48 protein-coding genes and 1 tRNA gene (1 of these 49 running past the window's edge) are annotated in these 57671 nt (G+C 70.8%); 30 read left to right on the top strand and 19 right to left on the bottom strand.

Features of this window, described 5'->3' with window-relative positions; all coding sequences use genetic code 11:
* The 5 genes from gltB to AC07A4_RS34090 form a co-directional block, all read left to right on the top strand.
* A protein-coding gene (gene gltB, locus AC07A4_RS34110; RefSeq protein WP_478606752.1) for a glutamate synthase large subunit crosses the window boundary here: on the top strand, positions 1 to 2536 show its 3' portion. Its footprint begins 1982 nt before the window's first position; 2536 of the gene's 4518 nt are visible here — the last part of the coding sequence; its start codon lies off the left edge, out of view; its stop codon occupies positions 2534 to 2536.
* A complete protein-coding gene (locus tag AC07A4_RS34105; protein WP_478606384.1) occupies positions 2529 to 3989 on the top strand; it encodes a glutamate synthase subunit beta in 1461 nt (486 codons plus the stop codon). The genes gltB and AC07A4_RS34105 overlap by 8 nt, the downstream gene beginning before the upstream one ends.
* A gap of 394 nt (positions 3990 to 4383) precedes the next feature.
* The gene (locus AC07A4_RS34100; RefSeq protein WP_478606382.1) at positions 4384 to 5691 is read left to right on the top strand and encodes a sugar ABC transporter substrate-binding protein; all 1308 of its coding nucleotides are present in this window, start codon (positions 4384 to 4386) and stop codon (positions 5689 to 5691) included.
* A gap of 19 nt (positions 5692 to 5710) precedes the next feature.
* A complete protein-coding gene (locus AC07A4_RS34095; protein ID WP_478606380.1) occupies positions 5711 to 6709 on the top strand; it encodes a carbohydrate ABC transporter permease in 999 nt (332 codons plus the stop codon).
* A complete protein-coding gene (locus AC07A4_RS34090) occupies positions 6706 to 7539 on the top strand; it encodes a carbohydrate ABC transporter permease (protein WP_478606377.1) in 834 nt (277 codons plus the stop codon). Before AC07A4_RS34095 ends, AC07A4_RS34090 begins: the two co-directional genes overlap by 4 nt.
* A 73-nt stretch (positions 7540 to 7612) precedes the next feature.
* Here AC07A4_RS34090 and AC07A4_RS34085 read toward each other — a convergent pair whose 3' ends face one another.
* The gene (locus AC07A4_RS34085) at positions 7613 to 8509 is read right to left on the bottom strand and encodes a chitosanase (RefSeq protein WP_478606374.1); all 897 of its coding nucleotides are present in this window, start codon (positions 8507 to 8509) and stop codon (positions 7613 to 7615) included.
* A gap of 132 nt (positions 8510 to 8641) precedes the next feature.
* On the opposite strand from AC07A4_RS34085, the gene AC07A4_RS34080 reads away from it, so the two are divergent.
* The 4 genes from AC07A4_RS34080 to AC07A4_RS34065 all read left to right on the top strand — a co-directional run bounded on the left by AC07A4_RS34080 (position 8642) and on the right by AC07A4_RS34065 (position 11740).
* Positions 8642 to 8860: a hypothetical protein gene (locus AC07A4_RS34080; RefSeq protein ID WP_478606372.1), complete on the top strand. Its 219-nt coding sequence runs from the start codon at positions 8642 to 8644 to the stop codon at positions 8858 to 8860.
* Positions 8861 to 8874: 14 nt separating this feature from the next.
* Positions 8875 to 9972 (top strand): hypothetical protein, encoded by a 1098-nt coding sequence (locus AC07A4_RS34075; protein WP_478606750.1) that lies wholly within the window; start codon positions 8875 to 8877, stop codon positions 9970 to 9972.
* A 128-nt stretch (positions 9973 to 10100) separates the two neighbouring features.
* On the top strand, positions 10101 to 10988 hold the full coding sequence (locus AC07A4_RS34070) for an alpha/beta fold hydrolase (protein WP_478606369.1): 888 nt from the start codon (positions 10101 to 10103) through the stop codon (positions 10986 to 10988).
* Positions 10985 to 11740, top strand: a complete 756-nt coding sequence (locus tag AC07A4_RS34065) for a VWA domain-containing protein (RefSeq protein ID WP_478606367.1) — start codon at positions 10985 to 10987, stop codon at positions 11738 to 11740. The genes AC07A4_RS34070 and AC07A4_RS34065 overlap by 4 nt, the downstream gene beginning before the upstream one ends.
* Before the next feature lie 21 nt (positions 11741 to 11761).
* Here the strand turns inward: AC07A4_RS34065 and AC07A4_RS34060 are convergent, their stop codons facing one another.
* Together AC07A4_RS34060 and AC07A4_RS34055 are read right to left on the bottom strand one after the other, a co-directional pair.
* Positions 11762 to 12688 carry a tyrosine-protein phosphatase gene (locus AC07A4_RS34060; protein WP_478606364.1) on the bottom strand — a complete coding sequence of 309 codons (927 nt, stop codon included), beginning with the start codon at positions 12686 to 12688 and terminating at the stop codon, positions 11762 to 11764.
* A 100-nt stretch (positions 12689 to 12788) separates the two neighbouring features.
* A complete protein-coding gene (locus AC07A4_RS34055; RefSeq protein WP_478606361.1) occupies positions 12789 to 13397 on the bottom strand; it encodes a MarR family winged helix-turn-helix transcriptional regulator in 609 nt (202 codons plus the stop codon).
* A 120-nt stretch (positions 13398 to 13517) separates the two neighbouring features.
* Between AC07A4_RS34055 and AC07A4_RS34050 the strand changes: the two genes are divergently transcribed.
* Entirely contained in the window at positions 13518 to 14969 is a 1452-nt protein-coding gene (locus AC07A4_RS34050) for an MFS transporter (RefSeq protein WP_478606358.1), read from the top strand.
* A 23-nt stretch (positions 14970 to 14992) separates the two neighbouring features.
* Here AC07A4_RS34050 and AC07A4_RS34045 read toward each other — a convergent pair whose 3' ends face one another.
* On the bottom strand, positions 14993 to 15889 hold the full coding sequence (locus AC07A4_RS34045) for a hypothetical protein (protein WP_478606355.1): 897 nt from the start codon (positions 15887 to 15889) through the stop codon (positions 14993 to 14995).
* 270 nt (positions 15890 to 16159) lie between these two features.
* On the opposite strand from AC07A4_RS34045, the gene AC07A4_RS34040 reads away from it, so the two are divergent.
* The 4 genes from AC07A4_RS34040 (at position 16160) to AC07A4_RS34025 (ending at position 22229) form a co-directional block, all read left to right on the top strand.
* A complete protein-coding gene (locus tag AC07A4_RS34040) occupies positions 16160 to 16960 on the top strand; it encodes a S1 family peptidase (RefSeq protein WP_478606353.1) in 801 nt (266 codons plus the stop codon).
* A gap of 167 nt (positions 16961 to 17127) precedes the next feature.
* The gene (locus AC07A4_RS34035; protein WP_478606351.1) at positions 17128 to 17793 is read left to right on the top strand and encodes a response regulator; all 666 of its coding nucleotides are present in this window, start codon (positions 17128 to 17130) and stop codon (positions 17791 to 17793) included.
* A 7-nt stretch (positions 17794 to 17800) separates the two neighbouring features.
* Positions 17801 to 19021: a sensor histidine kinase gene (locus AC07A4_RS34030; RefSeq protein ID WP_478606348.1), complete on the top strand. Its 1221-nt coding sequence runs from the start codon at positions 17801 to 17803 to the stop codon at positions 19019 to 19021.
* A 124-nt stretch (positions 19022 to 19145) separates the two neighbouring features.
* A complete protein-coding gene (locus AC07A4_RS34025; RefSeq protein ID WP_478606346.1) occupies positions 19146 to 22229 on the top strand; it encodes an endo-alpha-N-acetylgalactosaminidase family protein in 3084 nt (1027 codons plus the stop codon).
* A 118-nt stretch (positions 22230 to 22347) separates the two neighbouring features.
* Here AC07A4_RS34025 and AC07A4_RS34020 read toward each other — a convergent pair whose 3' ends face one another.
* Positions 22348 to 24105, bottom strand: coding sequence for a glycoside hydrolase family 35 protein (locus tag AC07A4_RS34020; RefSeq protein WP_478606343.1), 1758 nt, complete (start codon positions 24103 to 24105; stop codon positions 22348 to 22350).
* A 125-nt stretch (positions 24106 to 24230) separates the two neighbouring features.
* Between AC07A4_RS34020 and AC07A4_RS34015 the strand changes: the two genes are divergently transcribed.
* Together AC07A4_RS34015 and AC07A4_RS34010 are read left to right on the top strand one after the other, a co-directional pair.
* Entirely contained in the window at positions 24231 to 25130 is a 900-nt protein-coding gene (locus AC07A4_RS34015; RefSeq protein ID WP_478606341.1) for a helix-turn-helix domain-containing protein, read from the top strand.
* A gap of 11 nt (positions 25131 to 25141) precedes the next feature.
* Positions 25142 to 25525, top strand: a complete 384-nt coding sequence (locus AC07A4_RS34010; protein ID WP_478606339.1) for a chorismate mutase — start codon at positions 25142 to 25144, stop codon at positions 25523 to 25525.
* 47 nt (positions 25526 to 25572) lie between these two features.
* On the opposite strand, the gene AC07A4_RS34005 is transcribed toward AC07A4_RS34010, so the two are convergent.
* The 4 genes from AC07A4_RS34005 to AC07A4_RS33990 form a co-directional block, all read right to left on the bottom strand.
* Positions 25573 to 26118 (bottom strand): flavoprotein, encoded by a 546-nt coding sequence (locus AC07A4_RS34005; RefSeq protein WP_478606336.1) that lies wholly within the window; start codon positions 26116 to 26118, stop codon positions 25573 to 25575.
* A gap of 102 nt (positions 26119 to 26220) precedes the next feature.
* Positions 26221 to 26763: an N-acetyltransferase family protein gene (locus AC07A4_RS34000; RefSeq protein ID WP_478606333.1), complete on the bottom strand. Its 543-nt coding sequence runs from the start codon at positions 26761 to 26763 to the stop codon at positions 26221 to 26223.
* A gap of 281 nt (positions 26764 to 27044) precedes the next feature.
* The gene (locus tag AC07A4_RS33995; protein WP_478606331.1) at positions 27045 to 27491 is read right to left on the bottom strand and encodes an N-acetyltransferase family protein; all 447 of its coding nucleotides are present in this window, start codon (positions 27489 to 27491) and stop codon (positions 27045 to 27047) included.
* Entirely contained in the window at positions 27457 to 28671 is a 1215-nt protein-coding gene (locus AC07A4_RS33990) for a helix-turn-helix domain-containing protein (protein WP_478606329.1), read from the bottom strand. Before AC07A4_RS33990 ends, AC07A4_RS33995 begins: the two co-directional genes overlap by 35 nt.
* Before the next feature lie 230 nt (positions 28672 to 28901).
* Here AC07A4_RS33990 and AC07A4_RS33985 point away from each other — a divergent pair, with 230 nt between their 5' ends.
* The 7 genes from AC07A4_RS33985 to AC07A4_RS33955 all read left to right on the top strand — a co-directional run bounded on the left by AC07A4_RS33985 (position 28902) and on the right by AC07A4_RS33955 (position 36916).
* Positions 28902 to 29378 (top strand): hypothetical protein, encoded by a 477-nt coding sequence (locus AC07A4_RS33985; protein WP_478606327.1) that lies wholly within the window; start codon positions 28902 to 28904, stop codon positions 29376 to 29378.
* Entirely contained in the window at positions 29375 to 29581 is a 207-nt protein-coding gene (locus AC07A4_RS33980) for a hypothetical protein (RefSeq protein WP_478606325.1), read from the top strand. Before AC07A4_RS33985 ends, AC07A4_RS33980 begins: the two co-directional genes overlap by 4 nt.
* Complete coding sequence (locus AC07A4_RS33975; RefSeq protein WP_478606322.1) at positions 29578 to 30030, top strand: hypothetical protein; 453 nt, start codon at positions 29578 to 29580, stop codon at positions 30028 to 30030. Before AC07A4_RS33980 ends, AC07A4_RS33975 begins: the two co-directional genes overlap by 4 nt.
* A 152-nt stretch (positions 30031 to 30182) precedes the next feature.
* Positions 30183 to 32684: an aminopeptidase N gene (gene pepN, locus AC07A4_RS33970; RefSeq protein ID WP_478606319.1), complete on the top strand. Its 2502-nt coding sequence runs from the start codon at positions 30183 to 30185 to the stop codon at positions 32682 to 32684.
* A gap of 209 nt (positions 32685 to 32893) precedes the next feature.
* Positions 32894 to 33736, top strand: coding sequence for an SDR family oxidoreductase (locus tag AC07A4_RS33965; protein WP_478606317.1), 843 nt, complete (start codon positions 32894 to 32896; stop codon positions 33734 to 33736).
* A 358-nt stretch (positions 33737 to 34094) separates the two neighbouring features.
* On the top strand, positions 34095 to 35483 hold the full coding sequence (locus AC07A4_RS33960; RefSeq protein ID WP_478606315.1) for a pyridoxal phosphate-dependent decarboxylase family protein: 1389 nt from the start codon (positions 34095 to 34097) through the stop codon (positions 35481 to 35483).
* Positions 35480 to 36916 carry a lysine N(6)-hydroxylase/L-ornithine N(5)-oxygenase family protein gene (locus AC07A4_RS33955; RefSeq protein ID WP_478606314.1) on the top strand — a complete coding sequence of 479 codons (1437 nt, stop codon included), beginning with the start codon at positions 35480 to 35482 and terminating at the stop codon, positions 36914 to 36916. Before AC07A4_RS33960 ends, AC07A4_RS33955 begins: the two co-directional genes overlap by 4 nt.
* Positions 36917 to 36930: 14 nt before the next feature.
* On the opposite strand, the gene AC07A4_RS33950 is transcribed toward AC07A4_RS33955, so the two are convergent.
* Entirely contained in the window at positions 36931 to 37320 is a 390-nt protein-coding gene (locus AC07A4_RS33950) for a hypothetical protein (RefSeq protein ID WP_478606312.1), read from the bottom strand.
* A 143-nt stretch (positions 37321 to 37463) separates the two neighbouring features.
* On the opposite strand from AC07A4_RS33950, the gene AC07A4_RS33945 reads away from it, so the two are divergent.
* Positions 37464 to 38171, top strand: a complete 708-nt coding sequence (locus AC07A4_RS33945; RefSeq protein ID WP_478606310.1) for an SIMPL domain-containing protein — start codon at positions 37464 to 37466, stop codon at positions 38169 to 38171.
* Between the two features lie 161 nt (positions 38172 to 38332).
* Positions 38333 to 39763: a pyruvate kinase gene (gene pyk / locus AC07A4_RS33940; RefSeq protein ID WP_478606307.1), complete on the top strand. Its 1431-nt coding sequence runs from the start codon at positions 38333 to 38335 to the stop codon at positions 39761 to 39763.
* 11 nt (positions 39764 to 39774) lie between these two features.
* On the opposite strand, the gene AC07A4_RS33935 is transcribed toward pyk, so the two are convergent.
* Positions 39775 to 40548, bottom strand: coding sequence for a transcriptional regulator (locus AC07A4_RS33935; protein WP_478606305.1), 774 nt, complete (start codon positions 40546 to 40548; stop codon positions 39775 to 39777).
* 107 nt (positions 40549 to 40655) lie between these two features.
* Positions 40656 to 40732, bottom strand: a tRNA-Leu gene (locus tag AC07A4_RS33930).
* 103 nt (positions 40733 to 40835) lie between these two features.
* Here AC07A4_RS33930 and AC07A4_RS33925 point away from each other — a divergent pair.
* Positions 40836 to 41492 carry an ANTAR domain-containing response regulator gene (locus tag AC07A4_RS33925; protein WP_478606302.1) on the top strand — a complete coding sequence of 219 codons (657 nt, stop codon included), beginning with the start codon at positions 40836 to 40838 and terminating at the stop codon, positions 41490 to 41492.
* Between the two features lie 135 nt (positions 41493 to 41627).
* Here AC07A4_RS33925 and AC07A4_RS33920 read toward each other — a convergent pair whose 3' ends face one another.
* The 7 genes from AC07A4_RS33920 to AC07A4_RS33890 form a co-directional block, all read right to left on the bottom strand.
* Positions 41628 to 42344 (bottom strand): ABC transporter ATP-binding protein, encoded by a 717-nt coding sequence (locus AC07A4_RS33920; RefSeq protein WP_478606300.1) that lies wholly within the window; start codon positions 42342 to 42344, stop codon positions 41628 to 41630.
* Entirely contained in the window at positions 42341 to 43273 is a 933-nt protein-coding gene (locus tag AC07A4_RS33915) for an ABC transporter ATP-binding protein (RefSeq protein WP_478606298.1), read from the bottom strand. Before AC07A4_RS33915 ends, AC07A4_RS33920 begins: the two co-directional genes overlap by 4 nt.
* Positions 43274 to 43278: 5 nt before the next feature.
* Entirely contained in the window at positions 43279 to 45099 is a 1821-nt protein-coding gene (locus AC07A4_RS33910) for a branched-chain amino acid ABC transporter permease (protein ID WP_478606296.1), read from the bottom strand.
* A gap of 5 nt (positions 45100 to 45104) precedes the next feature.
* Positions 45105 to 46034: a branched-chain amino acid ABC transporter permease gene (locus tag AC07A4_RS33905; RefSeq protein WP_478606294.1), complete on the bottom strand. Its 930-nt coding sequence runs from the start codon at positions 46032 to 46034 to the stop codon at positions 45105 to 45107.
* A gap of 210 nt (positions 46035 to 46244) precedes the next feature.
* Positions 46245 to 47477 (bottom strand): branched-chain amino acid ABC transporter substrate-binding protein, encoded by a 1233-nt coding sequence (locus AC07A4_RS33900; RefSeq protein WP_478606293.1) that lies wholly within the window; start codon positions 47475 to 47477, stop codon positions 46245 to 46247.
* A gap of 821 nt (positions 47478 to 48298) precedes the next feature.
* Complete coding sequence (locus AC07A4_RS33895; RefSeq protein ID WP_478606292.1) at positions 48299 to 48772, bottom strand: PaaI family thioesterase; 474 nt, start codon at positions 48770 to 48772, stop codon at positions 48299 to 48301.
* A gap of 75 nt (positions 48773 to 48847) precedes the next feature.
* The gene (locus AC07A4_RS33890) at positions 48848 to 51127 is read right to left on the bottom strand and encodes an FdhF/YdeP family oxidoreductase (RefSeq protein WP_478606290.1); all 2280 of its coding nucleotides are present in this window, start codon (positions 51125 to 51127) and stop codon (positions 48848 to 48850) included.
* 146 nt (positions 51128 to 51273) lie between these two features.
* Here AC07A4_RS33890 and polA point away from each other — a divergent pair, with 146 nt between their 5' ends.
* The 4 genes from polA to pgfA all read left to right on the top strand — a co-directional run bounded on the left by polA (position 51274) and on the right by pgfA (position 57531).
* On the top strand, positions 51274 to 54003 hold the full coding sequence (gene polA / locus AC07A4_RS33885; protein WP_478606288.1) for a DNA polymerase I: 2730 nt from the start codon (positions 51274 to 51276) through the stop codon (positions 54001 to 54003).
* Positions 54004 to 54398: 395 nt separating this feature from the next.
* Positions 54399 to 56162 carry a lytic transglycosylase domain-containing protein gene (locus tag AC07A4_RS33880; RefSeq protein ID WP_478606286.1) on the top strand — a complete coding sequence of 588 codons (1764 nt, stop codon included), beginning with the start codon at positions 54399 to 54401 and terminating at the stop codon, positions 56160 to 56162.
* A 179-nt stretch (positions 56163 to 56341) separates the two neighbouring features.
* Positions 56342 to 56476 (top strand): SPW_0924 family protein, encoded by a 135-nt coding sequence (locus AC07A4_RS33875; protein WP_478606284.1) that lies wholly within the window; start codon positions 56342 to 56344, stop codon positions 56474 to 56476.
* Positions 56477 to 56523: 47 nt separating this feature from the next.
* The gene (gene pgfA, locus AC07A4_RS33870; protein ID WP_478606282.1) at positions 56524 to 57531 is read left to right on the top strand and encodes a cell envelope lipid trafficking protein PgfA; all 1008 of its coding nucleotides are present in this window, start codon (positions 56524 to 56526) and stop codon (positions 57529 to 57531) included.
* The last annotated feature ends 140 nt before the right edge of the window (positions 57532 to 57671 follow it).

Below are 57671 nucleotides of genomic sequence, written 5' to 3'. Positions count from 1 at the left end.
CGGCTTCGGCGCGGCGGCCGTCAACCCGTACCTGGCGATGGAGTCCGTCGAGGACCTGGTCCGCGCCGGCACCTTCCTCAAGGCCGTCGACGGCGGGGCCGAGCAGGCCATCCGCAACCTCATCAAGGCCCTCGGCAAGGGCGTCCTCAAGGTGATGTCCAAGATGGGCATCTCCACCGTCGCCTCCTACCGCGGCGCGCAGGTCTTCGAGGCCGTCGGCCTGGAGGCGTCCTTCGTCGAGAAGTACTTCAACGGCACCGCCTCCAAGATCGGCGGCGTCGGCATCGACGTCATCGCCCGCGAGGTCGCCGCCCGCCACGCCAAGGCCTACCCGGCCTCCGGCGTGCCCTCCGCGCACCGCGCCCTGGAGATCGGCGGCGAGTACCAGTGGCGCCGCGAGGGCGAGCCGCACCTGTTCGACCCCGAGACGGTCTTCCGCCTCCAGCACTCCACCCGCAACCGCCGCTACGACGTCTTCAAGCAGTACACGGACCGCGTGAACGAGCAGTCCGAGCGCCTGATGACGCTGCGCGGCCTGTTCGCCATCACGAGCGACCGGCAGCCGGTGCCCCTCGACGAGGTCGAGCCCGTCTCCGAGATCGTCAAGCGCTTCTCCACCGGCGCCATGTCGTACGGCTCCATCTCCCGCGAGGCGCACGAGACCCTCGCCATCGCCATGAACCAGCTCGGGGCCAAGTCCAACACCGGCGAGGGCGGCGAGGACCCGGACCGCCTGTACGACCCGGCGCGGCGCTCCGCCATCAAGCAGGTCGCCTCCGGCCGCTTCGGCGTCACCTCCGAGTATCTGGTCAACGCCGACGACATCCAGATCAAGATGGCCCAGGGCGCCAAGCCCGGCGAGGGCGGCCAGCTGCCCGGACACAAGGTCTACCCGTGGGTGGCCAAGACCCGGCACTCCACGCCGGGCGTGGGGCTCATCTCCCCGCCGCCGCACCACGACATCTACTCCATCGAGGACCTCGCCCAGCTCATCCACGACCTGAAGAACGCCAACCCGAAGGCCCGCATCCACGTGAAGCTGGTCTCCGAGGTCGGCGTCGGCACGGTCGCCGCGGGCGTCTCCAAGGCCCACGCGGACGTCGTCCTGATCTCCGGCCACGACGGCGGCACCGGCGCGTCCCCGCTGACCTCGCTCAAGCACGCGGGCGGCCCCTGGGAGCTCGGCCTCGCCGAGACCCAGCAGACGCTGCTGCTCAACGGCCTGCGCGACCGCATCGTCGTGCAGACCGACGGCCAGCTGAAGACCGGCCGCGACGTCGTCATCGCGGCCCTGCTCGGCGCCGAGGAGTTCGGCTTCGCGACCGCGCCCCTGGTGGTCTCCGGCTGCGTCATGATGCGCGTCTGCCACCTGGACACCTGCCCGGTCGGCATCGCCACCCAGAACCCGACGCTGCGCGACCGCTTCAGCGGCAAGGCCGAGTTCGTCGTGAACTTCTTCGAGTTCATCGCCGAGGAGGTCCGCGAGTTGCTCGCCGAGCTCGGCTTCCGCTCCATCGAGGAGGCCGTAGGCCACGCCGAGCTCCTCGACACCACGCGCGCGGTGAACCACTGGAAGGCCCAGGGCCTCGACCTTGAGCCGCTGTTCCACGTCCCCGACCTGCCCGAGGGCGCGGTGCGCCACCGCCTGGTCGCCCAGGACCACGGCCTGGAGAAGGCGCTCGACAACGAGCTGATCAAGCTCGCCGCCGACGCGCTCGCCGCGCACGCGCAGGAGGACGCCCAGCCCGTCCGCGCCCAGGTCGCCATCCGCAACATCAACCGCACGGTCGGCACCATGCTCGGCCACGAGGTGACGAAGAAGTTCGGCGGCGCGGGTCTGCCCGACGACACCATCGACATCACCTTCACCGGCTCGGCGGGCCAGTCCTTCGGCGCCTTCGTGCCGCGCGGCGTCACGCTGCGCCTGGAGGGCGACGCCAACGACTACGTGGGCAAGGGCCTCTCCGGCGGCCGCGTGATCGTCCGCCCGGACCGGGGCGCCGACCACCTCGCCGAGTACTCCACCATCGCGGGCAACACCATCGCCTACGGCGCCACCGGCGGCGAGCTGTTCCTGCGCGGCCGCACCGGCGAACGCTTCTGCGTGCGCAACTCCGGGGCCCTGGTGGTCTCCGAGGGCGTGGGCGACCACGGCTGCGAGTACATGACCGGCGGGCACGCCGTCGTCCTCGGCGAGACCGGCCGCAACTTCGCGGCGGGCATGTCCGGCGGCGTCGCGTACGTCATCGACCTGGACCGCGACAACGTCAACGCCGGGAACCTGACGGCCGTCGAGGAGCTGACCGAGTCCGACGCGCGGTGGCTGCACGACGTCGTGCGCCGCCACCAGGAGGAGACGGGCTCCACCGTCGCCGAGAAGCTGCTCGGCGACTGGGAGGCGGCCGTGACCCGCTTCAGCAAGATCATCCCCAGCACGTACAAGGCAGTGCTCGCCGCCAAGGACGCCGCCGAGCGAGCCGGACTCTCCGAGTCCGAGATCACCGAGAAGATGATGGAGGCGGCGACCCATGGCTGACCCGAAGGGCTTCCTGCACCACGGCCGCGAGGTCGCCCGGACCCGCCCGGTGGGCGAGCGCGTCCAGGACTGGAACGAGGTCTACGTCCCCGGCTCGCTCCTGCCGATCATCTCCAAGCAGGCCTCGCGCTGCATGGACTGCGGCATCCCGTTCTGCCACAACGGCTGCCCCCTCGGAAACCTCATCCCCGAGTGGAACGACTACGCCTACCGCGAGGACTGGTCGGCCGCCCAGGAGCGGCTGCACGCGACGAACAACTTCCCGGAGTTCACCGGGCGCCTGTGCCCGGCCCCCTGTGAGTCGGCGTGCGTGCTCGGCATCAACCAGCCCGCCGTGACGATCAAGAACGTCGAGGTCTCCATCATCGACAAGGCCTGGGAGACGGGCGACGTCGCGCCCCAGGCCCCCGAGCGCCTCTCCGGCAAGACCGTCGCGGTGATCGGCTCGGGCCCCGCGGGGCTCGCCGCCGCCCAGCAGCTCACCCGCGCCGGGCACACCGTCGCCGTCTACGAGCGCGCCGACCGCATCGGCGGCCTGCTCCGCTACGGCATCCCCGAGTTCAAGATGGAGAAGCGGCACATCAACCGGCGCATCGAGCAGATGCGCGCGGAGGGCACCAAGTTCCGCACCGGCGTCGAGGTCGGCCGGGACATCGACGCGGCGAAGCTGCGCAAGCGCTACGACGCCGTGGTGATCGCCGCCGGTGCCACCACCGCCCGCGACCTGCCGGTGCCCGGACGTGAGCTCAAGGGCGTCTACCAGGCGATGGAGTACCTGCCGCTCGCCAACAAGGTCCAGGAGGGCGACTACGTCACCACGCCCGTCTCCGCCGAGGGCAAGCACGTCGTCGTGATCGGCGGCGGCGACACCGGCGCGGACTGCGTGGGCACCGCCCACCGCCAGGGCGCGGCCTCGGTCACCCAGCTGGAGATCATGCCGCGTCCGGGCGAGGACCGGGCCCCGCACCAGCCGTGGCCGACGTTCCCCATGCTCTACAAGGTCACCTCCGCCCACGAGGAGGGCGGCGAGCGCGTCTACTCCGTGTCGACCACCCACTTCGAGGGCGACGAGGACGGCAACGTGCAGTGGCTGCACCTCATCGAGGTCGCCTTCGTGGACGGCAAGCTCACCCAGAAGCCGGGCACCGAGCGGCGCATCCCCGCGCAGCTGGTCACCCTCGCGATGGGCTTCACCGGGACGGACCGGGAGAATGGTCTGGTGGACCAGTTCGCACTGGACCTGGATGAGCGTGGCAATATTGCTCGTGACGGGGACTTCCACACCAACGTGCCGGGCGTCTTCGTCGCGGGCGACGCGGGCCGTGGCCAGTCCCTGATCGTCTGGGCGATCGCCGAGGGACGCTCCGCCGCGCGCGGAGTGGACCGCTTCCTCACCGGCGCGAGCGATCTGCCGGCCCCGATCCGCCCCACGGACCGTGCCCTGACGGTCTGACCCTGACTGTCCCGTACAACGGCGTACGGAACTGAGCGTGGCGCCTGCCGAGTCCCCGACCGGACTCTTCGGCAGGCGCCACGTGTTTTTCCGGCCGCTGTGCCCACGACGCACCCGCAGCGCCACGCGTCGAGGACGCCCTTCGACGCCACGGAGTGCACGGGTGGGCGGGTGGGAGAAAAAACCACCCACCGGACGCCAGGCCATACAACAAACGGGTGAGAACACCGAGCCGCCCCGCCGCGCAGCGGCGGCCCAGGGAACCGCTACATCACAGCGATAGCGCACCGCGCAACGGTCATTACGGTTCGGCCGCTTCCCCGAAAGGGTCTAGACCGCCAACACCCTGCGTGAGCAGAATCGCTCCCACCACAGGAACCTGAAGGGGGCCGGCATGAAGCGACGTGTCATCACGGCGGGTTGTATCGCCCTGACGCTCGGTCTGACCGCAACGGCGTGCGGTGATGACGGCGACGACAACGGCGGCAAGGGCGGCAAGCTCGACGGCAAGGGCAAGACCCTCACCGTATGGATCATGGAGGGGACCAACCCCGACCCCCGGCCCTTCTTCAAGGAGGTCGGCGCGGCCTTCGAGAAGAAGACCGGCGCCAAGATCAAGGTCGAGTACCAGCAGTGGACGACCGCCCAGAAGAAGTTCACCACGGCCATCGCGGGCGGCAAGGACCAGGTCCCCGACGTCGCCGAGGTCGGCACGACCTGGGTGCCGCAGTTCGCCGAGACCGACGCGCTCGTCGACGTGACCGACGACGTGAAGGAGGCCGGCCTCTCGGACGACCTCGTGGAGGGCCTGAAGGACGCGGGCACCCTGGACGGCAAGCAGTACGGCATGCCGTGGTACGCGGGCGTGCGGTCCATCGTCTACCGCAAGGACCTCTTCGAGAAGCACGACCTGAAGCCGCCGACGACCTGGAAGGAGCTCCGGGACACGGCGAAGACGCTGAAGGACAAGGAGCCGGACAAGGTCGCCTTCCCGGTGGCGGGCGGCGCGGAGATGTTCGCGATGCCGTTCATCTGGGGCGCGGGCGGCGACCTCGCCACCCAGGACGGCGACGAGTGGAAGTCCGCCATCAACTCGCCCAAGGCCGTGAAGGGCATCAAGTACTACACGGACCTCGCGACCAAGGACAAGGTCTCCCCGTCCAAGGTGACCACCTGGACGGAGAAGGAGGTCGGTGACGCCTGGGGCAAGGGCCAGGTCTCCATGGCGGTCGGCGGCAACTGGACCCCGAAGGCCATCGTCGAGGCGAACCCGAAGCTGAAGGGCAAGCTCGGCGTGGTGCCGATCCCGGGCGAGACGGGCGGCATGAGCAAGTCGTTCCTCGGCGGTTCCTACCTGTCGACGTTCAACACGGACAACAAGGAACTCTCCTGGGAACTGGTCAAGTTGATGACCACCGGTGAGTTCGCCGCGAAGTGGGCCGAGCAGACCAACTACTTCCCCGGCCAGAACTCCGAGCTCAAGAAGATCGAGCAGCAGAAGGACCCGCTGGTCGAGCCGTTCGCCAAGCAGATGATCGAGGCCGGCGCGACCGTGCCGAAGACCCAGGCGTACGGCGAGATCCAGGCGTCGAAGGTCGTGACCCGCATGGTGCAGGCGATCCTCACCGGCAAGTCGTCCGTCCAGGACGCCGCGGACACGGCAGCCAAGGACATGGACGAGATCTTCGCCAAGGACAAGTAGCCAGGGACGCGTACCCGTCGTGAAAGAAACGCTCGTCAGCGGCGAGCCGAAGGCCACCATCCCTTCGGCCCGCGGGCCCCGCCCCGTGGACGACGGCGGCGAGGCCGCCCGCCGCCGCAAGAAACTGATCACCGTCACCCGGCCGTGGCTGCTGCTCACGCCCGCGCTCATCGTGCTCGTGGGCCTGCTCCTGTGGCCGATGATCCAGGTCGGCAAGATCTCGCTGCAGGACTACGAGGTGAAGTTCGGCGGCAGCGAGGCCAGCTTCACCGGATTCGACCACTACAAGGACCTGCTCACCAGCGAACTGCTGTGGAAGACGGTCCTTCCCAACACCGTCTTCTTCGCGATCGCCTGCGTCGGTCTGACCGTCGTGCTCGGCACCCTCGTGGCGCTGCTGCTCAACCGCCTCGGCCCCACCTGGAAGCTGATCTGCTCCGTGTCGATCCTGGCTGCCTGGGCGATGCCCGCGGTGACCGGGACGTACGTCTGGATCTGGCTGTTCTCCCCGGAGGACGGCATGTTCAGCCAGTTCGCCGACTCGATCGGTCTGATCGACGCGGAGACCACCAACTGGTTCACCGAACGCCTGCCGTTCTACGGCATCGCCACGATCAACGTCGTCCACCACGGCTTCCCGTTCGTCGCGATCACCGTCCTCGCCGGGCTCCTCACCATCCCGAAGGAGCTCTACGAAGCGGGCGAGATCGACGGCGCCAACGCCTGGCAGCGGTTCTGGAAGATCACCGTGCCGACCATCAAGCCTGTCTTCCTCGTGGTGACGATCCTGTCCACCATCTGGGACTTCAAGGTCTTCACGCAGGTCTTCCTGATGCCAGGAGGCAGCGGCGACAACCCGGACGTCTACAACCTCGGCGTCTACTCGTACATCGAGGCGTTCGCCAAGGACAACTACGGCGCGGGAGCCGCGGCCGCCGTCCTGCTCACGGTGCTCCTTCTCGTCATCACCGTCGTCTACATCCGCACGCTGTTCCGGCAGGGCGAGGAGGATCTGTGACCACCCGCCGCACCAGCCTCGCCGCCCGCATCGGCCTTCCGCTCTCGATCGCGGCGTTGCTGGTCTTCACGCTCTTCCCCGTCTACTGGATGGTCTCCACCGCCCTTGACCCGAAGGCGCTCACGCGCGGCTCGGACCTGCTGCCCAGCGGCGTCAGCCTCGAGCACTTCGACTTCGTCTTCGACCGGGGCAACTTCGGCACCTACCTGCTGAACTCGGCGATCGTCGGGCTCGTCACGATCGCCGCGGCCGCGCTCCTCTCGCTGTTCGCGGCCATCGCCGTGGCCCGCTTCCGCTTCAAGTTCCGCACCTCGGTACTGATCATGGTCCTGATCGTGCAGATGGTGCCGCTGGAGGCGCTCGTCATCCCGCTGTTCATCCAGATGCGGGACTACGAGATGCTCAACTCGCTGCTCGGCCTGTCGATCGTGTACATCGCCCTGTCGCTGCCGTTCGCGATCTGGACCCTGCGCGGGTTCGTCGCCGCGGTGCCCAAGGAGGTCGAGGAGGCGGCGTACATCGACGGCGCGTCCTGGTTCCGGATGTTCTGGTCGGTGCTGCTTCCGCTGGTCGGGCCCGGACTCGTGGCCACCTCGATCTTCGCCTTCATCACGGCGTGGAACGAGTTCGTGTTCGCGTACACCTTCATGAAGGGCAACGACAAGTACACGGCCGCCGTGGGCATCTTCCAGTTCTTCGGTGAGAACACCACCTCCTGGGGTCCCGTGATGGCCAGCTCCACGCTCGTCACCGTGCCGGTGATGATCTTCTTCGTGCTCGTGCACCGCAGGCTGGGCTCCGGCCTGGCGGCGGGAGCGGTCAAGGGCTGAGCCCCACCGCCGCACCCCGGGCCCGGACCTCCCCGCGGAGGCCCGGGCCCGTGCCGTGTCCGCCCCGCGTCGCCTACCGCGCGACCCGGAACGTGTCCCCGTACACCCGCCACGTCAGCGGCGTCCTGAGGCTCAGGTTGCCGTCGTCGAGGAAGCGGCGCTGCGCGGTGTCGATGCGGGCGGTGTCGCGGTGCGCCTTCTCGCTCCGCATCACCGCGCGGCGGACGTCCAGGAAGCGGTCCAGGTACGCCTTCTCCCCGCCCCCCTGAGCGGGTGTGTCGGCCTTGGCGAGCGCCGTGTCGCGCAGGCCGTAGAAGCCCTTCGGGCCGGTGCCCGGGCCGTGCACGACCATCGCGTCGTAGTAGACGAACTGCCCGAGCGTGCCGAGCCCGTCGAGCTTGGCGAGGCGCACCGCCGGGTCGAAGTAGAGCCGGTCGCGCACCTCGTCCTGGGCCCTTTGGAACGCGGCCTCGCGGGCCTCGCGCGCCCACGCCCGGGTGAAGGGACGCCCCAGGCCCGCGTGCGAGTCGCTGCCGTCGACCGCGCGCAGGGCGGGCAGGAAGCGGGCCAGGCCGTTGCCCGGGTGGTCGTTGGTGTAGCCCTCCACGAGCTTCAGCAGGTCGTGGGTGCCGGTGCAGAAGCCGATGGTGCCCGCCGTGTAGCCGCGGCCGTCGCCGATGTCCTCGATGTAGCCGTACTGGCCGCGCCAGTCGAGCGTGGAGTTCTCCGCGCTCGCGACGAGCTTGTGGGCGAGCTCCTTCTTCGCGGGCGCGTCCAGGCCGGGCGGCAGGCTCGCCAGGTACGCGTCGTGCTGGCGCCGGTCGGCCGCGGAGCCGCGCTCGTCGTAGGGGCGGGCGGCCGCCGCCCTGTCCTTCCCGGGGGAGGGGGCGTCGTCGGCGACGTACGCGAGCGCCGCGGCGACAGTGATGACCGCGATGACCGCGAGAAGAAGCAGACCAGGGCGTTTCATTCGGGCAAGCGTACGGGCGGGGGTCCGTGCCGCGCGCTCCTCCCGCCTCCTCCGCTATTGACTATTATTCAATTCCGCTCCACTCTCGGGACGCGAACCCAGCCGGAGCCGCGCGTCGTGGGAGGTCCCCCCGTGAGCACCCAAGCACTGGAACAGCTGAGGACGGAACTCGGAGCCCAACCCCCCGACAGCGTCGGGGCGTTGGCGCCCGAGCGGATCGAACGCCTCGCCACCGCGCTCGGCCGCGAACGCGAACGCCGCGCCCAAGGGCTCAACCAGGCCGCCGAGGACGCCCTGCGGCTGGTGCCCGCGCTGGCCCGCGGGCCCGTCCGCCGCATCCTCTTCCGCTGAGGGGCGTGACCACCATGGACAAGCTGCGCGCCAGGGCCGAGACCCTCAAGACGGCCCGCCTCCTCGACGTCGAACCCGCCGAACTCGCCTTCCTCGGAGAGCTGCCCGCCGACGACGTACGCCGCTTCCGCGCCGCTTGCGTCACCGCGCTCTTCGACCGGGCCCCCGACATGCTCGACCGCATCGCCTCCGCGACGAAGCTCGTGCCCGCCGGGGTCGCCGCCGCCATCTCCCAGAAGGCGCTCGGGCCGCGGCTCGCCGCCGCCGTCGCGGGCCGCCTCGAACCCGCCCGCGCCGCCGACATCATCGAGAAGCTCCCCGTGTCCTTCACGGCCGAGTCCTGCGCCCACCTCGACCCGCGGCGGATCAGCGCCATCGTCGACCGCCTCGACGAGAACCTCGTCGTCCGCATCGCCCTCGCGCTCGCCGAGAGCGAGGACCACCTCACCATGGGGCGGTTCGTCGGCCACCTCCGCGACTCCGCGCTGCGGCGCATCCTGCCGCAGGTCAGCGACGCGGCGGTGCTGCGCACCGGCTTCCTCGCCGACACCCCCGAACAACTCGGCCGCATCGTCGAGCTGATGGGCGAGGACCGCCTCGCCGCCGTCATCGCCACCGCCGCGGACGGCCTGTGGCCCGAGGCGCTCGCCGTCGCGGGCATGGTCACCGGCGCACAGCGCGGGCGCATCGCCTCGCTCGCCGCCGCCCAGCCCGCCGAGCGGCTCGACACGCTCGTCACCACCGCCGCCGACCAGGAACTCTGGGAGTCGCTCCTGCCGCTGGTCGCCGTGCTGTCCGACGCCGAACGGCGCGCCGTCGCCGGGCTGCCGTCGCTGCGGGACGAGCGCGTCCTGGCGGGCGTGGTGCCCGCCGTCGTCGCCACCGGACTGTGGGCGGAGTTCCTGCCCCTGGTGGACGCGCTGCCCGCGCCGTCCCGCCAGGTCGTCGCCGAACGGGCCGGGGACCTCGACGACGAGGCGCTGGACGCGCTGGCCCGCGAGGTGGGCGAGCGGGACCTCTGGGATCTCGTCCTGCCGCTGGTGGAGCTGATGCCGGACGCGGCGAAGACGAGGATCTTCGCGCTGCCCGCGTTCCAGGACCACACCGGGTAGCCCCGCCCGCGCGCGGCCGTCCGCCCGCCGTACCCACGACACGGGCCGCCGTACCCACGACACGGGCGGTGTCGTGGGTACGGGAGGATGGGGGAGTGACGGATGGGACACAAGGGGCGGGGTGCGGCATGTCGGACGGAGCCGGTGGCGGGGGCGCGTTGACCGAGGAGGGCACGGCGCGCACGGCGCGGGCCGGGGACCTGACGCTGCGTTACCACGAGGCCGGGCCCCAGGACCCCGGCGCCCCCGTGCTCGTCCTGCTGCACGGCGGCGGACCCGGCGCCGCCGCCTGGCCCGCCTTCGGCTCCGTACTGCCCGGCTTCGCCGCCCGCTTCCGCACCCTGCTCGTCGACCTGCCCGGCTTCGGCGGCTCCGACAAGCCCGAGCCGGACCGCGACTACTTCTCCTACGGCGCGGCCGCCGTGGCCGCGCTCCTGGACGAACTCGGCGTCGCCCGCGCCCACTTCGCGGGCACCTCCCTCGGTGGCGGCGTCTGCGTCCGCGCGGCGCTCGACCACCCGGAGAAGGTCGACCGGCTGCTCCTGATGGCGCCCGCGGGCCTCTCCTTGAACGTGTTCTCGGCGGACCCCTCCGAAGGCGTACGGCGGCTGATCGACGTCGTGGCGCGGCCCGAGCCGACCCGCGAGGGCATCCGCGCGTTCCTGACCACGCTCGTCCACGACCCGCAGTCGGTGACCGACGCGCTCGTCGAGGAGCGCTACGCGCGCGCCCTCGACCCCCAGGCCCGGCTCGGCTCCCAGCGCGTGGGCGCCGCCCTCGCCCGGTGGCCCGAGGCGGGCCTGCTGTGGCGCGAGGCGCACCGCGTGACGCTGCCGACGCTCCTGACGTGGGGGCGCGAGGACCGGGTCAACCCGCTCGACGGCGCGTTCGTCGCCCTGAAGGCCCTGCCCGACGCCCGGCTGCACGTCTTCCCGCGCTGCGGCCACCTGGCGCACGCCGAGCGGCCCGAGGCGTTCCTGCGCCTCGCCGCCGACTTCCTCCTGGAGGACGCGTGAGCGCCGCGATCAGCCTGCGCAAGGTCGAGGAGACGGCCCCCGCCCTGGTCAGCCTCTACAAGACGGCGGGCGCCCGGCTGCGCGCGCACGGCCTTGAGGGGGAGCGCGCCGCCGTCTACCTGGTGGTCGACTACTCCGGCTCCATGCGCCCGTACTACGACGACGGCAGCGTCCAGGCGCTCGCCGACCGCGTCCTTGGCCTGTCCGCGCACCTGGACGACGACGGCGTCGTCCCGACGGTGTTCTTCTCCACGGACGTGGACGCCGTCGCCGACGTCGAACTCGCCCGCCACCACGGCCGGATCAAGGAGATCGCCGACGGCCTCGGCCACATGGGCCGCACCAACTACCACCTGGCCATGGACGCCGTCATCGAGCACTACCTAGACAGCGCCGACAGCGCCGAGGGTGGTCCGATGGCGCCCGCGCTCGTGGTGTTCCAGACCGACGGCGGCCCCCTGAACAAGGCCGCCGCCGAGCGCTATCTGTGCAAGGCCGCGAAGCTGCCGATGTTCTGGCAGTTCATCGGCTTCGGCGACCCCGGGAGCAAGCAGTTCGACTATCTGCGGCGCCTGGACGAACTGGCCGTTCCCGGGCGGCGCGTGCTCGACAACGCCGGGTTCTTCCACGTCGGCGAGGAGCCGCGCGCGGTGCCCGACGAGGTCCTGTACGACCGCCTCACGGGGGAGTTCCCGCGGTGGCTCGCGGCGGCGCGGGCCCACGGGATCGTGCCGCCGCGCGCCGTCGCCTGACCCCGCCCGGCCGGGCGCGCCTCAAGTCACCAGGCGGGCGCGCAGGTCGAGCAGGGTGCGCGGGTCGAGCCCCAGGCCCTTGGTGAGATAGCCGCCGAAGCCGCCGTAGCGCCGGGAGGCCTCGGTGAGGGCGGTGTCCAGATAGTCCGTGCGGACCTCCTGGAGCGGGATCAGCAGATCGGGGTTCCGCATGATCCCGGCCTGCTTGAGCGTCTCGCGCAGCCGCGCGTCGTGGGCGCCGCGGAAGGCGTTCGACGCCAGGTAGTCGTCCACGGCGGTGCGCTCGGGCACGCCGACCGCCCGCAGCAGGACATACGTCAGCCAGCCGGTGCGGTCCTTGCCCGCGGTGCAGTGGTAGAGCAGCGGCCCGGCGGTGCCGTCGGCGATGTCGCGCAGCGTCGCCGCGAAGTGCGCGCGGTTCGCGGCGTCCGTGACGAACGTGCGGTACGTCTCCCGCATGAACGCCTCGGCCCTGCCGCCGCCGAGGAGCTCTTCCTGCTTGACGGGGTCGCGCGAGCCGATCACCGTCAGGAGCTGCCGGAACAGGCCGTTGTCGGTCACCGGCCTGGAGAGCCCGGCCGCCCCGGCGGGGAGCCGGTCAGGACCGTCGTACGCGACCTCCTCCGCGACCCGGAAGTCCACCACCCGGCGCAGCCCGAGCCCGGACAGCGTGGTCACGTCCGCGTCGGTGAGCTCGCTGAGCGCGTCGGCCCGGAAGACCCGGCCGTGCCGGACCCGCTCGCCGTCGTAGGTGCGGTAGCCGCCGACGTCACGCACGTTGACGGCGCCTTGCAGCGGGATGTGCCGGATGGCGTACGGAGTGTGCGAGGCGTACGCGGCGGGCGCGGCGTACGTGTTCTGGGCCGCCCCGGCGGCGGGCGCGCCGCCGAGGACGAGTGCCACGAGGACGGCCGTGGCCGCCGTACGAGTGCGAGTGCTGCCGCGCATCGGTCCGCCTTCCGCCGCTCGTGCTCCGGTCGGCTGGGACGGTAGCGAGGGGGTCTTGAAGGGGGAAGGCGGACGCCCACTCTTTTTGACGGACAGTCAGTTACGGGTTGGCGGGGGAGGGGGGAGCGGGCGGGGGCGGCTCGCCGGTGAGCCGGGCCGCGGCCCGGCGCTGGCGCTCCGTGGCGCCGCTCAGGAAGCGCAGGACGGTCTCCAGCTCCGCCGTGGTGAACTCCTCGTACAGCTCGCCCACTTCGCGCCCCCAGTCCTCGAAGGTCCGCGCCAGGTCGGCGATCCGCTCGCGGCGCAGCTCGACGAGGACCCGCCGCTTGTCGCTGGGGTGCTTGATCCGGCGGACGAAGCCCTTGGCCTCCAGGCGGTCGACAAGGCCCGTCACGGAGGCGGGGGCGAGGCCGGTCCGCTGGGCGAGGTCCTTCGCGGTGAGCGGTCCGTCGCGCTCGAGCAGGTCCAGGGTCTTGGCCTCGGTGGCGTTCAGGCCCTGCTGGGCGGCGATGGCCGAGTGGAACATCACGGTGACCGAGCTGCTCTCGCGGCCCGCCGTGGTCAGGCGGCGCACCAGGTCGGCCCGGTGCGCGGCGGCCGTGTCGGCCTTGGTGCCCCCGGTGCCCTTGGTGTCCCCGGCACCCCTGGTGTCCCCGGCGTCCCCGGTGTCTTCGGCGCCCCCGGGCTTCCGGCTCGTCTTCCGGCTCATGGGGGGAGGCTACCAAGAAGTTCGTTCGGTCAAACGAAAGACTTGCGATCACGGAAGGAGCGGTGGAAGTATTTCGTTCGTCCGAACGAAATACTTCCGGAGCGACAGGAGAGAGCCGCCATGACCACCCTCCGCACCGCCGCGCCCACCGGCGCCGGCACCCCGTATCCGCGGCGCTGGGCGGCCGCCGTGGTGATGATGGTCGCCGCCCTGATGGACCTCCTCGACGTGACCATCGTGAACGTCGCGATCCCGTCCATCGGCCGCGAGCTCGGCGCCTCCGAGAGCGCGCTGCAGTGGATCGTCTCCGCCTACCTCCTCGGCTTCGCCGCCACCCTGATCGTCGCCGGACACCTCGGCGACCGGTACGGCCGCAAGGCCCTCTTCCTCGCCGGTACGGCGGGCTTCGGCCTGGCGAGCCTCGCCTGCGGGTCGGCGCAGTCGCCGGGGCAGCTGGTGGCGGCCCGCGCCGTGCAGGGCGTCATGGCCGCGCTCCTGATGCCGCAGGTCCTCGGCTCCTTCCGCACCCTGTTCCAGGGCAAGGAGCGCGGCGCCGCCTTCGGGATGTACGGCGCGGTGGCCGGGTTCGCCTCCGCCGTCGGGCTGCTGCTCGGCGGGGTGCTCACCGACGCCGACCTGTTCGGCTTGGGCTGGCGCGCGGTGTTCCTGGTGAACGTCCCCGTCGCCGCCGTGACCCTCGTCGCCGGACTCGTCCTGGTCCCCGCCACCCGCGAGCGCTCCGCCGGGCGGCCCGACGTGCTCGGCAGCCTGGTGCTCGCGGGCTCGCTCGTCGCCATCGTCCTTCCACTGGTGCAGGGCCACGCGGGCGGCTGGCCGCTGTGGGGTTGGGGGTGCCTGGCCGCCGGTGTCCTCACGCTCGGCGGGCTCGGCGTGGTCGAGGGGCGGCGGCGCTCCACGACGGTGGTGCCGCTGCTGCCCGCGCGGGCCTTCAGGCTGCCCGCGTTCTCCGTCGGCGTCCTCGTGCAGCTGCTGTTCTCCGTCGGCATGCAGGGCTTCTTCCTGGTCTTCGCGGTGTGGCTGCAGGACGGCGAGGGCTACACGCCGACGCAGGCCGGTCTCGTCACCGTCGCCTTCTCCGCGGGCGGCTTCCTGACCGCGCCGGTGGCCGACCGGCTCGCCGCGCGCTTCGGGCGCCTGGTCCTGGCGGCCGGGGCGCTGCTGATGGCGGGCGGGTTCGCCTGGGTGGGGGCGGCGGTCGCCGGCTCCGGCGCCGAGCACACCGGGGCGTGGCCGCTGGCGCCGGGGCTCGGCGTCGCCGGGGCGGGGCTCGGCCTCCTCGTGGTGCCGCTGGTGAACGTGGTCCTCTCGGCGGTCCCCGCGGACCTGGCCGGGGGCGCTTCCGGGATCTTCTCCACCGCCCAGCAGTTCGGCGGGGCGCTGGGCGCGGCCGTCATCGGCACGGTGTTCTTCGACCGGGCGTCCGGCGGGCCCGCGGGGGGCGGCCTCACGGACGCCCTCGGTGCCGCGCTGCCCTGGGTGATCGCGGGCTTCCTCGCCTGCGCCGCCCTGTGCGCCGCCCTGCCCCGCCGCGCGGAGGGCGCCGCCGCCTGACCCCAGGCCCTAGGGGGCGCCCGTCACGTATCGCAGTCCAGCAGCGCCCGGCACACCCCGCACCGCGCCCGCACCCGCCCCCGCGACGGCAGCCGGATGAGCTGGTGGCAGGTGGGGCAGGGGAAGGAGACCCGCAGCGGGCCCGTCGGCTCGGGGCGGGAGAAGGAGTAGGGGCCCCCGCTGCGGGGGCCCGAGCCGTGGTCGAGGGCGTAGCGCCGGTCCTTGGCGTAGCGGCGGCGGCCCGCCCAGCCCGCCGCGGTCAGCGGGGGCTGGCGCGCGTCGCCGCGCGCCTGGGCCAGGCCCTGGGTGTAGGCGGTGTACGCCTGCGGGCTGGTGAACCAGGTCTCGGGCGCCTCGCCGAACGCGAGGGCCCGCTTGGCGAGGACGTACCCGAACTCCTCCGGCGTGAGGTAGCCGAGCTTCTGCGAGGACGCGTCGTCCTCGCGGTAGGCGTCCAGGAGCAGCCAGCCCGCGCCGAGGTAGGTGGTGGCGGTGTCGGTAAGGATCTCGTTGGCGCGGGTGCCGGGGAACGTCAGGCCGAGGCGGTGCAGATAGACGTGCATCACCTCGTGCGCGAGGGCCGCGCCGATGTCCCTGCGGTGGCGCCGGAAGCGGTCGTTCAGCTCGATGAAGTACTCGGGCCCCGCGGTCAGTTCGACGAACGCGGCGTGCCGCATCTCCCGGAACGACACGATCACGCGCGCGTCGGGAAGGCGCAGGTGCCGCACCATCTCGCGGGCCACCCGCTGCACCCCCAGATGCAGGTCGTCGTGGTCGGCGAAGGCCACGTCGGCGGGGGCGACGCTGGTGTCGAAGGAGTGGACGGTGTCGTACGACAGGCGTTTGTACAGCGCGGTGATGGCCGAGCGCACCGTCTCCAGATGCGGATAGCCGTGCTCCACGGGCCCGTCGTCCGCCACGCCGCCACCCCCTGCCCCGCCCCGACGAGATCTGGCGGGAGAATACCGCCCGGATCGCCCAACTCGTCCCCACTGTACGGGGGTTGTTCGCGCCGGTAACCAGCCCGGGCGCCAACGGATGGCTGGAAACGGCCCCTTGTCGTCCGCGCGCGGGCCTCCTCATAATCCAACAACGCTTTGGCGGGCTCATGCCATGCAGCGCTTCGGCGCGTGCAGTGCGGGCCCGTCGAGTCGCGCAACCCCCCACAATTCCCATGAAGGGACATCACGTTGAAGACCGACACGTTCCGTGGAGTCAAGAGAGCCGCCGTTCTCGGGTCGATCGCCCTCGCCGGCCTCAGCCTTCAGCCCCTCGCCGCCCAGGCGGCCCCGCACCCCGGCCCGAACCCCGGTGAGCGCGTCGTCGGCGGCGTGCGCGCCGCGCAGGGCGAATTCCCGTTCATGGTCCGCCTCTCCATGGGCTGTGGCGGCTCCCTGCTCAAGCAGGACGTCGTCCTGACCGCCGCCCACTGCGTCGACGGCTCCGGCAACAACACGTCCATCACCGTCACCGGCGGCGTCGTGGACCTGCAGAGCTCCAGCGCCATCAAGGTCAAGTCCACCAAGGTCCAGCAGGCCCCCGGCTACAACGGCAGCGGCAAGGACTGGGCGCTCATCAAGCTGGCCAAGCCGATCAACCAGCCCACCCTGAAGATAGCCACCAACACCAAGTACAACAGCGGTGACTTCACCGTCGCGGGCTGGGGCGCCGCCCGCGAAGGCGGCCCGCAGCAGCGCTACCTGCTCAAGGCCACCGTGCCGTTCGTGAACGACGCCGACTGCCAGCGCGCGTACAACGGCGACATCATCCCCGGCGAGGAGATCTGCGCGGGCAAGCTCGGCGTCGGCGGCGTCGACACCTGCCAGGGCGACTCCGGCGGCCCCATGTTCCGCAAGGACGACGCGGGCCAGTACGTCCAGGTCGGCATCGTCAGCTGGGGCACCGGCTGCGCCCGCCCGGCCTACCCCGGTGTCTACACCGAGGTGTCGACCTTCGCCGCCGACATCACCCGGTACGCCAACCAGCTCTGACCCGTAAGCCACCCACCGCGCCCCAGCCACACGCGCGGTGACCCGCGCCGCAGCGGAGCCGGACCCCCACCGGGGGCCCGGCTCCGCGTCGTCGCGCGCCCCACCCGCCCCTCTGCACATATGGGACACTCGGTGCGTACGAGGCAGGCGAGGCAGGGCGGCGGCACATGGCGATCACGGTGGTCATCGCGGACGACCAGGAGATGGTCCGCACCGGCTTCCGCATGATCCTGGAGAGCCAGCCCGACATCGAGGTCCTCGCCGACGTCGTCGACGGCGAGGCCGCCCTCGACGCCATCGCCCGCCACGACCCGGACGTGGCGCTCCTCGACATCCGCATGCCGCGCCTCGACGGCCTGGAGGTCACCCGCCGCCTCACCGCGCGCGGCGCCCGCCCCCGCGTCGTCATCGTCACCACCTTCGACCTCGACGCCTACGTCCACGCCGCCCTGCACGGCGGCGCCTGCGGCTTCCTCCTGAAGAACGCGAGCCCCGCCATGCTGGTGGAGGCCGTGCGCGCCGCCGCCGTCGGCGACGCCCTCGTCTCACCCGCGATCACCGTGCGCCTGCTGCGCGAACTCGCCCCCCGCACCCCCGCGTCCGGCCCCGCGTCCGGACCCGGCCCCGCCGAAGCGCTCACCCAGCGCGAACAGGACGTCGTCCGCGCCCTCGCCCGCGGCCGCACCAACGCCGAGATCGCCGCCGAACTGTTCGTGTCCCTGTCCACCGTCAAGTCCCACCTCGCCAACGTCCAGACCAAGCTCGGCGCCAGGAACCGCGTCGAGATCGCCGCCTGGGCCTGGGAGAGCGGCCTCGCCGCCAAGGCGCGGTGAACCCGCCGTGCGCCACCCCCTGAAACCGGCACCCGCCGCCGGACCCGCAAGCCCCGGCGGCCTCACCGCCGCCCTCGACCGCCACCCCGCCCTGCGGCCCGCCGCCCACCTGCTGCTCGCCGCCGCCCTGATCGCACTGGTCCTCGTCGAAGGCCTCGCGCTCACCGCCAACCCCACCGAGCCGCGCGCCGCCCTGTGGACCGCGGGCATCGTCACCTGCCTGTGCGCGGTGCCCTGGGCCCGCGTCCCGCTCACCGCCCGCGCCTGGACCGCCGCCGCCACCTCCTGGGCGGCCACCCTGTACGTCTTCGCCAGCGGGCGGCCGCTCGCCGTCTGGGGCATGGGCGAGGCCATCGCCCTGCTCGTCCTGCTCACCGGCGTCCTGCTGCGGCTGCCCGCACGCCGCGCCGCCGTGCTCGGGCCGCTGCTCGCCCTGGCCTGCGCCGCGGCGCCCGTGCGCGACGCCGCCCCCGGCCGCTTCACCCTGCTGTTCTCCGCGCTCGCCGCCGTGGTCAGCGCGTTCTCGCTGCTGCTGCGCGGCACCGAGGCCCAGCGGGTGCGCGAGGTGGAGGCCGTCCGCGCCGCCGAACGCCTCGACCTCGCCCGCGAACTCCACGACCTCGTCGCCCACCACGTCACCGGCATCGTCGTCCAGGCCCGCGCCGCGACCTTCACCGCGGGCACCACCGTCGACCCCCGCGCCACCACCGCCACCTTCATCCGCATCGCGCACGCGGGCGACGAGGCCCTCGGCGCCATGCGCCGCCTCGTACGCGTCCTGCGCGACAGCGAGGCGCGCACGGCGCCCACCGCGGGGCTCGCCGAACTGCGCGCGCTCGCCGAGACGAGTGCCACCACCGGGCCGCCCGTGACGGTTGAGGTGGAACACGGCCTTCAGGAGCGGCTTCCGGCCGATCTCGCCGCCACCGCCCACCACATCGTCCGCGAGGCGCTCACCAACGTACGCAAACACGCTCCGGACGCGAGCGCCGTCCACGTCGACATCCGCCTCACCGACGGCGGCCTCGAGGTCCGCGTCACCGACGACGGCACCGCGCACCCCCCGCCCGCACCCCGCGAACGGCACCCCGAACGCGGCGGATTCGGCCTCGTCGGCCTGGAGGAACGCGTACGCGCCCTCGGCGGACGGCTCACCGCGGGCCCCCGCGCGACGGGCGGCTGGCAGGTCCGCGCCGTCCTGCCGCACAGCCACGGCGACACCACCTAGCCCGCCCGCGCCGCTGCCTCCCTGCGCTTAGTCCAACACCTCCCGCTCCTTTGTCCATGGGCGCCCCCACCACCCCCGGCGCATCGTGACCGTCACGAATTCCGTCCCACGGAGGGGTGCGTCCATGCTGCCGTCACAGACGTCCGGGCCGAGCCGCAGAGCCGTCGTCGCCACCGGGGCGATCGCCTCGCTCGGCGCCGCCGTGGGAGCGCCCGCCGCGCACGCCGCACCCGCCGCCCGGCCCCGCGCCGGTCAGGCGGTGCTGCGCTCGGCCGCCCTGGAGGTCCGCGTCGCCACCGACTTCCCCCGCGTCGTGTCGTACACCGACCGCGCGAGCGGCGCCGTCCTGCACGCCCAGCCCGACCCCGTCACCACCCTGCTCATCAACGAGACCGAACACACCCCCAAGGTCACCGCGACCCCCCACGACGACCGCGCGACCTACGTCCTCACCCTCGACGGCGGCACCCGCGTCGACGTCGAGATCGCCGTACGCGGCCACCGCGTCCACTGGCGCGTCACCAGGATCAAGGACACCGACACCCTACGGATCGGCACCCTCCGCATCCCCGGCCTCGCCCTGCTCTCCGTGCGCAGCGACCAGCCCGGCGCGACGCTCCTCGCCGCCCGCATCCAGCTCGACCAGGCCAAGAGCGGCGACACCCTGCTGCGGCTCGCGGCCGACACCCCCGCCCAGGCCCCCACCGGCTGCGCCTACGCCGTCCTCGCCCACGACACGCTCGGCGGCGCCGTCGAGACCAACACCGTCTACGACAAGCCCACCGCCGACACCAACTGGGACAACGGCCGCCTGTGGCGCCAGACCGTCGCCAAGGACGGCCGCGCCGAGGCCCGCCTCACCCCCGGCCAGTGGACCCACCGCGCCGCCACCGCCCCCGTCGACGCCACCGAACTCCTGCCCTACGCCACCGTCGTCATCACCGGCGACCGCAACGGCGACGGCAAGGTCGACTGGCAGGACGCCGCGATCGCCTTCCGCGACATCATGGTCACCCCCCTCGGCGCCGACGAACAGCACCTGCGGGTCGTCCCGCACATCCCCTTCAACTTCGCCTCCCAGGCCACCAACCCGTTCCTCGCCACCCTCGACAACGTCAAACGCGTCCACCTGGCGACCGAAGGGCTGCGCCAGTACACCCTCCTCAAGGGCTACCAGTCCGAGGGCCACGACTCCGCCCACCCCGACTACGCGGGCAACTACAACACCCGCGCGGGCGGCCTGGACGACCTCAACACCCTCGTGAGCGAAGGCGCCAAGTGGAACAGCGACTTCGGCGTCCACGTCAACGCCACCGAGTCCTACCCCGTCGCCCATGCCTTCTCCGAGAAACTCGTCGACAAGACCAACGAGCAGTGGGACTGGCTCGACCAGAGCTACCGCATCGACCAGCGCCGCGACCTCGTCTCCGGCGACATCGTCCAGCGCTTCGCCGACCTGCGCCGCGACACCCACAAGGCACTCAACACCCTCTACATCGACGTGTTCCGCGAGTCCGGCTGGACCTCCGACCGCCTCCAGCGCGCCCTGCGCGACCAGGGCTGGACCCTCACCACCGAATGGGGCCACGGCTTCGAACGCGCCGCCGTCTGGTCCCACTGGGCGACCGAGACCGACTACGGCCCCGACACCTCCCGCGGCATCAACTCCCGCCTCATCCGCTTCATCCGCCACCACCAGAAGGACGTCTTCGCCGACAAGTGGCCCACCCTCCTCGGCATCGCCCGCATGGGCACCTTCGAGGGCTGGGTCGGCAAGACCGACTGGAACGCGTTCTACGAACTGATCTGGACCCACGCCCTGCCCGCCAAATACCTCCAGGCCCACCCCATCAAGACCTGGACCGACCACGAGATCACCTTCTTCGGCGACGGCGCGACCTCCGTCACCGACGCCGACGGCACCCGCCGCGTCACCACCGGCGGACACCTCGTCTACGCCGACGGCACCTACCTCCTGCCCTGGGAGCCCCGCCGCGCCACCGACCCCGCGAAGCTCTACCACTACAACCCCCGCGGCGGCCCCAGCACCTGGAACCTGCCCAAGGGCTGGGCCAGCGCCCGCACGGTGGCCCTGTACCGCCTCACCGACCAGGGCCGCGTCTTCGTCCGGGACCTGCCCGTACGCGCCGGGAAGATCACCATCGACGCCCGCGCCAAGCAGCCCTACACCGTCCACCGCACCCGCGCCCGCGCCCTGCCCGACCCCGACTGGGGCCAGGGCACCCCGCTCAGCGACCCCGGCTTCCACGCGGGCGACCTCAAGGCCTGGCACGTCACCGGACCCGCCACCGTCACCCGCAGCGCGCTCGGCGACTACGAACTCGTCATTACCCCCGGTGCCGCCGCCTCCGTCAGCCAGCGCCTGCGCCGCCTCAAGCCCGGCACGTACGTCGCCTCCGTGCAGATCGAGGTCGGCGAGAGCGCGGGGGAGCGGCGCACCGCCACCCTGGAGGTCCGCACCGCCGACGGCGTCACCGCCGCCAACTGGACCGACACCTCCACCGCCCAGAACTACGTCGCCGCCGACCGCAAGCACGGCACCCGCTTCCAGCGCGTGTTCACCCCCTTCACCGTGCCCGAGGGCGGCGGCCCCGTCCGCCTCGCGCTGCGCGCCGAGGCCGGGCGGGCCCGCGTCCGCTTCGACAACGTGCGCGTCGTCGCCGCCACCGCGCGCCCCCGGCCGCCCCGCGGCGTCCTCATCCACGAGGACTTCGAGCACGTGCCGCAGGGCTGGGGACCCTTCGTCAAGGGCGACGCGGGCGGCGCCACCGACCCGCGCACCCACATCGCGCAACGCCACGCCCCCTTCACCCAGCGCGGCTGGAACGGCAAGGCCATCGACGACGTCATCGACGGTGGCCAGTCCCTCAAGTCCCGCGGCGAGAACCAGGGCCTCGTCTACCGCACCGTGCCCCACACCGTCCGCTTCACCGCCGGGAAGCGCTACCGGGTGTCCTTCCGGTACGAGAACGAGAAGGCGGGCCAGTACGCCTGGATCACGGCGGTGGACGAGCCCGCGGCCCGCGAACTCTCCCGCGCCCCCCTCCCCGTGGCCACCTCACCCACCCTCCACTCCTACGAGTTCACCGCGCCCGCCGAGGGGGAGGCCTGGGTGGGCCTGCGCAAGGTCGGCGAGGACGGGAAGGCGGAGTTCGTACTGGACGCGTTCGCGGTGCGAGAGCTGTAGGAATCCAGCCCGTCCGGCGTTTGAGGACGAGGCGCGAAGCGCCAATGCAGTTGGGCGGGGGGACGGGGGCGGCCAGCACCCGGTTCGGGAAGGGGCGGGCCTGGGGCGCACCGCGAGGCTAACGAAGCCGCACCACCGGCTCCTCCCCCCGCACCCCCTCCACCTCCACCACCCACACCACATTCGCCCCCTCCCGCAACACCACACCCGGCACAAACAACCCCCGCTGCGGCCCCACCTCCCAATACCGCCCCACACAAAACCCGTTCACCCACACGAACCCCCGAGTCCACCCCTCAAGCTCCACCACCGCGTCCCCCACCCCCACGACCTCCACCACCCCCCGGTACAGACCGGCCCGCCCCCGCCCCGCCCCCGCCACCGTCGCCACCGAATCCACCGCGGCCACCGACCCCAGCGCACCGAGCGGCAACCCCACCGCCCGCACCCCGTGCACGTACTGCCGCTCGTGCAGCACCCCGCCGGTGACCCCCTTGGCCTCCCCGAGCCGCGGCCCGTAGCTGACGCGCCCCAGCGACTCCACCCACAGCTCCACCCGCGCCCCGCCCGGCACGGGCCCGGGCAGCGCGGGGGAGTCCTCGGTGAGCACCCCCGCCCGCACCCCGTCGACGTACACCACGGCCCGGTCCCGCAGCCCCCGCACACTCAGCGGATAAGGGCCGCGCGGCCCGGGCACCGTGAAGGAGTAGCGCACGAGCCCCCGGTCCACCCCCAGCTCCTCGAACGTGGGCGGCACCGCGTGCTCCTCCTCCGGCGACCCAAGCCGCTCCGCGACCGCGCCCAGCGACGCCCAGTGTTCGAGCCGCCCCGACACCGGCGCGGCCAGCGCCGCCGGAGCGGGCGGCACCTCGGGCAGCGGCCCCTGCGCGTACTCGGCGAGGACCTCCCGGAACAGCCAGAACTTCGCCGTGGGCCGCCCGAACTCATCGATCGGCGCGTCATAGTCGTACGACGTGACATCCGGCTCGAGCACACCGTCGTGCAGCGCGCCGCCACCCCGGTTCGCCCCCGCCCACCCGGCGAAGCTCGTCCCGCCGTGCGCCATGTACAGATTCACCGACGCCCCGCACTCAAGGATCTCCCGCAGCGCGTCGGCCGCGTCCCGCGGCTCCCGCTCGATGTGCTCCTCGCCCCAGTGGTCGAACCAGCCGCACCAGAACTCCATGCACATCAAAGGACCCTTGGCCCGATGGCGGCGCAGCACGTCGAAGCCCTCGCGGGCCCGCGAGCCGAAGTTCACCGTCGCGAGCACCCCGGACACAGCGCCCCCGGACAGCATGTGGTCCTCAGGACCGTCCGACGTACACAGCTCCGCCGTCACCCCCAGCCGCCGCAACAGCCCCGCGAGCACCCGCAGATACTCCCGGTCCGAGCCGTAACTGCCGTACTCGTTCTCCACCTGCACCAGGACCACGGGCCCGCCCCGGTCGTGCTGGCGCTCCACGACCTGCGGCAGCAGCCGCGTGAACCAGCGCTCCACATGCCCCAGATACCGCGCGTCACGGGTCCGCACCCGCCGCCCCACCGCACCCGTCAGCCACGACGGAAGACCACCGTTGTCCCACTCGGCACATATGTACGGACCCGGCCGCACGATCGCCCACAGACCCGCCGCGTGCGCCGCGTCCAGGAACCGGCCGAGCGCCTCCACGTCCTCGAACTCACCCGGACGCGGCTCGTGCACGTTCCACGGAACGTACGTCTCCACACAGTTGAGGCCCATCGCCCGCAGCATCGCCAGGCGGTGCCCCCACTGCGCCTCGTGCACCCGGAAGTAGTGCAGCGCCCCCGAAAGCAGCCGCACCGGCCGCCCATCCAGCTCGAAGTCGTCCTCGCCCACCCTGAAGCCGTCCATCGCGTGCCCTCCCACACCGCCGGTCCGTGCTGCCGCCCGCCACGATTGCCCCTGGCGGGCGGCACGGTCCATGGACAAAGATCGAGCCGGGTTGGACGCAGCGATCACAGGACGGACGGCAGCCGATGTACCACACCTGGATGCGCTACTTCACGCCGAGCCCGGCCCACCACCGCCTCGGCCTTGTCTGCCTCGGCGTGGGCCTCCAGCACGGCACCCTGCCCACCGTCGGGCCGCGTACCCTCGACCATCACGTCGCCCTCGTCGTCAGCGCCGGAAGCGGCTGGTTCCACGCCCCCGACGGCCGCCGCAGAACCGTCACCGCACCCGCCCTGATCTGGCTCGTGCCGGGCGTGCCCCACCACTACGGCGCCGACCCGCGCACCGGCTGGGACGAGTGCTTCGTCGACTTCACGGGCCCCGCCACCGCCACCTACACCGAACTCGGCTACATCGAACCCGACCGGCCCCTCGTGCCCCTGTCCGACCCGGCCGCCGTCCGCGCCGTCGTCGGCCGCATCGCCCGCGCCGCCCGCCGCGACAACCCGCTCCTGGAGGTCGAGACCAGCGCCGCTGTCCACGAGCTCCTCGTCACGCTGCGCCGCGCCCGCGCCGACGTCGCCCCCGACGGCGACCCCGTCCTGGGGGCCCTGGCCCGCGACGCCTTCAAGGCCCTGTCCATCGCCGAGCACGCCGCCCGCCACGGCATGACCCCCGCCGAGCTGCGCACCGCAGTACGCCGCGGCGCCGGCTGCAGCCCCAAGGACTACCTCCTCGGCATCCGCCTCGGCCGCGCCAAGGAACTCCTCGCCGCCACCGAGCTGCCCGTCGCCGCCGTCGCCCGCCGCGTCGGCTACGACGACCCCGCCTACTTCTCCCGCCTCTTCACCCGCCGCGTCGGCGTCGCCCCCGTCCGCTTCCGCGCCCAGCAGGGCCGCGCCGTACCCGGCGGCTGGTCCCAGCGAGTCCCCGACCCCGACCACCCGCCGCTCCTGAAGTCCACCGACCCCGGCCCGGCCACGTAGGCTCGCCTCCCATGACCACGAAGCCCCCCGCCGAGCCCGCAGCCCCCGCCGACCCGGCCGCCCCCGCCGAGCCCGTCGACCCCGCGGTCCTCGCCGAGCTGTCCCGCCTGCGCGCCAGCATCGACAACATCGACGCCGCCGTCGTCCACATGCTCGCCGAACGCTTCAAGTGCACCCAGCAGGTCGGCCACCTCAAGGCCAACCACCACCTGCCCCCCGCCGACCCCGCCCGCGAATCCCGCCAGATCACCCGCCTGCGCGAACTCGCCGAAAACGCCAAACTCGACCCCGCGTTCGCGGAGAAGTTCCTGAACTTCATCATCGCCGAGGTCATCCGCCACCACGAACAGATCGCGGACGGCACGGTGACCGGTGCCGATAGCCCTTCCGTGTGAGCCGATACGGGGGCCGGGGCCCCTGGCCCGCCTCGGACCGCCCGTCGTCACGTCCCGGCAGCGGCGAGCCGCGCGGCGGCCAGAGCCGCGTCCCAGGGGTACGCGTCCGGCTTGCCGGAGCCGGGCGGATTGGGGACGAAGCCGCCCTCGCCGTACAGCACGGTGACACCTTGATCGCGCAGCTCCGCGATGCTGCGGTCCAACTGCCGGTGCCGGGCGTACGCGGCGTTCACACACGGCACCGTCACCGTCGGGACGCCCTTGCCGATCGCCTCGGCGACGACACCCACCACGAAGTTCCGAGTGAGCCCGAGCGCCCAGGAGTTGAGGCTGTTGAACGTCGCGGGGGCGAAGAGGATCACGTCGGCCTTGGGCCAGACATCCGGCTCACCGGGGAGCTTGTAGTCACTGCGGACCGGATGCCCGGTCAGCGCGGCCAGACCGTCGAGGCTCTCGGCGATCCAGCGCGCCGCCGTCGGCGTCAGACCGAGGCAGACGTCCCAGCCGTCCGCCCGCGCCGTCTCGATCACCTTCGCCACTTCGAAGAGGGGCGGCGCGGCCGAGCCGAACAAGTACAGAGTCCGAGAGGTCATGGATTCATCCCACCGCGTGGGGCTCGCACCAGGAAGCACCGGAAGCTCGCCCGCCTCTCGCAGAGACGGCTCGCCGCGCGCATCTCCTTCTCGATACTCGGGTCAGCGCGCGAGCACCATCGCGCACAGCAAAGGCGCGCCCTCAAAAGGCAACGCCTCACCCACGGACTCATAGCCCCAGCTTTCGTAAAGGGCTCGTACCTTCACGTGGTCCTTGTGGACGAGCAGTGTCACGCGTTCCTCCGCACGCCCACTCAGCAGCTCATCGTGGATCCGCCGCGACGCGCCCGTACCGCGCCACGGCGCACGGACCATCAACTCTGACAAGGCGAACGTTCGTACACCCGTCTCCGCCGTGAACTCCGCGGGCAGAGCGGGAAGGACCTTCGCCCACCACGTAGTCGTCGAACCGAGCGGTGCCCCGTACGCGTAGCCGACGGGCTGGTCCTGGTCGTAGCCGACGGCACACGCGAAGCCCTCCTTGCCAGCCCAGCTGTCAGCGAACCTGGCAAACACTTCCCTCGGCGCGAGGGGATCATCGACGCCCTCGTACACCTCGTCGTGGACGTCCAGAAGAAGCTCACGGATAGCGGCGGCATGGGCGTGCCCGTAGTGCCTCAGGTCTAGTTCCGTGTGCGCGGTCACGTACTTCCTCCCTGACTGACTGCGGCGAGGCGGGCGCGGACGCGGCCCACTCGCGCAGGACTCGCTCGTAGAGGGCTCGTTGGGCGGCAGGCAGCCTGACGCACGGGTCGCCGCTGGCTCCTGTCCAGAGGTTACGGATGTCCTCGTTCACGGCCGCAGCAGGGCGCACGGCGGCCCGAGGGCTGGGGGTGGGGGAAATGCCTGGCAGCGTAGACGGTGGCGCCGAGACACTGCAGCCTCACTCTCCTACGGGAGGGTGGGGCTGCTGTCACGCGTCCGGGCTATCCGGCGCTCGTTCGATAGAAGACCTTGCCACCGTGTGGCTGCACCCCCAGTGCTTTGTAGAGCGCCAGCGCAGGCGGGTTATCGGAGTCTGCAGTCCACTCGATCCGGGAGCAGCCGAGCGCCTCCGCTTCGTCCCGCAGCGCTTCCATCAGGGCACGGGCCACGCCGCAGCGGCGCGCGGGTGCCCTGACATACAGCTCCTTCAGGTACAGGCTGGAGGTCGCTCCGGACGCTGGCCACAGCCGGGAGTAGGAGGCGAAGCCGATCACCTCACTCTTCTCACGGGCCAGGAGCACGTGCGCCACGGGCCGCTCGCCAAACAGTGCAGCCCGAATCTGGCCCACGTCACCAGGCACAGGGGTACCGCCGTAGTACTCCTCGATTTCTCCGAGGATCACCGAGATGACCTCAGCGTCGGTCTCCGTCGCCGTGCTGATCTCCACGCCCGCGCTCCGTCTTCGTAGGGGGCGGTGCCAGGATCTCGCGCAGTGCCCGCACCTCGCGCAGCGCCCGTGCACCAGGCGGCACCTTAGTTATGACGTCGCGCGCACGGTAGAGGACCAGCGCGGTGCGATGGTCAGGCTCCAACCCGATGATGGTGCGGACCGCTTGGTCGGCTGCGGCGGCCGGGTCTCCGTCGAGGGCGGTGCACATCGCGGTGTCGAGGGCGACCAGAGAGCGGTCCAGTTGCTCGGACGCCGGGTACAGGTCTGCGGCCCGGGCCAGCTCCTCGCGGGCACGAGCGGTCTCGCCGAGATGGGTGAGCGCGTCGCCCGCGTGGAACCGCAGCTGGGACTCGCTGTACCCGAACGCGGAACCAATCTGATCGGCGTCAGGGAGTCGTTCGAGCGCGGTCTCCGCCGCCGCCAAAGCCCGCATCGTGGCGTCCCGGTTTCCGAGCCGTGCGTGCGCGCGTGCCTCCAGCGGCGCCGCGAGCGGGGGGCCGACGCACGGCATGCCGCTGGCGAGTTGCTGCGCCCTGTCTGCCAGTTCGACAGCCCCGTGCACATCGCCGCTGTAGTAGGACTGGTATGCCTCTTGCGCGTACGCCCACGACAGGGTGGCTCGGTCGTCTGCTGCGGCGGCGGCCTTCCGGGCGGTCCGCCACCAGGACGTCGCGCGGTCGTCGCCAACCTTGAGGAAGGTGAGGGCGGTGAGCCCAGACATGCGGGCAGCAGCGACGAGGAGGCGGCGGCGGGCCGGGGCTGTCTGCCGGTGGCCGAGGAGCACGCGCAGGTCCTGGAAGTCGGCGAGCAGTTCGGGGAGATGCTGGGTCTCAGGCCGGTAGCGGGTGGCCCGTCCGTGTTGGGCCACGGTCCACTCGACCTCGTCGATGGAGCTGTCGGCGAGCGGGCCCGCAGCGAGGAGATCGTGCAGTCCGGCTTGAAGGCGGTCGGCCTGCTGAAGGACGCTCTCCCCCGGGCGGCTGTCCGCGAGCGCGACGAGTTCCCCGCATGCGTCGAGGGCGTCATCGAGGGCGCGGGCCATCTGCGGTGCAGGGTGCCGTCTGCCGTTCTCCAGGTCGCTGATGTAGGACTTCCCGCAGGATGCGAGCGCGGCGACGTCGCGCAGGCTACGGCTACCCCTGATGCGGCGTAGCGCTTCGCCGAAGGTCTCGCTCATCTGTGCCCCCGCGTGTCCGCGTTGTCCGCTGCGGTGCGGACAGCAGCGGACAGTCTGGATCTTTCGCTCACTGCACGTACCGGTAACGCTACCGATGCAGGTCACGCGTCGTCAGGTGAACGGCGCGACCCCGGCGACCGCGCGAACGGCCCCGGGGCATGGCCGACTACCGAGGAGTCGACATGGGCGAGAGTACGGCCCCAGTTCCAGCACCGAGAAGGAGCGCTCTGGTGCAGGCCCCGCCGAACGATCACGAGCGCCGAGCGATCGCCGACTGGTTGGCGGGCGCGGACCCCGACCCCGGCCGGGTCTGGAAGGAGTGGGGCGAGCGCGGCGTCACGCTCCTCCCTCTCGGCCGCCGCTTCGACGCGATCCGCGCCCCGGCCGAGCGCATCCACGCCGCGGTCGGCAGCGACGAGCCGGAGGCCGTAGCCGCGGGCCTGCTCACCTGGCTCGAAGGCCCGGTGATCCGCGACCTGCGCAGCCCCCTCGGCCCGTACTACGTCCTCATCCCGCCAGACGCCCACTGGGACGGCCCGGACGAGCGCCTGAGCACCGACACTTACCTCGGCGTGCCCCGGCCCGGCCACGCCACGCTGCTCACGTGCTGGGTGGTGCCGCCTCAGTCTCCGGGGAACCTGTGTGACCCCGTGCACCTGCGCACCCTGCTCGCACTGGCCAACCCGCCGCGGGTAGTGGGCCGATGATGACCGCCGACCTGTCCCCGCTGGAGGCCCACGCCGAGCGCGCCTACCTCAGGCTCCTGGACCACCTGCGCTCCTGCCCCCGGTGCGGCACGGGCTGGACAGGGCCGCCGCCCTGCCGCGGAGCCCACTACCTGCGCCGGGCGCTCCGCGCCGCCCGCAAGGCCGCGCTCCTCGACCGCCGCGCGGCCCGGGCCGCCCGGTGAGCGACCCCGGCGTCGTCGCGAGCCTGCTCCTCACCCTCGTGGCGCGCGGCCCCGCCCTGACCATCACGCAAGCCCAGGGCAACGCCTGCGTCTGGTGCCCACGAGCGCTGCACAGCGGCGACGCCGTCAGCCTCGGCGGCGACCCCTACTGGTGCCCCCGCGCCTGCCGGGCCTGCCACACCGCCCACACCCGGGCCATGGCGACCTACGCAGACTGGAACGACCACCTCCTCCTCTGCCCGGAGTGCCGCGAGGACAAGCCCTGCCCCTTCCCCGGCCCGCTGCGCGCGGCACACGTAGAGGCACGGCGCCGGGCCAGGCGGCCGTCGGTCTGGTGCATGCGCTGCCTGAGCACGATGACGCCCGCCGAGGCATGGCAGCCCCACCTCTGGCAGAGCACGCGCGGGCCCGAGCTCAGCTACGTACACACCGGAACGTGCCCGCAGTAGCGGCCCAGCCATCCGCCACCACGAGCACATCGCCAACGAGAAGCCCCGAACCCAGGCCGCCCCAGCCCCGCGCGGCCAACCACGCACCCCCCACCCCACCCCCGGCGCACCCACCCTGACAGCCGCCCCGCCAGATCAGGCACCATGGCCAAATGCCCGTACTGACGCGCGACGAAGCGCAGCACCGAGCCCAGCTCCTCGACGTCCAGCGGTACGAGATCACCCTGGACCTCACCACCGGCGAGGAGACCTTCGACTCCCGCACGGCGATCACCTTCACCGCCACCGCGGACGGCGACACCTTCGTCGAGCTGAAGCCCGCCCACCTGCGCTCCCTCACGCTCGACGGCACCCCCCTCGACCCCGGCGCCCTCACCGGCAACCGCTACCCCCTGCCCGCCCTCACCCGCGGCACCCACGAACTCGTCGTCGACACCGCCATGCACTACTCCCGCACCGGCGAAGGCATGCACCGCTTCACCGACCCCACCGACGGCGAAACGTACGTCTACACCCAGCTCTTCATGGACGACGTCCAACGCGTCTTCGCCGCCTTCGACCAGCCCGACCTCAAATCCGTCTTCGCCCTCACCATCACCGCCCCACCCGCCTGGACCGTCCTCGCCAACGGCATCACCGAACACACCGGCGACGGCACCTGGCGCGCCGCCCCCACCCCCCTGATCCCCACCTACCTCGTCGCCGTCGCCGCCGGCCCCTGGCACACCGTGCGCACCGAACACCGCGGCCTGCCCTTCGGCCTCCACTGCCGCCGCTCCCTCGCCCCCCACCTCGACGCCGACGCCGACGAACTCCTCGACACCACCCGCGCCTGCTTCGACCGCTACCACGAGAAGTTCACCGAGCCCTACCCCTTCGACTCCTACGACCAGGCCTTCGTCCCCGAATTCAACGCCGGCGCCATGGAGAACCCCGGCCTCGTCACCTTCCGCGACGAATTCGTCTACCGCTCCGCCGTCACCGACACCCAACGCCAGACCCGCGCCATGGTCATCGCCCACGAAATGGCCCACATGTGGTTCGGCGACCTCGTCACCCTCGCCTGGTGGGACGACATCTGGCTGAACGAGTCCTTCGCCGAGTACATGGGCTACCAGACCCTCACCGAAGCCACCCGCTTCACCGACACCTGGGTCGACTTCGGCATCACCCGCAAAGCCTGGGGCTACGACGCCGACCAACGCCCCTCCACCCACCCCGTCGCCCCCGACCCCGACGCCGTACCCGACACCGCCTCCGCACTCCTCAACTTCGACGGCATCTCCTACGCCAAAGGCGCCAGCGCCCTGCGCCAACTCGTCGCCTGGCTCGGCGAGAAGGACTTCCTCGCGGGCATCAACACCCACTTCGCCCGCCACAAGTTCGCCAACGCCACCCTCGCCGACTTCATCGACTCCCTCGCCTCCGCCACCGACCGCGACGTCCACGCCTGGGCCACCGCCTGGCTGCGCACCACCGGCGTCGACACCTTCACCCCCACCGTCACCCACAGCGGCCGGGAGTGGAACCTCACCCTCGACCGCGACGGCAGCCGCCCCCACCGCGTCGCCATCGGCGTCTACGACCGCGACCTCTCCGACGGCCGCCTCCTCGTCCTGCGCGAACGCTACGAGACCGACGTCCCCGCCCACACCCCGCCCACCCCCCGCGACGGCGGCCGCCCCGCCCTCGTCGTCCCCAACGACCACGACCTCACGTACACCAAGATCCGCCTCGACGCGGTGTCACAGGACACCGCGCTGCGCTCCCTGTCCGGCGTACCCGACCCCCTCACCCGCGCCGTCCTGTGGAACACCCTGCGCGACATGGTCCGCGACGGCGACCTCGAACCCGCCGCCTACCTCACCGCCGCCCGCGCCCACCTGCCCGCCGAGACCGACCTCGCCCTCGTCTCCGGCGCCCTCGGCTTCGCCGGCGCCTACATCGCCGACCGCTACAGCCCGCCCGCCGACCGGCCCGCCGCGCTCGCCACCCTCGACGCCCTGTGCCACGACATCATCCGCCACACCGAGGACGGCTCCCAGCCCGACCTCAGGCTCATCGCCGTACGCGGCCTCATCGACGCCGCCACCCAGGCCGAACCCCTCCACACCTGGCTCGCCCAGGGCGCCGTCCCCGGCGGCCCCGAACTCGACCCCGAACTGCGCTGGCGGGCCCTCACCCGCCTCGCCGTCCTCGGCGAGACCGACGAGCACACCATCGCCGCCGAACTGCGCCGCGACCCCAGCGCCACCGGCCAGGAAGGCGCCGCCCGCTGCCGCGCCGCCCTGCCGGACCCGGAGGCCAAACGCCGCGCCTGGACCGCCATGTTCGGCTCCGACGACCTGTCCAACTACCTGTTCACCGCCACCGCCCAAGGCTTCTGGCAACCCGAACAGGACGACCTCACCGCCCCCTACGTCGCCCGCTACTTCGTGGACGCCGTCACCGTCGCCGCCCGCCGAGGACCCGCCATCGCCGACGCGATTGGCCGCCACGCCTTCCCCCTCACCGTCGACGACGACACCCTGCGCCTCGGCGAGACCTGCCTGAACCGCACCGACCTCACCCCCGCCCTCCGCCGCCGCCTCACCGACCAACTCGACGACCTCGCCCGCGCGTTGCGCGTCCGTCGCAAGGCCGAACACGGCTGAGGCGCGTACGGACCGAGTACGGACCGAGTACGGAACGAGCGCGGGACGCGTACGGAGCGAGTACGGGACGCGTACGCAACGAGCACAGCACGAGCCCCGGCCTAGGACCGATTCCCTAGGCCGGGGCTCGTCCCTCACGACGATCCGGAGACCGCCTCCGTCTGGCTAGATTCGATCAACCAGACACATCGCACTCCCAAGGAGCCCCCATGATCGTCGTCACCGGAGCCACCGGAAACGTAGGCCGCGCCCTCGTCCACCAGCTCACCGACACCCACACCCCCGTACGCGCCCTCGTCCGCGACCCGCACCGCGCCCACCTGCCCGCCACCGCCGACGTCACCCCCCTCACCGTCAGCCCCGAACCCGCCGACATGACCGCCCAGTTCGACGGCGCCACCGCCCTCTTCCTGCACGCCTCCGTCACCGGCGAACACACCACCGCGTTCCTCGCCGCCGCCCGCACCGCAGGCATCGAACACGTCGTCGTCCTGTCCTCCATCGCCGTCGAGGACGACCCCACCCACGACACCTTCATCCACACCTGGCACCGCACCCTCGAACAAGACGTCCGCGACAGCGGCCTCCACTGGACCTTCCTGCGCCCCGGCGTCTTCGCCACCAACACCCTCCAGTGGGCCTGGCAGATCCACGAAGGCGACACCGTACGCGGCCCCTACGCCAAGGGAATCGGGTCACCCATCCACGAGGCCGACATCGCCGCCGTCGCCCGCCACAGCCTCCTGGAACACCACCACGACACCGCCCACGTCCTCACCGGCCCCGCGGCCATCACCACCGAAGACCAGCTCGCCGCCATCGCCCACGCCATCGGCCGCCCCCTCACCTACACCGAGATACCGCCCCACGACGTCACCCCCGAGATGTTCCCCCTCATCCCCGCCGACATGGTCCCCGGCTTCGTCGCCTCCCTCGCCACCACGCTCGACACGCCCCCGCCCCTGACCACCACCGTCCAGGCCGTCACCGGCAACCCGGCCCGCACGTACGCCCAATGGGCCAAGGACCACGCCGACGACTTCCGCGCCTAAGCGCTCCGCTGGGGGTTCGCGGCGCCCCTTGCCGTCAGCCGACCGCGGGTTCGTCGTGGCTGGCCGCGCAGTTCCCCGCGCCCCTTCGGGACGCGGCCGAACCATATCCAGCCCGTCCGGCGCTTGAGGACAAGGCCGCAGGCCGAACACGCGGGGGAGGCCAGGGGGCAGCAGCCCCCTGGCCTCGGGACGGGGCGGGGTAGGGGAGAACCCCACCCCCTAGCACCCCGACCCCACGCAGACACGATTTCCCCGCACAGCCGTACCCCTTTCGGGTTCCGATCCCCAACCTCCCCCAACACACCCACCGCACACCCACCAGGCTGGTGCCCCCGTCCGCCCACCGGAGGTCACCACCATGCACACCCCGCCCCCCTTAGCCGGCGGCGCCCAAGGAGCCGACGCCCTCAGGCCCCTGCTCACCACCGTCCTCAACGCCCTCCACCAAGGCGCCACAGACCGCGCGGGCCCCCTCCCACCCGGCGGCCCCACCACCGTCGCCACCCACCTCCGCGAAGCCGTCGGCACCCTCCTGCCCACCCACGGCACCGGCGCCGAAACCGCCCTGCACACCCTCGTCCACGCCCTCGCCGCAGGCGCCGCCGACCCCGCCGAACCCCACTGCGCCGCCCACCTGCACTGCCCACCCCTCGCCCTCGCCGCCGCCGCCGACCTCGCCGCCTCCGCACTCAACCCCTCCCTCGACTCCTGGGACCAAGCCCCCGCCGCCTCCACCCTCGAAGCCCTCCTCACCCACACCCTCGCCCACGAAGTCCACGGCCAAGGCGACGCCCTCATCACCACCGGCGGCACCGAATCCAACCAACTCGCCCTCCTCCTCGCCCGCGAACACGCCACCACCCACCACCGCCCCCTCCACATCCTCACCGGCGCCAACGCCCACCACTCCATCCACCGCGCCGCCTGGCTCCTCGGCCTCCCCGCCCCCCACACCATCCCCGCACCCAACGGCGTCCTCGACCCCACCGCACTCGCCGACGCCCTCCACCACCACACCGGACACGGCCACCACCTCCTCGTCACCGCCACCGCGGGCACCACCGACGCCGGCCTCATCGACCCCCTCACCCCCATCGCCGACCTCTGCCACACCCACGGCGCCCGCCTCCACATCGACGCCGCCTACGGCGCCGGACTCCTCTTCAGCCACACCCGCCGCACCCAACTCCACGGCCTCCACCGCGCCGACACCGTCACCCTCGACCTCCACAAACTCGGCTGGCAACCCGCCGCCGCCGGCATCCTCACCCTCCGCGACCCCACCGACACCCACGCCCTCGCCCACCGCGCCGACTACCTCAACGCCGACGACGACACCACCGCAGGCCTCCCCGACCTCCTCGGCCGCTCCCTGCGCACCACCCGCCGCCCCGACGCCCTCAAAATCGCCGTCACCCTCAAAGCCCTCGGCCGCACCGGCCTCGGCACCCTCGTCGACCGCGTCTGCGACCAAGCCCAACACTTCGCCGACCACATCGCCGCCCACCCCCACTTCGAGCTCTACGACAAACCCACCCTCAGCACCGTCCTCTTCCGCCCCACCGGAGCCGACGACCACCACATCGCCCACATCCGCAGAACCCTCCTCACCCACGGCACCGCCGTCCTCGGCCGCGCCCAACTCGACGGCCGCCGCTGGCTCAAAGCCACCCTCCTCAACCCCCACACCACCCCCGACGACCTCACCACCCTCCTCACCCTCGTGGAAGGAACCACCCCCCAATGACCCCCACCCACCCACCAAGCACCACCGAAAGGCCCACCACCCCCGACGCCCCCCGCGACCTCATCGGCATCGGCATCGGCCCCTTCAACCTCTCCCTCGCCGCCCTCGCCCACCCCCTGACCCACCTCAACACCGCCTTCTACGAACAACACCCCGGCTTCCACTGGCACCCCGGCCTCCTCATCGACGGCGCCACCCTCCAAGTCCCCTTCCTCGCCGACCTCGTCACCCTCGCCGACCCCGCCAACCCCTGGTCATTCCTCAACTACCTCAAAACCCGCGAACGCCTCTACCCCTTCTACTTCGCCGAGCGCTTCCACATCCAACGCGCCGAATACGACGCCTACTGCCGCTGGACCAGCGACAACCTCCCCCACCTCCACTACGGCCACCAGATCGACGCCGTCCGCTGGAACCCCGAACACGCCCTCTTCGAAGTCGACTACACCCAACTCGACACCGACGGCGAAGCCGAAGCCCTCGGCCGCACCCACGCCCGCAACATCGCCATCGGCATCGGCACCGCCCCCCACATCCCCGAACCCCTCAAACCCCTCGCCGACGCCCCCACCGTCCCCGTCATCCACGCCGCCGACTACCTCCTCCACCGCGACCGCTTCCTCACCGCCGAACACATCACCGTCATCGGCTCAGGACAATCCGGCGCCGAAATCTTCCTCGACCTCCTCCGCCACCGCCCCCCAGGCGCCGAAAAACTCCACTGGCTCGCCCGCACCCCCGCCTTCGCCCCCATGGAGTACTCCAAACTCGGCCTCGAACACTTCACCCCCGACTACACCCGCTACTTCCACAACCTCCCCGAAACCCAACGCGACCGCCTCGTCCCCAACCAATGGCAACTCCACAAAGGCATCGACACCGACACCATCACCGCCATCCACGACGAGCTCTACCAACGCACCCTCCACGGCGGCTGGCCCGACACCGTCCTCACCCCCGCCGTCAACGTCCGCACCGCAGGCCGCGTCGCCACCACCCGCGTCGAACTCCACCTCGAACACCTCGAACAAGGCACCCGCTCCCGCCTCACCACCGACGCCGTGATCCTCGCCACCGGCTACCGCGAACGCCCCCTCAGCCAACTCCTCGCCGGACTCGACCCCTACCTCCGCCGCGACGCCTCCCAACGCCCCCGCATCGACGAGCACTACCGCCTCGTCCTCGACCCCACCATCACCGGCAACATCTACGTACAGAACGCCGAACGCCACACCCACGGCGTCGGCGCCCCCGACCTCGGCCTCGCCGCCTGGCGCAGCGCCACCATCCTCAACCACCTCACCGGCACCCAGCCCTACCCCCTGCCCCAACGCACCGCCTTCACTCACTTCGGCCTCCACCAACAAACAAGCCGCGCCACCCCCGGCACCACCGGACAGCAGCGCGGCACCCTCGTCCGCCTCAAAAACTGAAACCCCCCACCCCCTCAGCCACCCACCACCCCCGCCAACCCACCCACCGGCGCCACCACCCGCCGCGACCTCGGACACGACCACACCGCCGCGCCCCGCACCACCCCCGCGTCCAACGGATGCGACCCCGGATGGTCGGGGCACTCCGGCCACGTCGCAGGCAACAACTGCGCCGCCAACGCCTCCACCGCCCAGTCCTTCACCTGCTCCGCCAACTCAGCCACCTGCTCCGCACGACCACACCCCTCCGGCACACTCACCCCCGCCCCCGAACCATCCGCCTCGTACAGCACCACCCACGGCTCACCGTCGAAGTCCACCTCCCGGACCACCGGCTGCACCGCACACGTCGCCACCAGATCGCGCTGTACGACCGCCAGCGCCACGGCAAGATCCTCATTCATGCCCCGAGGCTAAACCTCAGCACACCGGCGACGCGCGTAGATTCCAGCCCGCCCACACACCCCGCGACACACCCACCCGGCCCCGGCCCAACGACTCCCACCGGCGACTGTCCGACACCCGCCCACAGTGCCAAAGTGACCCCATGACCACCGAAGAAACCACCCCCACCCTGCCCTACGGCACCCCCGACGCCCCCCGCCTCGCCGTCCGCGGCGAAGCCCACCTCGAAGTCGACCCCGAAATCGCCCGCATCGGCATCACCGTCAACGCCCGCGGCACCGACCGCCAAGCCGCCCTCACCGACCTCACCCGCCGCAACACCCACGTCATCGACCTCGTCAAAACCTACGCCGAAGCCGTCGAACGCATCGAAACCGGCGCCTTCTCCATCACCCCCGAACTCACCAAACGCGGCAAAGGCGAACGCGTCCGCACCTACCACGGCCGCGTCCACATCACCGCCGAACTCACCGACTTCACCGCACTCGGCGAACTCACCACGCGCCTCGCCGACCTCGACCTCACCAGCATCGACGGACCCTGGTGGTCCCTGCGCCCCACCTCACCCGCCCACCGCACCGCCCGCCAGCACGCCGTCAAAGAAGCCGTCCAACGCGCCCGCGAATACGCCGAAGCACTCGGCACCACCCTCGCCGCCCTCGTCGAACTCGCCGACATCGGCGCCGAGAACAGCCCACCCCCCTACCCCTACCCCGCCGCCCCCGGCATGGCCCGCGCCGCCTACGGAGGCACCACCGAAGCCGCCCCGCCCCTCGACCTCGAACCCCAACGCCAAACCGTCTACGCCCAAGTCAACGCCCGCTTCACCATGAACCCGCCACAACTCTGAGTCACCACACCCCCCGCCCATGTCACCAACGACCCTTGAACGCGCTCATCAGAGCGTGCCCCCGCACACTTCAACAGTTGTCAAAAACCCTTCACGCAACGGTTGTTGAGCAGTCATGCCCAACCAAACCTCTACCCACCGGTAAGCCCTACTGTCGAAGCATGCGCCGAGCGAAAATCGTCTGCACCCTGGGACCCGCCACCGACACCTACGACCAGATCAAGGCACTGGTCGAAGCAGGAATGGACGTGGCCCGCTTCAACCTCAGCCACGGCACCCACGCCGACCACGAGGAGCGCTACCAGCGCGTGCGCAAGGCCGCCGACGAGACCGGCCGCAGCGTCGGCATCCTCGCCGACCTTCAAGGCCCGAAGATCCGCCTCGGCCGCTTCACCGAAGGACCCGTACTCCTCGAACGCGGCGACACCTTCACCATCACCACCGAACCCGACGCCACCGGCGACCGCCACAGCTGCGGCACCACCTACACCGGCCTCGCCACCGACGTCACCCCCGGCGAACGCGTCCTCGTCGACGACGGCAAAGTCACCCTCGAAGTCACCGCCGTCAACGGCCCCCGCGTCACCACCACCGTCATCGAAGGCGGCATGGTCTCCGACCACAAAGGCCTCAACCTCCCCGGCGTCGCCGTCTCCGTCCCCGCACTCTCCGACAAAGACGAAGACGACCTCCGCTGGGCCCTGCGCACCGGCTGCGACGTCATCGCCCTCTCCTTCGTCCGCAGCGGCCGCGACATCGAAGACGTCCACCGCATCATGGACGAAGAGAAACGACGCCTCCCCGTCATCGCCAAAGTCGAAAAGCCCCAAGCCGTCGACGCCATCGACGACATCGTCGCCGCCTTCGACGGCATCATGGTCGCCCGCGGCGACCTCGGCGTCGAAATGCCCCTGGAACAAGTCCCCATCGTCCAAAAGCGCGCCATCAAACTCGCCAAACGCAACGCCAAGCCCGTCATCGTCGCCACCCAGATGCTCGACTCGATGATCGACAACTCCCGGCCCACGCGCGCCGAAGCCAGCGACGTCGCCAACGCCGTCATCGACGGCACCGACGCCGTCATGCTCTCCGGCGAGACCAGCGTCGGCAAATACCCCATCGAAACCGTCCGCACGATGGCCCGCATCGTCGAAGCGGCAGAGGAAGACATCCTCGCCAAGGGCTTGCCGCCGCTCACCGAACGCAACAAACCCCGCACCCAAGGCGGCGCCGTCGCCCGCGCCGCCGCCGAAATGGGCGACTTCCTCGGCGCCAAGTTCCTCGTCGCCTTCACCCAGTCCGGCGACACCGTCAAACGCCTCTCGCGCTACCGCTCCCCGATCCCCCTCCTGGCCTTCACGCCCGACCCGGCCACCCGCTCCCAGCTCAACCTCACCTGGGGCGTGGAAACCTTCCTCGGCCCGCACGTCGACTCCACCGACGCGATGGTCGACCAGGTCGACGAGCACCTCCTGAAGATCGGCCGCTGCCAGCCGGGCGACACCGTCATCATCACGGCGGGCTCCCCACCCGGAGTCTCCGGCTCCACGAACCTGGTCCGGGTCCACCACATCGGCGAGGCCACCCGCTAGCTCGGGGCTGTTTAGTACTTCGGCCCGACGTGTACGTCCATGAGGGCCACGGAGGCCTTGCGGGCGATGGAGACGGTGACGGCGGCGCGGCTCTGGTTCAGGGTCTTCCATTCGACGCCGAGCCGGTCGAGGGTGCCTGTGAAAAGCTCGATTATGTCGATGGACGTGTTCGTGAAGAAGTACCTCGGGTACTCGTAGCGCTTGTGCTGGCCGCCGACGAGGCGGGTAGTCCAGTTGGTGACGCGGCATCCGTCGGAGTGGATGAGCCCCCGGATGAATTCCCAGGGATGCGTGTCGACGATGTCCTGTTGCCAGGATTCGAGCGCGATGGTTCGTTCGTGCTTCTTACCGGGGCCGTGCTGCGGGAAGAGGCAGGGCCAGTGCTTGCTGTAGCACGTGACGTTCTGACAGCCCTGCCTCTGGACGCGGAAGACCTTGTTGTCGGGGCGCAAGGTCTGCATGGCCTCGGCGCAGGCGTCGATGAGCCCCGGCCAGGCATCCGCGCAGGTGATGCGCAGGAAGTAGACGCCCCGGCGGAGGTAGCTCAGGCAGCCGTCCCCGAGGTAGAGGCCGAGTAAATAGGAGTACGCGGCCTGGTCCGCAGGTTTGCCGGGGACGTCATCGCATCTGGGGCAGGCGATCGCACGGCGTTTCAGTGGTTCGATGCGGGTCTGCCAGGAACGGATCGCCGCTCGCGAGACTCCGGTTTCCTTGCTGACGGAGTTAAGGCTGCGGCCTTGCGCGACCAGCGCCAGTGTGCGCTTGCGTGTGCCCATGTCGTACATGTGGCCGATGCTGGTGCGGTGTCGCGCCGTTTCGCCGGGGAATGGCCGTCGTATACACGATCAAGTGAAGTTGATCGAATAAGGCGCGACCTTGGAATCCAAGGCTATGGTGCCCCAGGTGGGATTCGAACCCACACTGTCCGCTGTTTGAGAGCGGCCTCTCTAACCGTTGGAGTACTGGGGCCTTAGAAAGGAAGGGGGAACCTGCCCCCTCGGGGCATCACCTTACCGCAGCTAGGTAGGCTCTGGGGAGCAGCACTTTTTCCGGCCCGCACCCAGGAGTCTCCGTGACCGCCCCCGAGTCGCCCCAGCCCGTAGAGACGACCGACGACGACAAGTCGCACGTCCCGCCGCTGACGACCCGCGTCGTCATCGCCGAGGACGAGGCCCTCATCCGGCTCGACCTCAAAGAGATGCTGGAGGAGGAGGGCTACACCGTCGTCGGTGAGGCCGGTGACGGCGAGACCGCCATCGCGCTGGCCCGGGAGCACAAGCCGGACCTGGTGATCCTGGACGTGAAGATGCCCGTCCTCGACGGGATCTCCGCGGCGGAGAAGATCGCCGAGGAGTCCATCGCCCCCGTGCTGATGCTGACGGCGTTCTCGCAGCGGGACCTGGTGGAGCGGGCCCGGGACGCGGGCGCCATGGCGTATCTGGTGAAGCCGTTCAGCAAGAGCGACGTCGTACCGGCGATCGAGATGGCGGTGTCGCGGTTCACGGAGCTGAAGACGCTGGAGAAGGAGGTCGCGGACCTCTCGCAGCGCCTGGAGACGCGGAAGCTGGTGGACCGGGCGAAGTCGATCTTGCAGACGGAGTACGGCCTGACGGAGCCCGCGGCGTTCCGGTGGATTCAGAAGACGTCGATGGATCGCAGGCTGTCGATGCAGCAGGTGGCGGAGGCGGTCATCGAGGACGCGGCGGAGAAGAAGGCGTCGAAGGGCTGAGAGGGGCCCCGTAGGGGCGCGGGGAACTGCGCGCCCGGCCCCTACCGGCGGGAAGCCGGAGTACGAGAGTGCAGCGAGGGCGGTCACCCCACACCGGGGTGACCGCCCTCGTTGCGTAGGGCCCAGGGACCAGGCTCAGTCCTCGCCGAGGTAGGCCTTGCGGACGGATTCGTCGTGGAGGAGGTCTTGTCCGGTGCCGGAGAGGACGACGCGGCCGACTTCCATGACGTGGCCGTGGTCGGCGAGGGAGAGGGCGGCTTGGGCGTTCTGTTCGACGAGGAGGATGGTGGTGCCTTGGGATTTGAGTTCGTTGATGGTGTGCATGATTTTCTGCATCATGATCGGGGAGAGGCCCATGGAGGGTTCGTCGAGCATGAGCAGTTTGGGTTGTGACATGAGGGCGCGGCCCATGGCGAGCATTTGTTGTTCGCCGCCTGAGAGGGTGCCTGCGGCTTGTTTGCGGCGTTCGCCGAGGATGGGGAAGAGGTCGTAGGCGCGCTGGATGTCTTTTTCGATGCCTGTTTTGTCGTCGCGGAGGTAGGCGCCGAGTTGCAGGTTTTCGGTGATGGTGAGGCGGGGGAAGATGTGTCGGCCTTCGGGGGAGTGGGCGAGGCCGAGGGCGACGATTTTGTGGGCGGGGACGTTGTGGAGGGGTTTTCCGTCGAAGGTGATGTGTCCGGAGACGGGTTTGAGGAGTCCGGAGAGGGTGCGGAGGGTGGTGGTTTTGCCCGCGCCGTTGGTGCCGATGAGGGTGACGACTTGGCCGGCTTCGACGGTGAAGGAGATGCCTTTGACGGCTTCGATCTTGCCGTAGGCGACCCTGAGGTCTTCGACCTCTAGCAGTGCGGTCACTTGGCTGTTCCTTCCGGGCCGGTGGCGCGGGGTGCCGCGTCGTCGTGGTGCGGCGGGGTGTCACCGGGGGTGTCGCTGGGGGTGTCCTGGTGGGCGTCGGCCGCCTCGGCCTCGGCGGCTTCGACTTCGGCGACTTCGGCGGCGCCGGGGGCGCCTTCGAAGGGGGTGCCGAGGTAGGCGGCGATGACGCGTTCGTCGGCTTGGACGGTTTCGGAGGTGCCTTCGACGAGTTTTTCTCCTTGGACGAGGACGGCGACGCGGTCGCAGAGGTTGAAGATGAACCGCATGTCGTGCTCGATGACGAGGACGGCGATGCCTTGGTCGCGGATGGCGAAGACGAGTTCTTCGGCGGCGCGGGTTTCTTGGGGGTTCATGCCCGCGGTGGGTTCGTCGAGGAGGAGCAGTCCGGGTTCGCTGGCGAGTGCGCGGGCGATTTCCAGCTTGCGTTGTTCGCCGTAGGGGAGGTTGCGGGAGAGGTGGTCGGCTTTGTGGGCGAGGCCGATGAACTCGAGGAGTTCCATGGCTCGTGCGTGGGATGCGGCTTCGGCTTTTTTGAAGCCGGGGCCGCGGAGCAAGGCCGACCAGAGGCCTTCCTTTGTCCTGGTGTGGCGTCCGACGAGGACGTTTTCGAGGACGGTCATGTTGGCGAAGAGCCGGATGTTCTGGAAGGTGCGGGCGATGCCCGCGTCGGTGACGAGGTGGGGTTTGGCGGGGAGGACGGTGCCTTTGTAGGAGACCTTGCCTTCGGTGGGGACGTAGAGGCCGGTGAGGCAGTTGAAGAAGGTGGTTTTTCCGGCGCCGTTGGGTCCGATGAGGCCGACGATTTCGCCGCTGTTGACGGTGAGGTCGACGGAGCGTACGGCGGTGAGGCCGCCGAAGCGCATGGTGACGCCGCTGGCTTCGAGGACGGTGGTGGTTGTGGTGGTCATGGTGGTCACGCCCCCGCCTTGCTCGCGCCGACGGTTCCTTCGGGGAGTTTCTGCTGGTCGGGTACGTCGAGTTGGTCGGTCTCGTGGTATTCGAGCTGGGCGCGCTTGTTGGCGACGAGGCCTTCGGGGCGGAAGCGCATGAGCAGGATGAGGGCGAGGCCGAACAGCAGGAGTTGGTAGTCCTCGAGGAATTGGAGTTTGGCGGGGATGAGGTAGAGCAGGGCCGCGCCGATGAGGGGTCCGCTGATGGTGCCCATGCCGCCGAGGATGACGGCGGCGAGGAGGAAGGCGGAGTTGGGGGGGACGGTGTTGGCGAAGAGGTACTGCTCGGGGGTGATGCTGTAGGAGACGTGGGCTTGGACGGTGCCGGCGAATCCGGCGAGGGTGGCGCCGAGGGCGAAGGCGATGAGTTTGACGCGGAAGCCGTTGATGCCCATGGCGGTGGCGGCGGTTTCGTCTTCGCGGATGGCGACCCAGGCGCGGCCGATGCGGGATTCGCCGCTGCGGCGGAAGACGAGGACGACGACGGCGGTGAAGAACAGCATTAGCAGGTAGTAGTTGGCGGGCCTGCTGAGGGTGAAGCCGAGGACGTCGTGTTCGGTGCCGAGGTTCCAGCCGAAGAGTTCGAGGTCGGGGATGTTGGGGATGCCTTGGGCGCCGTTGGTGAGGTCGGGTCCGGCGCTTCCGTTGAGGTTGTTCATGGTGATGCGGAAGATCTCGCCGAAGCCGAGGGTGACGATGGCGAGGTAGTCGCCGCGCAGGCGCAGGGTGGGGGCGCCGATGACGATGCCGAAGACGAGGGAGGCGGCGGCGCCGGTGAGGACGGCGGCCCAGAAGGGGAATTTGACGTCGAAGGTGGAGGCGGGGGAGCCGGAGACGAGGGCGGCGGTGTAGGCGCCGACGCCGAGGAAGGCGACGTATCCGAGGTCGAGGAGTCCGGCGAGGCCGACGACGACGTTCAGGCCGAGGGCGACGGTGGCGAAGATGAGGATGTTGACGCCGATGAGGGCGTAGGCGCTGCTGTCCTGGGTGAAGGGGAAGAGGGCGGCGGCGACGATGGCGGCGGTGAAGGTGACGTTGCGGTGTTTGGCGGTGAGGGTGTTGAGGCGGGGGATGAGTCCGGCGCGGTGGAGTGCGGTGGCGCCGAATCCGGCGGTGATGAGGAAGCCGATGAAGAGTTCGGAGTAGGCGTCGATGCCGTAGGCGAAGACGTAGAGGCCGATGCCGAAGGAGGCGGCGATGATGAGGATTTCGATGGCGCTGGGGAGTGTTTTGGCGCGTGGGGGTGTGGGGGCTTTGAGGCTGTGGCGGAGGCGTTGCCAGGGGTTGGTGGTGTGGTGGTCGGGGGTGTCGGAGGGGAGTCCGAGGGCGCCGATGGTGGCGGTGAGGGCGCCGATGCCGGAGATCCAGGCGCCGGGTTCGAGGTTGACGATGCCGCCGAGGTGTTCGGCGATGGCGCCCATGGTGTAGCCGGTGGAGCCGAGGACGCCGAGGGTGAGGAGGAGGACGGGGCTGTTGGTGCCGCCGGGGAGGAGCCAGCCGAGTCCTTGGATGCGGTATCCGGCGAGGGTGAAGAGGAGGGTGAGGGCGGCGCCGGTGAGGGTGATGAGTTGGAGGCCGCCGGGGTAGCCGGTGACGGTGAGGTCGCCGGGGAAGTCGGTGGTCCAGGTCCAGGCGAGGAAGGTGCCGATGAGGGCGGTGGTGGCGCCGATGAGGACGAGGAGGCGGGCGAGGTTTTCGGGGAGGGGCAGGGTGGAGATGGGGGCACCCGTGGTGCTCTTGGTGAGTTTGGGGGTGTCCGGGGTGCTGGGGGTTTTCGTTGTCATGGGTATCACGCCCGATCCGCGACGCGTTCGCCTAGGAGCCCTTGGGGCCTGAGGAGGAGGACGAGGATGAGCAGGGCGAAGGCCCATACGTCCTTCCAGGCGCCGCCGCCGAACTGTTCCATGCCGGGTACGTCGCCCATGTAGCCGGTGGCGAGGGCTTCGGCGACGCCGAGGACGATGCCGCCGAGCATGGCGCCGTAGATGTTGCCGATGCCTCCGAGTACGGCTGCGGTGAAGGCTTTGAGGCCCATGATGAAGCCCATTTTGAAGCCGACTTGGCCGTTGTGGAGTCCGTATCCGACGGCGGCGATGGCGGCGAACGCGGCGCCGATGGCGAAGGCCATGACGATGATGCGGTCGGTGTTGATGCCCATGAGTTTGGCGGTGTCGGGGTCTTGGGCGGTGGCTTGCATGCCGCGTCCGGAGCGGGTTTTGTTGACGTACCAGCCGAGGATGAGCATGCAGGCGGGGGCGGCGATGATGAGGAAGAAGTCGCCGCGTTGGATGTCGGCGCCGAAGACATGGATGGGGTCGCCGCCGAATTGCGGGAAGGAACGGTCCTTCTTGGCTTCGGGGTACCACTTCCAGATGGCCTGTTGGAGCAGGATGGACAGGCCGATGGCGGTGATGAGGGGGGCGAGTCGGGGTGCTCCGCGCAGGGGGCGGTAGGCGAAGCGTTCGGCTGCGGTGCCGACGGCGACGGAGCAGATGACGCCGCCGATGATCATGAGGGGGATCGCGGCGAGCAGGTTGAATCCGTCGGGGAGCCACAGGGAGACGGTGAGGGCGCCGAAGCCCCCGACCATGAAGATCTCGCCGTGGGCGAAGTTGATGAGCTGGACGATTCCGTAGACCATCGTGTAGCCGATCGCGATGAGACCGTACATCGCGCCGAGGATGAGTCCATTGGCCAGCTGTTGCGGCAGTTCGTTCACCGCAGGGCCTCCGTTGGATGGTTCGGATATGGCACCGCGCGGGAGCGCTGGTGAGCGCTTCCCGCGCGGTCTTGTGTCAATGGGTGTGTGCTGTCTCAGCAGGCACGCTGACGTCCGCTGCGGTGCGGGAGTGCCCCGAAGGGGCGCGGGGAACCGCGTGACCGGTCACTGACGGTCCGCAGGTTCGTCATCGCACGTCCAGCGCGGCGCTTAGCGGGGCTTGTAGGCCTCGCTGAACTGGGACTTCCACTTGTTGTTCTTGCCTACCTGGTAGGCGGTCATCATGGTGTTCGTGGTGTCGCCGTACTGGTCGAAGGAGACCTTGCCGGTGACGCCGTCGAACTCGACCTTGCTCATCGCTGCGAGGACCTTTTCGCGGCCGTCGTCGGGGAGCTCTCCGTCGTTTTCCTTGACGGTGAGCTTCACTGCCTCGATGAGGGCCCACGTGGCGTCGTAGGTGCCGCCGCCGTAGGTCTCCATGTTTTCCTTGTAGTTCTTGTTGTATTCCTCGATGAACTTCTTGGCGGAGGGCAGTTCTTCGACGGGCTTGCCGACGGAGGTGCCGAGGTCGCCGACGGCCTTCTTGTTGAGCTTGGGGAATTCTTCGCTCTTCATGCCGTCGCCGCCCATGAGGGGGATCTTGGCGCCGGATTCCTTGAGCTGTTGGCTGAGGGGGGCGGCGGCGGGGTATTCGCCGCCGTAGTAGACGGCTTCGGCGCCTTTGCCCTTGACCTGGGAGACGACGGACTTGAAGTCGCGGTCCTCGGGGTTGACGTGGTCCTGGCCGACGATCTTGCCGCCGAGGGAGGTGAAGGTGTCCTTGAAGGACGCGGCGAGGCCGGCGCCGTAGGTCTTCTGGTCGTCGATGAGGTAGACCTTCTTGATCTTCGCCTTCTGGAACAGGTACTGGGCGGCGAACTGGCCCTGGACCTGGTCGGTGGTGGCGGTGCGGAAGAAGGTCTTGAACTGGCGCTTCTTGTCGCCCTTCTTCCAGCCGTCGCCCTGGGTGAGCTCGGTGCCGGTGTTGGCGGGCGAGATCTGGGTGAGGTTGGCGTCGTTGAGGGGCTTCTGCATCGACTGGGAGACGCTGGAGTTCAGCGGGCCGATGACGCCGAGGACGGAGTCGTCGCTGATGAACTTCTGGGCGTTCTGGCCGCCGACGGAGGGCTGGGCCTGGTCGTCGAGGGGCTGGAGCTTGAACTCGACGCCGTCGACGACGTTCTCCTTGTTGGCGGTCTTGACGGCCAGTTCGGCGGAGTTGCGCATGCCGATGCCCAGGGCGGAGAGGTCTCCGGTGAGGGGGGCGTCGAAGCCGATGACGACGGTCTTCTTGTCTCCGGAGCTGTCGTCGTTCTTGTCCTTGTCGCGCGACCCGCAGGCAGTGAGGGTGAGTGCCCCGGTGGTCAACACCGTGGTGAGGATGAGCGCGGAACGGTTTCGCACGATTGGTCCTTTCCCAGGCGCGGCCCTCTGCTGAGGTGCCGTGAAGATCGCCGGGCCGTACTGGTGGTGGTACAGGGCCGTGCAATTCAGTTCGCGCCCGGCGGCGCGGTGACTGGCCGTGACTCTAAGGGCGCATTTGATCCGGGAGGAGTGGTCGGGGCAAGGCTGTGACGCTCTTGTTATGCCACGGAGTATTCCGCGCTGGAACGCAGGGGGTGGTTGTGGCGGAATATGCACGGTTCGGCGCATCCTGCTTTGTCGAACGTGCAGTACTGATCATGGGTTTTACTCATGACGCCGGTGTTCGGAGGGTTGCCCGGCGCGCTGCCCGAAAAAGATCTTCCATGGACCCCGGAGGTCTTTTCGATCTTGTTTCGCGGATTGCCTCCGCATTACGCAGCGTTACGCCCAGGAAAGGGAGTCGCTCATTCCGTGGCACTTTTCCGCATTCGCGGATGTGCGCGGTCAGGAGTGTTTTTGCGGAGCGCTCCTGTTTTTTAAGTGAAGACCCCCACTGGCCCCGGCCGTATACACGGGGCGTGACGGGTCACAGGAGCCGGGCGAGAGATCAAGCCCGTCCGGCGTTTGAGGACGAGGCCGAAGGCCGATGTAGGGCGCGGGGGCACTGGGCCAGCCCGGCGTTTGAAGGCGAGCACGCAGGCGGCGCGAGGGGAAAATCAAGCCCGTCCGGCGATTGAGGACGAGGCCGCAGGCCGATCGACGGCGCGCGAAGCCGGGGGCAAGAGGAAGGGGGGCCGGGGCGGACGCGCCCCGGCCAGAGGGGTGCGGCCCCGGGACCCCGGGACCCCGGGACCCCGGGGTCAGCCCGCGGCCCCGCCGCCCCCGGCGTCGCGCAGCAGGCACGTAAGCCGCGCACTGCACACCCGCTTACCGCTCTCCTCGCTGATCACGACCTCGTACGTGGCCGTCGACCGCCCCCGGTGCACGGGCGTGGCCACCCCGGTGACGATCCCGGAGCGCACGCCCCGGTGGTGCGTGCAGTTCAGGTCGACGCCCACGGCGATCTTCCCGCTGCCTCCGTGCAGCATCGCGCCGATCGAGCCGAGCGTCTCGGCGAGCACCGCGGAGGCCCCGCCGTGCAGCAGTCCGTAAGGCTGGGTGTTGCCCTCCACCGGCATGGTGGCGACGACGCGCTCGGCGGAGGCCTCCAGGATCTGGACGCCCATGCGGTCGCCGAGGTGCCCGGCGGAGAACAGGGCGGGCAGGTCGATGCCGAGACCGGCGTACTCGTCGATGACCTCTTGCGGGAACTTCGTTGTGTGCTGCTCACCCATGGGGCCGGGCTCCGTTCGTCGACGACACCGGACAACAGTCGCGGCGGCGGGGGCCGCCACTGGCTGAGCGAACGCTCAGTCGGTGGCCGATTGTTCCAGGCGTACGACGACGGACTTGCTGGCGGGGGTGTTGCTGGTGTCCGCGGTGGCGTCCAGCGGCACGAGCACGTTGGTCTCCGGGTAATAGGCCGCGGCGCAGCCGGGGGCCGTCGGGTAGTGCACGACGCGGAAGCCGGGCGCGCGCCGCTCGACGCCGTCGCGCCACTCGCTGACGAGGTCGACGTACGTGCCGTCGGCGACGCCGAGCGCGTGCGCGTCGGCCGGGTTGACCAGGACGACGCGGCGGCCGTTCTTGATGCCTCGGTAGCGGTCGTCGAGGCCGTAGATCGTGGTGTTGTACTGGTCGTGGGAGCGCAGCGTCTGGAGCAGCAGGCGGCCTTCGGGCAGCTCCGGATACTCCACGGGCGCGGCCGTGAAGTTGGCCTTGCCGGTGGTGGTGGGGAAGCGGCGTTCGTCGCGCGGGGCGTGCGGCAGGGTGAAGCCGCCGGGGCGGGCGACGCGTGCGTTGAAGTCCTCGAAGCCGGGGATGACGCGTGCGATGCGGTCGCGCACGCGCGCGTAGTCCTGCTCGAACTCCTCCCAGGGCGTGGCGGATCGCGGGCCGAGGACGCGGCGGGCCAGGCGGCACACGATGGCGGGCTCCGAGAGGAGGTGCTCGCTGGCGGGTTCCAGGCGGCCGCGGGAGGCGTGCACCATGCCCATGGAGTCCTCGACGGTCACGAACTGCTCGGCGCTGCCTTGGAGGTCGCGTTCGGTGCGGCCGAGCGTCGGCAGGATCAGGGCGCGGGCGCCGGTCACGGCGTGCGAGCGGTTGAGTTTGGTCGACACGTGCACCGTGAGGCGGGCGCGGCGCATGGCGGCTTCGGTGACGTCGGTGTCGGGGGAGGCGGAGACGAAGTTGCCGCCCATGGCGAAGAACACCTTGGCGTCGCCGTCGCGCAGCGCGCGGATGGCGCGGACGACGTCCAGGCCGTGGTGGCGCGGCGGGGCGAAGCCGAACTCCTTCTCCAGGGCGTCCAGGAAGGAGGGGGCGGGGCGTTCGAAGATGCCCATGGTGCGGTCGCCCTGCACGTTGGAGTGGCCGCGCACGGGGCACACGCCCGCTCCGGGGCGGCCGACGTTGCCGCGCAGGAGGAGGAAGTTGACGACTTCGCGGATGGTGGGCACGGCGTGCTTGTGCTGGGTGAGGCCCATGGCCCAGCACACGACGGTGCGCTGGGAGGCGAGGACCATGCGCAGGGCCTGCTCGATGGCCTGGCGTTCCAGGCCGGTGGCGTGGAGGGTCTCGTCCCAGTCGGCGGCGCGGGCGGCGGCCGCGAACTCCTCGTATCCGTGGGTGTGCTCGCGGACGAAGTCCTCGTCGACGGCGCCTTCGGTGTCGAGGACGAGCTTGTTGAGCAGGCGGAACAGGGCCTGGTCGCCGCCGATGCGGATCTGGAGGAACAGGTCGGTGAGGGCGGTGCCCTTGAGCATGCCCTGGGGGGTCTGGGGGTTCTTGAAGCGTTCCAGGCCCGCTTCGGGCAGCGGGTTGACGGTGATGATCTTCGCGCCGCCGTGTTTGGCCTTCTCCAGGGCGGAGAGCATGCGCGGGTGGTTGGTGCCGGGGTTCTGTCCGGCGACGATGATCAGGTCGGCCTGGTGGAGGTCTTCCAGCAGGACGCTGCCCTTGCCGACGCCGAGGGTCTCGGTGAGGGCGGAACCGGATGACTCGTGGCACATGTTCGAGCAGTCGGGCAGGTTGTTCGTGCCGAACTCGCGGGCGAACAGCTGGTACAGGAACGCCGCTTCGTTGCTGGTGCGGCCCGAGGTGTAGAAGAGGGCCTCGTCGGGGGAGGCGAGTGCGGTGAGTTCCTCGGCGACGATGTCGAAGGCCCGCTCCCAGGAGATGGCCTCGTAGCGGTCGGCGCCCTGCGCCAGGTACATGGGGTGGGTGAGGCGGCCCTGTTGTCCCAGCCAGTACCCGCTGCGGGTGGCGAGGTCGGCTACGGGGTGCGCGGTGAAGAAGTCGGGGGTGACGCGGCGCAGGGTGGCCTCTTCGGCGACGGCCTTGGCGCCGTTCTCGCAGAATTCGGCCTTGTGCCGGTGGTCGGGCTCGGGCCAGGCGCAGCCGGGGCAGTCGAAGCCGTCCTTCTGGTTGACGCGCAGCAGGGTGAGCGCCGTGCGCCGCACGCCCATCTGGCGCTGGGCGACGCGCAGGGTGTGGCCGATGGCGGGGAGTCCGGCGGCGGCGTGCTGGGCGCCTTCGACCTGCGGGGCGTCCTGGACGGGGTCGCCCTTGGGCGGCTTGCTTGCCATCGTCTGCTCCTCTTCGAGCCAGCCGTGCGAGTACGTGTCCGATCCTCCCACGGGGGACCGACAGCGGGCCGGTGCGGGGCCGACACCGGCGGTGGCCGGGGCCGGGGCGGGGCCGAGTGTCAGTGGGGCGTGGCAGGATCGGGGGCGTGGCAGAGAAAGCATCGAAGAAGACCGAGAAGACGACCGCCGGCGATCGGCCGCGCCTGCTCCTGATGGACGGGCACTCCCTGGCCTACCGGGCGTTCTTCGCGCTGCCCGCGGAGAACTTCACGACGGCGACGGGACAGCCGACGAACGCGATCTACGGCTTCGCGTCGATGCTGGCGAACACCCTGCGTGATGAGGCGCCCACGCACTTCGCGGTCGCGTTCGACGTGTCGCGCAAGACCTGGCGCTCGGAGGAGTTCCCCGAGTACAAGGCGAACCGCTCCAAGACCCCCGACGAGTTCAAGGGCCAGGTCGAGCTGATCGGGGAGCTGCTTGACGCGATGGGCGCGGTGCGCTTCGCGGTGGACGGCTTCGAGGCGGACGACGTCATCGCGACGCTCGCCACGCAGGCCGAGGCCGCCGGGTTCGAGGTCCTGATCGTCACGGGTGACCGGGACTCCTTCCAGCTGATCACCGACCAGGTGACGGTGCTGTATCCGACGAAGGGCGTCTCGGAGCTGACGCGGTTCACGCCGGAGAAGGTCCAGGAGAAGTACGGCTTGACCCCGAGCCAGTATCCGGACTTCGCGGCGCTGCGCGGCGACCCGTCCGACAACCTCCCGGGCATCCCGGGTGTCGGTGAGAAGACGGCCGCGAAGTGGATCAACCAGTTCGGTTCCTTCGCGGAGCTGGTGGAGCGCGCGGAGGAAGTCAAGGGCAAGGCCGGGCAGAACTTCCGCGACCACCTGGAGGCCGTGCGCCTGAACCGCCGTCTCACGGAGATGGTGCGTGACGTCGAGCTGTCCAAGACGGTCACGGATCTGGAGCGCGCTCCGTACGACCGCAAGGCGGTCGCGATGGTCCTGGACACCCTGGAGATCCGCAATCCCTCGCTGCGGGAGCGGCTCCTTGCCGTGGACCCGGGCGCGGAGGAGGCCGATCCCGCGCCGGTCGTCGAGGGCGTGGAGCTGGACGGCGCGGTGCTCGGCACGGGCGAGGTGGCGCCGTGGCTGGCCGAGCACGGCACGGCGGTCCTCGGCCTCGCGACGGTCGACTCCTGGTCGCTGGGCACCGGCTCGGTCACGGAGGTCGCCCTCGCGGCGGCCGGGGGAGCGGCGGCCTGGTTCGACCCGGCGCAGCTGGACGAGGGCGATGAGCGGGCGTTCGCGGCCTGGCTCGCCGCAGCGGACAAGCCGAAGGTGCTGAACAACGCCAAGGGCGCGATGCGTGTCTTCGCCGAGCACGGCTGGAGCGTGGCCGGTGTCACGATGGACACCGCGCTGGCGGCGTATCTGGTGAAGCCGGGCCGCCGCTCCTTCGATCTGGACGCGCTGTCCTTGGAGTATCTGGGCCGTGAGCTGGCGCCCGCCGCGGAGTCCGACGGGCAGTTGGCGTTCGGCACGGAGGACGACGAGCAGGCCGGGGCCGATGCCCTGATGGTGCAGGCCCGCACGATCCTCGATCTGGGTGCCGCGTTCGGCGAGAGGCTCACGGAGGTCGGCGCGCAGGGGCTGCTCACCGATGTCGAGCTGCCGACGTCCGCGCTGCTCGCCCGCCTGGAGCGGCACGGCATCACGGCTGACCGCGCGCACCTGGAGGCCATGGAGCAGCAGTTCGCGGGTGCCGTGCAGCAGGCGGTGAAGGAGGCGCACGCGGCGGCGGGCCACGAGTTCAACCTGGGCTCGCCCAAGCAGCTCCAGGAGGTCCTCTTCGGCGAGCTGGGCCTGCCCAAGACGAAGAAGACGAAGACCGGGTACACCACGGACGCCGACGCGCTCGCCTGGCTCGCCGCCCAGACGGACAACGAGCTGCCGGTGGTGATGCTCCGCCACCGCGAGCAGGCGAAGCTGCGCGTCACCGTCGAGGGCCTGATCAAGACGATCGCCGCGGACGGCCGCATCCACACGACGTACAACCAGACGGTCGCCGCCACCGGCCGTCTGTCGTCGACGGACCCGAACCTGCAGAACATCCCGGTGCGCACGGACGAGGGCCGGGCGATCCGCCGCGGCTTCGTCGTCGGTGCGGGCTTCGAGTCCCTGATGACGGCGGACTACAGCCAGATCGAACTGCGGGTGATGGCGCACCTGTCGGAGGACGAGGGCCTCATCGAGGCGTTCACCTCCGGTGAGGACCTGCACACCACGGTCGCCTCCCAGGTGTTCGGCGTGGAGCGCTCGGGTGTCGACGCGGAGATGCGCCGCAAGATCAAGGCGATGTCGTACGGCTTGGCGTACGGCCTGTCGGCGTTCGGTCTGTCCCAGCAGCTGAACATCGAGGCGGCCGAGGCCCGCGCGCTGATGGACACGTACTTCGAGCGGTTCGGCGGGGTGCGGGACTATCTGCGCCGCGTCGTCGACGACGCCCGCGCCACCGGGTACACGGAGACGATGCTGGGCCGCCGCCGCTATCTGCCGGACCTCAACAGCGACAACCGGCAGCGCCGCGAGATGGCCGAGCGGATGGCGCTGAACGCGCCGATCCAGGGCACGGCCGCCGACATCGTCAAGGTCGCCATGCTGAACGTGGACCGGGCGCTGACGGAGGCGGGGCTGACCTCGCGGATGCTGCTCCAGGTCCACGACGAAATCGTCCTGGAGATCGCTCCCGGCGAGCGCGAGGCCGTGGAGGAGCTGGTGCGGCGGGAGATGGCCGGGGCGGTGTCGCTGCGGGCGCCGCTGGATGTGTCGGTGGGGGTGGGGCGCGACTGGGAGTCGGCGGCGCACTAGCCTCCCGGCTACGGGTCGCGGGTTCTCGCCCTGCGGGCTCGTCCTCAAGCGCCGGACCGGCTGAAACACCCGCGCTCGCGCGCTTGTCCTCAAACGCCGGACGGGCTGGAATACCTCGCCGGACGGGCTGAAGCACCCAGCTGGGCGGGCTGGGTGTGTTTGAGCCCGTCCGGCGATTGAGGACGAGCGCGCAAGCGCGATGGGCGGTGTGGTGAACCGGGGGTTACGGGTGGGGAGCCTGGGTGCGGCCCCCGGCTAGAAAGGGGCGCGAACAGGTGTCTAGGCACCGAAAGTTGTCGTAGTGTCGCCTGAGACGTCCCCCCAGGGCGCCCACGCGCGCGCCGGACAGGGGCCGGGCAGGTCGTCATAACGCATAAGGGGAGGGATTCACGGACATGGCGCCGGTTATCGGCAAGCGGCTGCGCAAGGCGACGATGACCACCGCGGTCGCCGCCGCGGCGGTGGCGGCCCTGGCCGCCTCACAGGCCCCGGGCGTGGCGACCACGGACGTGCCGCGTGACGGGCAGGCCGCCGACTCCTCGCCGCCGCCCGACGGGGACTCCGCGACCGGCAACTCGCCCTACTACACCGACCTGCCGCCCCTGAAGAGCCCGGTGCCCGTCGACAAGCCCGGGGGCAAGGGCGACCCGGAAGCGGGCCTCCCGGCCACGGTCCTGGACGCGTACAAGAAGGCCGAGGCGGCCGTGCGCACCGACAAGCCCGGCTGCAACCTGCCCTGGCAGCTGCTCGCGGCCATCGGCAAGGTCGAGTCAGGCCAGGCCCGCGGCGGGCGCGTCAACGCCGAAGGCACGACCCTCACGCCGATCCTCGGCCCGGTCCTCAACGGCAACGGCTTCGCGAAGATCACCGACACCGACCGCGGCGCCTTCGACGGCGACACCACGCACGACCGTGCCGTCGGCCCCATGCAGTTCATCCCCTCCACCTGGGCGTCCTCGGGCCGTGACGGCAACGGCGACGGCGAGAAGGACCCGAACAACATCTACGACGCCGCGCTCGCCGCCGCGTACTACCTGTGCGGAGCCGACCGCGACCTCGCCGTCAAGGACGACCTGCACGCCGCGATCCTCAGCTACAACCAGTCCACGGAGTACCTGAACACGGTCCTGTCGTGGCTGGAGTACTACCGCAAGGGCACGCACGAGGTTCCCGACGGCACGGGCCAGCTCCCGGGCGACCGCAGCGACGAGCGCCCCCGCAGCCCCGGCACCACCCCGCCCGCCCAGCGGCCCTCGTCGCCGCCCTCCACGCTGCCCGACCCCACCCCCGTGGAGCGGGAGGGGAACTACACGCCCCCGAAGGGCGGCCCAGGCAAGCCCGGCAACGGCGGCGACGGCACCGACAAGCCCAAGCCCCCGCAGCCCCCCACCTCCCCGCAGCAGCAGGTCGCCCGCCTGGAGAACGCGGGCCCGGCCGAGCTCACCGCGACGGCGGGCGACGCCTTCGCCAAGCGTGCCGTGGTGCGGGCCGAGACCGGGTCGGGGCGCGGCGTGCCCAAGGTCAAGGTGCGGTTCACCATCAGCGGCAAGACGGACACGCGCTTCGAGGGCGGCGAGCGCAGCGTCGTCGTCACCACGTCCGGCAACGGCACGGTCGCCTCACCCGAGCTGCGCGCGGGCGAGACGACCGGCGAGTTCACCGTCCGCGCCCTCGTCGTGAGCCGCTCCCTGGACCAGGTCGAGATCTCCGGCAAGGTCACCGCCCGCCGGGCCGACGCGCTCGCCCGTACCAGCGACGAAGGGCTGGTCTGCGAGACCGGCAAGGAGTTCGCCGAGCGGGTCGAGGTCAAGGCGACGTACAAGGGCAAGGCCGCCGCCAAGGTCGCCGCCACCGCCACCCTGATCAAGGCGAAGGACAAGCCGGTCGCCAACGACAAGGGCCCCTACTTCAAGGACGCCGACGACAAGCCGGTGCGTACGCTCAAGGGCCTGACGACGGACGCCAACGGCAAGCTGCTGCTGCCGAAGCTGTACGCCGACGGCGAGCCCGGCACGTATCTGCTGCGCATCGTCACCCACGGCGGCGCCACGCTGGACGTCGAGCTGAAGGTGACCGCGCCCGCCACGGGCGAGCCCAGCGGCGAGCCGAGCACCGGCACGTCGCCCAGCACCAGCACCAGCCCGTCGCCGACCGACTGAGACACGACGGCTGACGGCCCCGCCAGGCCGCCCGCGACCACACCGCCCCCGCGCCCCACGGCGCGGGGGCGGCGCGCGTTCCGGCGCCCGGTGTTCGGCCGCGTCCGACCTGTTCTCATCTCGCCCGCGCGTTGCTACGGTGCCCCCGCCCTGACGAACAGTCAGTTATGGAGGCCCGTATGCGCGCGCTCATCGCCGCCGCCACCGGCCTGGTCGCCGCCCTCGCGCTGGCCCTGACCCTCACGGCCCTCGGCGCCCCGGCCGGCGAGACCTCGCCGAAGCCGCTGCTCACCACCGTCCCCGAGCACCCGTAGACAACCCGCAGACACCCGCAGACAACCCGTAGACAAGGGGGGCCGCGATGCGCCGCAAGGCCAGCCTGATCCTGCTCGCCCTCGCCGTGTTCTTCGCGGCGCTCTCCCCGCTGCTGCGCTGGTACGCCTTCCCGCGCCTGGTCAAGATCCCGCCTGGCCGGTACGAGACGATGGTCCTGGAGGCGAGGCCAGCGACCCTCATCGACTACAGCACGATGAAGGCGAAGAAGGTCCCCAAGGTCACCATCGTGCAGACCCTCAAGGGCAACGTGGAGGCCTCCGAGGAGGTCGAGGGGAACGACGGGGACTCCTCCCGGGACGTCGTCGTCTGGGACGCGCTGTCGTACGTGCAGGGGCCCGACGGCAAGATGGTCTCCAAGATCCCCGAGCGGTACGTCTTCGACGCCCACACCCAGGAACCCGTCAACGTCAAGGGCGAGATGGTCGACGGCGACCCCGTCCGGCGCGAGGGCATCGAGTTCAAATGGCCCTTCCTGACGGAGAAGCGCGACTACGAGTACTTTGACGCGCAGGCCCGCGTCACCAAGCCCATCCACTACCAGGGCACCCGGGACTTCCGCGGCGTGGAGGTCTACTACTTCGAGCAGACCATCCCCTGGACCAAGGTCCCCATGCCCAAGACCCTCCCCGTCAAGGGCATCACCGCCGAGTCCCTCGCCAAGACGGGCACGACGCGCTGGTACAGCACGGTCCGCAAGTTCTGGATCGAGCCGGTCACCGGGGCGCCGGTGTACGGGGAGGAGATCCACAAGGAGGAGCTGCGCGGCGGCACGCTCCTCGGCGACCGCGACAAGGTCACCGCGTTCTCCGGGCACGTGAAGATGCGCGAGGACTACATCCGGCACACCGTCGACCTGGTGAAGTCCCAGCGCGTCCTTGTCCTGCTCCTGACGACGTACCTGCCCTGGGGCTTCCTCGGCCTCGGCCTGGGGCTGCTCGCCCTCACCCTGTGGCTGGAGGCGCGCGGCCGCAGGCCCGGGGACCCGCGGCCCGCGGACGGCGCCGAGCCCGAGCCACGGCCGGTCAACGCCTGAACCGCCCCCGATCCCGCGCGCCTGTACCCCGGCCCGCCGGCCGGGCCCTAGGCCCTGTCGTCAAAGTGATCTTGGGTTGTGGATCATGGGGTGGTGATACGCCGCCATGAACTGTCCGATGCCGAGTGGGAACTCGTGCA

The organism is Streptomyces sp. NPDC043996 (assembly GCF_056435225.1).
Note: the sequence above shows the minus strand (reverse complement) of the source record. Positions and strands in the feature narration are given on the sequence as shown.

Excerpts from the sequence above, each read along its gene's own strand:
- AC07A4_RS34105 (WP_478606384.1), top strand. The coding sequence starts at position 2,529 with ATGGCTGACCCGAAGGGCTTCCTGCACCACGGCCGCGAGGTCGCCCGG.
- AC07A4_RS34050 (WP_478606358.1), top strand. The coding sequence starts at position 13,518 with ATGACCACCCTCCGCACCGCCGCGCCCACCGGCGCCGGCACCCCGTAT.
- AC07A4_RS34020 (WP_478606343.1), bottom strand. The coding sequence starts at position 24,105 with ATGGACGGCTTCAGGGTGGGCGAGGACGACTTCGAGCTGGATGGGCGG.
- AC07A4_RS34015 (WP_478606341.1), top strand. The coding sequence starts at position 24,231 with ATGTACCACACCTGGATGCGCTACTTCACGCCGAGCCCGGCCCACCAC.
- AC07A4_RS34035 (WP_478606351.1), top strand. The coding sequence starts at position 17,128 with ATGGCGATCACGGTGGTCATCGCGGACGACCAGGAGATGGTCCGCACC.
- AC07A4_RS33990 (WP_478606329.1), bottom strand. The coding sequence starts at position 28,671 with ATGAGCGAGACCTTCGGCGAAGCGCTACGCCGCATCAGGGGTAGCCGT.
- AC07A4_RS34075 (WP_478606750.1), top strand. The coding sequence starts at position 8,875 with ATGGACAAGCTGCGCGCCAGGGCCGAGACCCTCAAGACGGCCCGCCTC.
- AC07A4_RS33935 (WP_478606305.1), bottom strand. The coding sequence starts at position 40,548 with ATGTACGACATGGGCACACGCAAGCGCACACTGGCGCTGGTCGCGCAA.
- AC07A4_RS34005 (WP_478606336.1), bottom strand. The coding sequence starts at position 26,118 with ATGACCTCTCGGACTCTGTACTTGTTCGGCTCGGCCGCGCCGCCCCTC.
- AC07A4_RS33945 (WP_478606310.1), top strand. The coding sequence starts at position 37,464 with ATGACCACCGAAGAAACCACCCCCACCCTGCCCTACGGCACCCCCGAC.
- AC07A4_RS34085 (WP_478606374.1), bottom strand. The coding sequence starts at position 8,509 with ATGAAACGCCCTGGTCTGCTTCTTCTCGCGGTCATCGCGGTCATCACT.
- AC07A4_RS33910 (WP_478606296.1), bottom strand. The coding sequence starts at position 45,099 with ATGACAACGAAAACCCCCAGCACCCCGGACACCCCCAAACTCACCAAG.
- AC07A4_RS33980 (WP_478606325.1), top strand. The coding sequence starts at position 29,375 with ATGATGACCGCCGACCTGTCCCCGCTGGAGGCCCACGCCGAGCGCGCC.
- AC07A4_RS34100 (WP_478606382.1), top strand. The coding sequence starts at position 4,384 with ATGAAGCGACGTGTCATCACGGCGGGTTGTATCGCCCTGACGCTCGGT.
- AC07A4_RS33915 (WP_478606298.1), bottom strand. The coding sequence starts at position 43,273 with ATGACCACCACAACCACCACCGTCCTCGAAGCCAGCGGCGTCACCATG.
- AC07A4_RS33890 (WP_478606290.1), bottom strand. The coding sequence starts at position 51,127 with ATGGCAAGCAAGCCGCCCAAGGGCGACCCCGTCCAGGACGCCCCGCAG.
- AC07A4_RS33950 (WP_478606312.1), bottom strand. The coding sequence starts at position 37,320 with ATGAATGAGGATCTTGCCGTGGCGCTGGCGGTCGTACAGCGCGATCTG.
- AC07A4_RS34025 (WP_478606346.1), top strand. The coding sequence starts at position 19,146 with ATGCTGCCGTCACAGACGTCCGGGCCGAGCCGCAGAGCCGTCGTCGCC.
- AC07A4_RS33960 (WP_478606315.1), top strand. The coding sequence starts at position 34,095 with ATGCACACCCCGCCCCCCTTAGCCGGCGGCGCCCAAGGAGCCGACGCC.
- pgfA (WP_478606282.1), top strand. The coding sequence starts at position 56,524 with ATGCGCCGCAAGGCCAGCCTGATCCTGCTCGCCCTCGCCGTGTTCTTC.
- AC07A4_RS33955 (WP_478606314.1), top strand. The coding sequence starts at position 35,480 with ATGACCCCCACCCACCCACCAAGCACCACCGAAAGGCCCACCACCCCC.
- pepN (WP_478606319.1), top strand. The coding sequence starts at position 30,183 with ATGCCCGTACTGACGCGCGACGAAGCGCAGCACCGAGCCCAGCTCCTC.
- AC07A4_RS33895 (WP_478606292.1), bottom strand. The coding sequence starts at position 48,772 with ATGGGTGAGCAGCACACAACGAAGTTCCCGCAAGAGGTCATCGACGAG.
- AC07A4_RS34055 (WP_478606361.1), bottom strand. The coding sequence starts at position 13,397 with ATGAGCCGGAAGACGAGCCGGAAGCCCGGGGGCGCCGAAGACACCGGG.
- AC07A4_RS33880 (WP_478606286.1), top strand. The coding sequence starts at position 54,399 with ATGGCGCCGGTTATCGGCAAGCGGCTGCGCAAGGCGACGATGACCACC.
- AC07A4_RS34070 (WP_478606369.1), top strand. The coding sequence starts at position 10,101 with ATGTCGGACGGAGCCGGTGGCGGGGGCGCGTTGACCGAGGAGGGCACG.
- AC07A4_RS33965 (WP_478606317.1), top strand. The coding sequence starts at position 32,894 with ATGATCGTCGTCACCGGAGCCACCGGAAACGTAGGCCGCGCCCTCGTC.
- AC07A4_RS33875 (WP_478606284.1), top strand. The coding sequence starts at position 56,342 with ATGCGCGCGCTCATCGCCGCCGCCACCGGCCTGGTCGCCGCCCTCGCG.
- AC07A4_RS34060 (WP_478606364.1), bottom strand. The coding sequence starts at position 12,688 with ATGCGCGGCAGCACTCGCACTCGTACGGCGGCCACGGCCGTCCTCGTG.
- pyk (WP_478606307.1), top strand. The coding sequence starts at position 38,333 with ATGCGCCGAGCGAAAATCGTCTGCACCCTGGGACCCGCCACCGACACC.
- AC07A4_RS34010 (WP_478606339.1), top strand. The coding sequence starts at position 25,142 with ATGACCACGAAGCCCCCCGCCGAGCCCGCAGCCCCCGCCGACCCGGCC.